Annotated in this window: 45 protein-coding genes and 4 pseudogenes; 16 read left to right on the top strand and 33 right to left on the bottom strand. The window is 69.6% G+C overall.

Annotation, left to right across the window (positions count from 1 at the left end):
- Window positions 1-97: 97 nt before the first annotated feature.
- The 7 genes from ASD79_RS14160 to ASD79_RS14130 all read right to left on the bottom strand — a co-directional run bounded on the left by ASD79_RS14160 (window position 98) and on the right by ASD79_RS14130 (window position 8499).
- Window positions 98-1189, bottom strand: coding sequence for a DUF2336 domain-containing protein (locus ASD79_RS14160; protein ID WP_056722726.1), 1092 nt, complete (start codon window positions 1187-1189; stop codon window positions 98-100).
- Complete coding sequence (locus ASD79_RS14155) at window positions 1186-2022, bottom strand: hypothetical protein (protein ID WP_056722723.1); 837 nt, start codon at window positions 2020-2022, stop codon at window positions 1186-1188. The genes ASD79_RS14160 and ASD79_RS14155 overlap by 4 nt, the downstream gene beginning before the upstream one ends.
- 102 nt (window positions 2023-2124) lie before the next feature.
- Window positions 2125-2880 carry an ABC transporter permease gene (locus tag ASD79_RS14150; protein ID WP_056722720.1) on the bottom strand — a complete coding sequence of 252 codons (756 nt, stop codon included), beginning with the start codon at window positions 2878-2880 and terminating at the stop codon, window positions 2125-2127.
- A gap of 151 nt (window positions 2881-3031) precedes the next feature.
- On the bottom strand, window positions 3032-3778 hold the full coding sequence (locus tag ASD79_RS14145; RefSeq protein ID WP_056722719.1) for an ABC transporter ATP-binding protein: 747 nt from the start codon (window positions 3776-3778) through the stop codon (window positions 3032-3034).
- Between the two features lie 133 nt (window positions 3779-3911).
- On the bottom strand, window positions 3912-4892 hold the full coding sequence (locus tag ASD79_RS14140; protein ID WP_056722718.1) for an ABC transporter substrate-binding protein: 981 nt from the start codon (window positions 4890-4892) through the stop codon (window positions 3912-3914).
- A gap of 171 nt (window positions 4893-5063) precedes the next feature.
- Window positions 5064-7127 (bottom strand): MASE1 domain-containing protein, encoded by a 2064-nt coding sequence (locus ASD79_RS14135; RefSeq protein ID WP_056722715.1) that lies wholly within the window; start codon window positions 7125-7127, stop codon window positions 5064-5066.
- Between the two features lie 109 nt (window positions 7128-7236).
- Window positions 7237-8499 (bottom strand): sodium:proton antiporter, encoded by a 1263-nt coding sequence (locus ASD79_RS14130; RefSeq protein WP_056722713.1) that lies wholly within the window; start codon window positions 8497-8499, stop codon window positions 7237-7239.
- A gap of 112 nt (window positions 8500-8611) precedes the next feature.
- On the opposite strand from ASD79_RS14130, the gene ASD79_RS14125 reads away from it, so the two are divergent.
- Complete coding sequence (locus tag ASD79_RS14125) at window positions 8612-9097, top strand: low affinity iron permease family protein (RefSeq protein WP_056722711.1); 486 nt, start codon at window positions 8612-8614, stop codon at window positions 9095-9097.
- A 134-nt stretch (window positions 9098-9231) separates the two neighbouring features.
- On the opposite strand, the gene ASD79_RS14120 is transcribed toward ASD79_RS14125, so the two are convergent.
- Window positions 9232-9543 (bottom strand): polyhydroxyalkanoic acid system family protein, encoded by a 312-nt coding sequence (locus ASD79_RS14120; RefSeq protein ID WP_056722709.1) that lies wholly within the window; start codon window positions 9541-9543, stop codon window positions 9232-9234.
- 125 nt (window positions 9544-9668) lie between these two features.
- Here ASD79_RS14120 and didA point away from each other — a divergent pair, with 125 nt between their 5' ends.
- The 4 genes from didA (at window position 9669) to ASD79_RS14100 (ending at window position 14613) form a co-directional block, all read left to right on the top strand.
- Window positions 9669-9887 (top strand): DNA damage-induced SOS-independent cell division inhibitor A, encoded by a 219-nt coding sequence (gene didA / locus ASD79_RS14115; protein ID WP_056722707.1) that lies wholly within the window; start codon window positions 9669-9671, stop codon window positions 9885-9887.
- A gap of 42 nt (window positions 9888-9929) precedes the next feature.
- Window positions 9930-10943: an N-acetyl-D-Glu racemase DgcA gene (gene dgcA, locus ASD79_RS14110; protein ID WP_056722705.1), complete on the top strand. Its 1014-nt coding sequence runs from the start codon at window positions 9930-9932 to the stop codon at window positions 10941-10943.
- A gap of 268 nt (window positions 10944-11211) precedes the next feature.
- Window positions 11212-12513, top strand: a complete 1302-nt coding sequence (locus ASD79_RS14105) for a dicarboxylate/amino acid:cation symporter (protein ID WP_082584940.1) — start codon at window positions 11212-11214, stop codon at window positions 12511-12513.
- A gap of 150 nt (window positions 12514-12663) precedes the next feature.
- Entirely contained in the window at window positions 12664-14613 is a 1950-nt protein-coding gene (locus ASD79_RS14100) for a TonB-dependent receptor (RefSeq protein WP_056722703.1), read from the top strand.
- Between the two features lie 152 nt (window positions 14614-14765).
- Here the strand turns inward: ASD79_RS14100 and ASD79_RS14095 are convergent, their stop codons facing one another.
- Window positions 14766-15863, bottom strand: coding sequence for a L,D-transpeptidase (locus tag ASD79_RS14095; RefSeq protein ID WP_056723022.1), 1098 nt, complete (start codon window positions 15861-15863; stop codon window positions 14766-14768).
- Between the two features lie 80 nt (window positions 15864-15943).
- On the opposite strand from ASD79_RS14095, the gene ASD79_RS14090 reads away from it, so the two are divergent.
- Complete coding sequence (locus ASD79_RS14090) at window positions 15944-17092, top strand: D-alanyl-D-alanine carboxypeptidase family protein (protein WP_056722701.1); 1149 nt, start codon at window positions 15944-15946, stop codon at window positions 17090-17092.
- On the opposite strand, the gene ASD79_RS14085 is transcribed toward ASD79_RS14090, so the two are convergent.
- Window positions 16986-19508, bottom strand: coding sequence for an ABC transporter permease (locus ASD79_RS14085; RefSeq protein WP_156400529.1), 2523 nt, complete (start codon window positions 19506-19508; stop codon window positions 16986-16988). The genes ASD79_RS14090 and ASD79_RS14085 overlap by 107 nt on opposite strands.
- The gene (locus ASD79_RS14080; protein WP_056722697.1) at window positions 19505-20185 is read right to left on the bottom strand and encodes an ABC transporter ATP-binding protein; all 681 of its coding nucleotides are present in this window, start codon (window positions 20183-20185) and stop codon (window positions 19505-19507) included. Before ASD79_RS14080 ends, ASD79_RS14085 begins: the two co-directional genes overlap by 4 nt.
- 57 nt (window positions 20186-20242) lie before the next feature.
- Here ASD79_RS14080 and ASD79_RS14075 point away from each other — a divergent pair, with 57 nt between their 5' ends.
- The gene (locus ASD79_RS14075) at window positions 20243-20902 is read left to right on the top strand and encodes an arylesterase (RefSeq protein ID WP_056722694.1); all 660 of its coding nucleotides are present in this window, start codon (window positions 20243-20245) and stop codon (window positions 20900-20902) included.
- Between the two features lie 194 nt (window positions 20903-21096).
- Here the strand turns inward: ASD79_RS14075 and ASD79_RS14070 are convergent, their stop codons facing one another.
- Window positions 21097-22203 (bottom strand): YeiH family protein, encoded by a 1107-nt coding sequence (locus tag ASD79_RS14070; protein ID WP_056722692.1) that lies wholly within the window; start codon window positions 22201-22203, stop codon window positions 21097-21099.
- Between the two features lie 234 nt (window positions 22204-22437).
- Here ASD79_RS14070 and ASD79_RS14065 point away from each other — a divergent pair, with 234 nt between their 5' ends.
- On the top strand, window positions 22438-22728 hold the full coding sequence (locus tag ASD79_RS14065) for a hypothetical protein (protein ID WP_156400504.1): 291 nt from the start codon (window positions 22438-22440) through the stop codon (window positions 22726-22728).
- 190 nt (window positions 22729-22918) lie between these two features.
- Here the strand turns inward: ASD79_RS14065 and ASD79_RS14060 are convergent, their stop codons facing one another.
- The 14 genes and pseudogenes from ASD79_RS14060 to ASD79_RS14010 form a co-directional block, all read right to left on the bottom strand.
- Entirely contained in the window at window positions 22919-26041 is a 3123-nt protein-coding gene (locus ASD79_RS14060) for an efflux RND transporter permease subunit (RefSeq protein WP_056722687.1), read from the bottom strand.
- Between the two features lie 9 nt (window positions 26042-26050).
- Complete coding sequence (locus ASD79_RS14055; RefSeq protein WP_235524467.1) at window positions 26051-27136, bottom strand: efflux RND transporter periplasmic adaptor subunit; 1086 nt, start codon at window positions 27134-27136, stop codon at window positions 26051-26053.
- Between the two features lie 113 nt (window positions 27137-27249).
- Window positions 27250-27705: a hypothetical protein gene (locus ASD79_RS14050; protein ID WP_056722683.1), complete on the bottom strand. Its 456-nt coding sequence runs from the start codon at window positions 27703-27705 to the stop codon at window positions 27250-27252.
- A gap of 118 nt (window positions 27706-27823) precedes the next feature.
- A complete protein-coding gene (locus ASD79_RS14045) occupies window positions 27824-28180 on the bottom strand; it encodes a hypothetical protein (RefSeq protein WP_056722681.1) in 357 nt (118 codons plus the stop codon).
- Window positions 28181-28355: 175 nt separating this feature from the next.
- Window positions 28356-28712 (bottom strand): hypothetical protein, encoded by a 357-nt coding sequence (locus ASD79_RS25145; RefSeq protein WP_056722679.1) that lies wholly within the window; start codon window positions 28710-28712, stop codon window positions 28356-28358.
- 148 nt (window positions 28713-28860) lie between these two features.
- Window positions 28861-29040: pseudogene (locus ASD79_RS25140) on the bottom strand (helix-turn-helix transcriptional regulator); the annotation flags it as partial.
- Window positions 29041-29100: 60 nt separating this feature from the next.
- Window positions 29101-30159, bottom strand: coding sequence for an L-glyceraldehyde 3-phosphate reductase (gene mgrA, locus ASD79_RS14035; RefSeq protein ID WP_082584939.1), 1059 nt, complete (start codon window positions 30157-30159; stop codon window positions 29101-29103).
- Window positions 30160-30318: 159 nt separating this feature from the next.
- A pseudogene (locus ASD79_RS25135) lies at window positions 30319-30582 on the bottom strand (FCD domain-containing protein); the annotation flags it as partial.
- A 1-nt stretch (window position 30583) separates the two neighbouring features.
- The coding region (locus ASD79_RS25130; protein ID WP_235524466.1) for a FadR/GntR family transcriptional regulator at window positions 30584-31143 on the bottom strand (560 nt) is incomplete at its 3' end.
- 117 nt (window positions 31144-31260) lie between these two features.
- A pseudogene (locus ASD79_RS25540) lies at window positions 31261-31434 on the bottom strand (FadR family transcriptional regulator); the annotation flags it as partial.
- A gap of 67 nt (window positions 31435-31501) precedes the next feature.
- Window positions 31502-33058, bottom strand: coding sequence for a sodium/sugar symporter (locus ASD79_RS14025; RefSeq protein WP_056722677.1), 1557 nt, complete (start codon window positions 33056-33058; stop codon window positions 31502-31504).
- 49 nt (window positions 33059-33107) lie between these two features.
- On the bottom strand, window positions 33108-33743 hold the full coding sequence (locus ASD79_RS14020; protein WP_056722675.1) for a 2-dehydro-3-deoxy-6-phosphogalactonate aldolase: 636 nt from the start codon (window positions 33741-33743) through the stop codon (window positions 33108-33110).
- Window positions 33730-34674 carry a 2-dehydro-3-deoxygalactonokinase gene (locus ASD79_RS14015; protein ID WP_056722673.1) on the bottom strand — a complete coding sequence of 315 codons (945 nt, stop codon included), beginning with the start codon at window positions 34672-34674 and terminating at the stop codon, window positions 33730-33732. The genes ASD79_RS14020 and ASD79_RS14015 overlap by 14 nt, the downstream gene beginning before the upstream one ends.
- Window positions 34674-36410 carry an IlvD/Edd family dehydratase gene (locus ASD79_RS14010; protein WP_056722671.1) on the bottom strand — a complete coding sequence of 579 codons (1737 nt, stop codon included), beginning with the start codon at window positions 36408-36410 and terminating at the stop codon, window positions 34674-34676. Before ASD79_RS14010 ends, ASD79_RS14015 begins: the two co-directional genes overlap by 1 nt.
- 414 nt (window positions 36411-36824) lie before the next feature.
- Here ASD79_RS14010 and ASD79_RS14005 point away from each other — a divergent pair, with 414 nt between their 5' ends.
- The 5 genes from ASD79_RS14005 to ASD79_RS13985 all read left to right on the top strand — a co-directional run bounded on the left by ASD79_RS14005 (window position 36825) and on the right by ASD79_RS13985 (window position 48072).
- Entirely contained in the window at window positions 36825-39701 is a 2877-nt protein-coding gene (locus ASD79_RS14005) for a TonB-dependent receptor (RefSeq protein WP_056723016.1), read from the top strand.
- A gap of 233 nt (window positions 39702-39934) precedes the next feature.
- On the top strand, window positions 39935-41452 hold the full coding sequence (locus tag ASD79_RS14000) for a tryptophan halogenase family protein (RefSeq protein ID WP_082584936.1): 1518 nt from the start codon (window positions 39935-39937) through the stop codon (window positions 41450-41452).
- Window positions 41453-41472: 20 nt separating this feature from the next.
- Window positions 41473-43035 (top strand): tryptophan halogenase family protein, encoded by a 1563-nt coding sequence (locus tag ASD79_RS13995; RefSeq protein ID WP_056722669.1) that lies wholly within the window; start codon window positions 41473-41475, stop codon window positions 43033-43035.
- A 380-nt stretch (window positions 43036-43415) separates the two neighbouring features.
- Window positions 43416-45068 (top strand): DUF5597 domain-containing protein, encoded by a 1653-nt coding sequence (locus ASD79_RS13990; protein WP_056722667.1) that lies wholly within the window; start codon window positions 43416-43418, stop codon window positions 45066-45068.
- A 160-nt stretch (window positions 45069-45228) separates the two neighbouring features.
- Window positions 45229-48072 carry a TIM-barrel domain-containing protein gene (locus tag ASD79_RS13985; RefSeq protein WP_082584935.1) on the top strand — a complete coding sequence of 948 codons (2844 nt, stop codon included), beginning with the start codon at window positions 45229-45231 and terminating at the stop codon, window positions 48070-48072.
- A 194-nt stretch (window positions 48073-48266) separates the two neighbouring features.
- Here the strand turns inward: ASD79_RS13985 and ASD79_RS13980 are convergent, their stop codons facing one another.
- The 4 genes from ASD79_RS13980 to hutG form a co-directional block, all read right to left on the bottom strand.
- Window positions 48267-48929, bottom strand: coding sequence for a M23 family metallopeptidase (locus tag ASD79_RS13980; protein WP_056722665.1), 663 nt, complete (start codon window positions 48927-48929; stop codon window positions 48267-48269).
- 133 nt (window positions 48930-49062) lie between these two features.
- Window positions 49063-49647: a HutD family protein gene (locus ASD79_RS13975; protein ID WP_056722663.1), complete on the bottom strand. Its 585-nt coding sequence runs from the start codon at window positions 49645-49647 to the stop codon at window positions 49063-49065.
- Complete coding sequence (gene hutU, locus ASD79_RS13970; protein ID WP_056722661.1) at window positions 49647-51311, bottom strand: urocanate hydratase; 1665 nt, start codon at window positions 51309-51311, stop codon at window positions 49647-49649. Before hutU ends, ASD79_RS13975 begins: the two co-directional genes overlap by 1 nt.
- A gap of 8 nt (window positions 51312-51319) precedes the next feature.
- Window positions 51320-52129, bottom strand: coding sequence for an N-formylglutamate deformylase (gene hutG / locus ASD79_RS13965; RefSeq protein ID WP_156400527.1), 810 nt, complete (start codon window positions 52127-52129; stop codon window positions 51320-51322).
- A gap of 32 nt (window positions 52130-52161) precedes the next feature.
- Between hutG and ASD79_RS23920 the strand changes: the two are divergent.
- Window positions 52162-52281, top strand: a pseudogene (locus tag ASD79_RS23920) (hypothetical protein); the annotation flags it as partial.
- A gap of 2 nt (window positions 52282-52283) precedes the next feature.
- On the opposite strand, the gene hutH reads toward ASD79_RS23920, so the two are convergent.
- Both hutH and hutI read right to left on the bottom strand, forming a co-directional pair.
- Window positions 52284-53834, bottom strand: a complete 1551-nt coding sequence (gene hutH, locus ASD79_RS13960) for a histidine ammonia-lyase (RefSeq protein ID WP_156400503.1) — start codon at window positions 53832-53834, stop codon at window positions 52284-52286.
- The gene (hutI, locus tag ASD79_RS13955) at window positions 53816-55024 is read right to left on the bottom strand and encodes an imidazolonepropionase (RefSeq protein ID WP_056722654.1); all 1209 of its coding nucleotides are present in this window, start codon (window positions 55022-55024) and stop codon (window positions 53816-53818) included. Before hutI ends, hutH begins: the two co-directional genes overlap by 19 nt.
- A 229-nt stretch (window positions 55025-55253) precedes the next feature.
- Here hutI and ASD79_RS13950 point away from each other — a divergent pair, with 229 nt between their 5' ends.
- Together ASD79_RS13950 and hutC are read left to right on the top strand one after the other, a co-directional pair.
- A complete protein-coding gene (locus ASD79_RS13950; RefSeq protein ID WP_056723010.1) occupies window positions 55254-56615 on the top strand; it encodes a formimidoylglutamate deiminase in 1362 nt (453 codons plus the stop codon).
- On the top strand, window positions 56612-57331 hold the full coding sequence (gene hutC, locus ASD79_RS13945; protein ID WP_056722652.1) for a histidine utilization repressor: 720 nt from the start codon (window positions 56612-56614) through the stop codon (window positions 57329-57331). Before ASD79_RS13950 ends, hutC begins: the two co-directional genes overlap by 4 nt.
- Before the next feature lie 3 nt (window positions 57332-57334).
- On the opposite strand, the gene ASD79_RS13940 is transcribed toward hutC, so the two are convergent.
- The gene (locus ASD79_RS13940; protein ID WP_056722650.1) at window positions 57335-57526 is read right to left on the bottom strand and encodes a hypothetical protein; all 192 of its coding nucleotides are present in this window, start codon (window positions 57524-57526) and stop codon (window positions 57335-57337) included.
- Window positions 57527-57671: the final 145 nt, after the last annotated feature.

Genomic DNA, 57671 nt, shown 5'->3' with positions numbered 1-57671 from the left:
GGTGAAACCCACGAGCCGCTCAGGATGAATCTGGGTCCCGGCCTTCGCCGGGAAAACGGAGGTGAGAGTGAGGCGCTTCCCTGTAAGGCCGCGTTAGCTAGGCCGCCGCCATGTCGCCCGTGGTGCGGCGCATGCGCCAGAAGCGGATGGTGCGCAGGGCGGCGTCGCGGGGCAGGGCGGCGTAGAGCTCGCCATAGCTCTTGGCCTTGCCCATGGCGTTGTCGTTGGGGTCGAGGATCAGCAGGGCGAAGGTCAGGAACAGGGCGCGGTCGAAGTCGGCCGCCCGGCAGATCACGGCAAGGGCGTCGAGCTCGCGGCGCTCGATGATCTTGCGGGCGGTGTGGAAATCGACGTCGGCCAGTTCGGCCAGGGCCACCAGGAACTGGGTGGTCTTGTTGGCGCGCAGCATCGAGACCAGGGCCTGGGGCGTGACCGCGCCGCGGGCCTTCATCGCCACGACCGCCGCGACCGCCGCGTCGTAGTCCGGCGGCAGGGCGCCGTCGCGGGCGGCGACGCGGTTGCGGCCGGCCTTCAGGGCCGCTTCGAGGGTGGCCGGATCGACATGGGCGTTGCGCTCCATGATCCGGTCGCGCAGCCGCGCCTCGGCCACGAAGTACATCTCGTTGAGCAGGTCGATAGGCAGGGCCTGGCGGTCGATCACCGCCTCGTGCAGCGCGGGATTGGCCGCCGCGCGGTCAACCGCCGCCTCGTGGGCTTCGCGCGACAGCACCGCGCCCTCGTTGCGCAGCAGCACGCCCAGGGTGGTGTCGTCGCCGCGCTCGACGATGGCGTCGGAGACGATGGCGGGCACCGTCGGACGTTGCGAGATGGCGCGCAGGTGGTCCTGGCCCTGGGTGCGGGCCACGTGCAGCAGGTCGGCCTCGCTGAGCTGTGGCGCGCCCTGGAGGATCGGGCGGGCGACGGCGATGCTGTCGCTGGCCAGGGCGCGGGTCAGGGCGGGCGGCGCATTGGCGCTCGCGCCCAGCCGCTCGGCCAGCTCGATCCTGACGGCCTCTTCCATCTCGCCGGCCAACTGACCCAGGACGTCGTCGAACAGGCCCATCTCGACGTCGCCGTGGTTTTCGCCGGCGAAGAACAGGTCGGTGACGCCACGCAGCAGCTCGCGCCGACGCGAGCTTGAAGGCTCATCGGCCAGGGCGATGAGGTCGTGAAGACGCGATTGGATCAAAGGGCCTGGTCCCGGGTCTTGGCGCGGCGGGCCGCGCTGCTGTCGTCGTCGTCGCCATCGCCGTTCACGCCGGCCGCCAGCCAATCGGCCGAGCCGTGCTGGGGGACGGCGTCCTTGGCTTCCGGCGGCGGCTCGCTGGCGGTGATCAGTACGCGGGTGTCGGGACCCGCGGGCGGGATGACGTCGGGCGTCAGGCCATACTCACGGCCGACCGAATAGAACCGCGCGCCGGCCGCGCCGGTGTTCACGGCGGCGACCTGCCGGGGCTGGGGCGGCGGAGGTGGGGTGGGCGCCGCGACGGGCTGGCGAGCGGTCGGCTGGGCTTGGAGGGGAGCGGACGCCGGCGTGTTGGTCGAAGGGGCGGCCGCGACGCGGGAACTGCGGTAGTTGGACCAGTCGACGGTCGGCGTCGGCGTGGCCGGGGCGTAGGCCACCGGCGACGGGCGGGGCGCGGCCGGTTGTGGCGCGGTCGGCTGGGCGGCGCGCGGCGCGGCGTACAGGCTGGTCGGCGGGGCCGGGGCGGCCGCTGGCGGCGGCGGCGCGTAGGCGGACGAGACGGGCGTGGCCTGATAACCGGCCCAACCGGCGATCGGCGTCGGTCGCGTCGGCGCGGAGGCTTGCGGGTCGGGAAGGACGGGCGAGGCCTGGCGCTTGCCGGCCCAGCCCAGCATGGGGCCATCGTAACGGACGGTCGCCGTGGCGACGGCGACGGCCGCCTGGCGCGGGGTGGTCGGGCCGTAGCGGCTTTCGCGCGGGCCTGGCGCGCGCGAGTCCTCGGCGTGCGCCTGGACGGCGACGCTGATCAGCACGGCGAGGACGACGACGAGACGCATGAACCGATCCGGAAGAGAGCGGGGTCCCTCGATTCATACGCAAGTCCGCTTAACCTTGGCCTAACGCGACACAACTTTAGGGGTTGGCTCTGGAACCAAGGCCTATCGGCCGCGCCACCAGGCCAGCAGGCGGCGTTCGACTAGGGTCATGAGCGCGTGCAGGGCCACGCCGAGGATCGCCAGCATGGCCAGGGCGGCGAACACCCGGGCGGTCTGCAGGCGGGTGGACGACTCCAGGATCCGCCAGGCCAGGCCCTGGCTGCCGCCCGAGCCGGCCACGAACTCGGCGACCACCGCCCCGACCACCGCCAGGCCGGCCGCCACCTTGTGGCCTTCCAGCAGGGCGGGGACGGCCGACGGCAGGCGCAGCCGCCACAGGCGCTGGACGCGGCGCGCGCCATAGAGGTCGAACAGCCGGGCCAGGTCCGGATCCACCGCCTTGAGGCCGGTCAGGGCGCCCGAAAAGATCGGGAAGAAGGCGGCGACGGCGGCCAGGGCGACCACGGCCCGCTGCGGATGCTCGATGCCGGCCCAGATGGTCATCAGCGGCCCGATGGCGACCAGGGGCGTGACCTGCAGGGTGACGGCCACCGGGCGAACGGCGTCCTCCAGCGTGGGGTTCAGGCTGACCAGCAGGGCCAGGCCGCAGGCGGTCAGGCTGGCGGCGGCCAGGCCGATCAGGGCGGTCGACAGGGTGTTCCAGGCGCTGGCCAGCAGCACCGGCCAGCCCTGGGCCAGGGCGAGGCCGATCGCCGAGGGCGTGGGCAGCAGATAGACCGGCACGTCCAAGGCGCGGCAGGCCAGCTCCCAGGCGCCCAGCAGCAGGATGATGAGGAGGAGGGGGGCGAGGAGTTTCATGACGAAGTCCTCCCCCTGTGGGGGAGGTGTCGGCGCAGCCGACGGAGGGGGGAGTTCGCGGCGTCGGCCGCCAGCAGGACGGACCTTTCCAGGCTCCCCCCACCGGCCTTCGGCCGCCTCCCCCACGGGGGGAGGATCTGATGAAGCGCGGTCATGCCGCCACCCCCACGCCACGCGCCAACACCCGCGACACCGCCTCCGCCGTCTCGCGGAACGCGGCCGTCGTCCGGAAACCCGGCGGACGGACCGTGGGGCCGCCGACGATGATCTCGCCGGCGATGCGGCCGGGGCCGGGGCTCATCACCACGACGCGCCCCGCCATGTAGACGGCCTCCTCGACATTGTGGGTGACGAACACCACGGCCGGCGACAACTCGCCGACCAGGGTCAGGACGTCGTCGGCCAGGGCCCGGCGAGTGATCTCGTCCAGGGCCGCGAACGGCTCGTCCAGCAGCAGCAGGCGAGGGCGGGTGACCAGGGCGCGGGCCAGCGAGGCGCGCATGGCCATGCCGCCGGAAAGCTGGGCGGGGCGGGCGGCTTCGGCGCTGGCCAGTCCGACCTTGCCCAGCGCTTCGATCGCCTGGGCGCGGGCCGCGCGGGCGGGCGTTCCCGCCAGTTCCAGCGGCAGGGCCACATTGGCCGCCGCGCTCATCCACGGGGCCAGGGTCGGGGCCTGGAACACCACCGAGGTCTCGCCCCGGCCGGCGGCCCGGGTCACGGTTCCGCGCGTCGGCGTCTCCAGCCCGGCCAGCAGCCGCAGGGCCGTGGACTTGCCGCAGCCCGACGGCCCGACCAGGGCGACGATCTCGCCGGCGTCCAGCGACAGGTCGATGGGGCCGAGCGCCCGGCCACGACCGGGGTAGTCGACCTCGACCTGTTGGAGGCTCCCGATGCTCAAAGGTTGTCATCCCGGCCGTAGCGAAGCGAAGAGCCGGGACCCAGGGGCCGTGCGCACCGCCCCTGGGTCCCGGACAGCCTCTGCGAGGCTTCCGGGATGACAACCGTTGTTGATGCGGAAGAAGTTGATCCGATCACTTCGGCAGGAAGTCCAGGCTGTAGGCCCGCTTGTAGTCCATGTCCCTGGGGTAGACGCCCTGTTCGGAGGCCACCTTGAAGAACTCGGCCCAGCGGGCGTCGGTCATGTCGCCGACCTTGGCGCGCGGGACGATGCCATAGGACCGCATCTTCTCGCGGGCCTGGTCGAGCAGGTCCTGGGTCATTTCCGGATTGTCCTTGCGGATCAGGGCGTCGCCGGGGGCCGGATCGCCGTAGAGATAGGACGTCCAGCCGGCCGCCGTGGCCTCGACGAAGGCCTTCACCGCCGCCGGGTTCTTGGCCAGCAGGGCGTCGGGGACCAGGGCGAACGAGGCGTAGGCCGGGTAGCCGTCGTCGGCCAGCAGGAACACCGCCGGCTTCACCCCCGCCTCCTTCTCGATCAGGTAGGGCTCCGAGGTGGCGTAGCCCTGCTGGATCACCCGCTTGTCGGCCAGGAACGGGGCGGTCGAGTAGTTGTACTTGCGCACCTGGGCGTCGGTGAAGCCGTGCTTGGCCTTCAGCCAGACCCAGAAGGCGGTGACCGAGGCGTCCGACAGCAGGATCGGGCGGCCCTTCATGTCGGCGATGCTCTCGACGCCCTGGCCTGGGTGGGCGATCAGCACCTGCGGGTCCTTGTCCATGAAGGCGGCGACGGCTTTGACCGGGATCTTCTCCTTGGCCAGGTTCAGCACGATGAAGCTGTTGGAGCCGACCCCGACATCGACCGCGCCGGTGGCCAGAAGTTGGGGCACGTTCACGCCCGGGCCGCCCTGGATCAGGGTGACGTCGAGGCCGCGCCTCTTGTATTCGCCGGTGGCCAGAGCCTGGTAGTAGCCGCCCAGCTCGGCCTGCGCCTTCCAGTCGGTGGCCAGCTTCAGGGCCGTGCGGCCAGGCGCCTCGACCGGCGTCTTGGCCGGCGAGCAGGCGGCCATCACGGCGCAGAGGGCCAGGGCGGCCAGGCGCATGAGCTTCATCATCGTCTCCCCGAATAGCCGAGGGAGGTTAGTGGGCGAGGGCGGGGGAGGGAAGCCCAGTTCCTCCCCCTGTGGGGGAGGCGGCCGAAGGCCGGTGGGGGGAGTTTGCCGAGGTTGGAGACTACTCCCCCCACCGTCGGCTACGCCGACACCTCCCCCATGGGGGGAGGACTTCTACTTCCGCGCCAGCCAACGGCTGACCTTGGCGTAGAGCACCTCCCGCTGCACCGGCTTGGCCACGTGGTCGACCATGCCGGCGGCGTAGCAGCGCTCGACCTGCTGGGGCAGGGCGTCGGCGCTCATGGCGATGATCGGGATCTCGCCGGCCCCGTTTCCGAAGGCCCGGATGGCCCGGGTGGCGGCCAGGCCGTCCATCTCCGGCATGTGGATGTCCATCAGGATGATGTCGAAGCCGCCGCGACTGGCCATCTCGACGGCCTGACGGCCGTTTTCGGCGGTCTCGACCCGGCAGCCGACCAGGGTCAGCAGCGCCATGCCGATCTCGCGGTTCATCGGATGGTCGTCGACCAGCAGGATGCGCGCCGCGCCCGGCTCGGCGGCCGGCCTGGGTTCGCCGGTGTCATAGGCCTCGACCTGGGGGGCGCCCAGTTCGATCCAGAAGGCCGAGCCGTGGCCCGGGGCGCTGTCGACGCCGATCCTGCCGCCCATCAGGTCGACCAGCGCCTTGCTGATCGCCAGTCCCAGGCCCGCTCCGCCATGGGGGCGGCTGGCCGAGCCCTCGACCTGGCTGAAGCGCTGGAACAGCCGGCCCTGCCGCTCGAGGGCGATGCCGAGCCCGCTGTCGACGATCTCGAACCGCAGCCGGTCTTCGATGTCGCCGGGCTCGACGGTCAGGCAGGCGCGGATCCGCCCGACCTCGGTGAACTTCACGGCGTTGCCCAGCAGGTGCAGCAGCACCTGGCGCAGCCGCAGGCCGTCCAGGTCGTGCAGCCCGCCGACCGGGTCGTTGACCTCGACCTCGATCGTCAGGCTCCGGGCCTGCGCCTCGGAGCGGATGATGCCGACCGCGTCATGCAGCACCGCCGCCGCCGAGGTCGGCTGGAACAGCAGCTCCACCTGGCCGGCCTCGACCCGCGAGAAGTCGAGGATGTCGTTGACCACGGTCAGCAGCGCCTTGCCGGCGGTGTCGATCAGGCCCAGTTGCCGGTGGGCGTCGGGCGGCAGGTCCGCCCGTTCGGCCAGCAATTGGGAGAAGCCGAGCACGCTGTTCAACGGCGTGCGGATCTCGTGGCTCATGGTGGCCAGGAACTCGGTCTTGGCCTCGCTGGCGGCCAGGGCGCGGGCCCGGGCGGCGCGGCTCAGCTGCTCGCGGCGCACCAGCAGGCGGCGCAGCCGTTCCTGCTGGGCCAGGGCCAGGCCGGCCGCCAGGGTGGTGACGAACAGCACGCCGACGAAGCTCTGCACGATCCGGTTCTGCTGAGCCTGTGGCCAGCTGGTGTCGATCTGGTCGGTCCACAGGCCTTGCACCGTCAGCGGGATGGCGACGCAGGCGACGATCATCGAGGCCTGGGCCGCGCCGCGCGGACCCAGCCGGAAGGTCGTCAGCAGGGCGACGGGAAACAGCAGGAAGGGCAGGGGCACGCCCTTGGCGTAGAAGACGGTCGTCGTCAGCGCCGCGATCAGGGCGTAGAGGCTGAGCCGTTCGCTCAGCTTGCGCTGGAAGGCGCGGCGGTGCTCGCCGTCCAGCAGCACCAGCACGGCGGGCAGCACGATCGACATGCCCAGCACGCCGCACAGGAACCAGTCCGCCAGCACCGTCACGAAGGTCTGGCCGTAGGCCAGGGCCAGCACCGCCGCGCAGACCAGGGCCATCACGAAGGTGACCGGCGCGGTCAGGGTGGTCAGCAGGGCCAGCTGCCGCATGGTCCGCACGCGCGGGGGACCGCCGAAGAAGCGCCGGGTCACGGCCCAGACCAGGAAGGCCTCGCCGATATCGACGGTGGTGTAGAGGACGACGCGACCGAGGCTGTCGCCGACCAGCAGGTCGATCGTCACGTGGGTCAGCACGGCCACGAAGGTCAGGGCGATGCGGCGCGGGCGGTCCAGCACCAGCAGGCCGGCCGCCAGCAGGGCGTTCGACGGCCACAGGGTGGCGATGCCTTCGGCGTTGCGGGTCAGGAAATCGCTGAACGCCTGGCTGGCCACCAGCGACACGGCCAGAACGATCAGGAGCCTGTCCTGTCGCCGTTGCTCCTGATGGGCGACGTTGGCCTGCATGCTGATCCCGTTCCCCGGACGGGTGGAATACGCCGAACTATCGAGTTGAGTTTCTTCGGTATTCAACGCTGTGACGCTTTGCCGCATCCTTAAGCCGAGAGCAATCACGTCAGGGTTGCGATTTGTCCCTGAAGGCGTCGGCCCGGCTTCTCCAGGCGTCGATTCTGGCCATCAGGGGCGTGGCGGTCACGCCATGGACCAGGATCGAGCACAGCACCACGAAGCCGGTGATCGCCCACAGCCGGCCCCAGTTGTGGAACTCGCCGTGATTGAGGCCATAGGCCAGGTAGTAGAACGAACCGATCCCGCGGATGCCGAAGAAGGCGACCAGCGCCCGCTCGCGCCGGGAGTGGGGCGCGCCGATCAGGCCGATCCAACCGGCCAGCGGCCGGACAACGAAAACAAGAACAAGCCCGAAGGCGATTTCCCTCCAGGTCAGGGAGTCCAGCAAGCCGCCGGCCACCGCCCCGCCCAGCAGCACCAGGACCAGCATCATCAGCAGGTGCTCCACCTGTTCGGCGAAGTCGTGCATGGCTTCGTGGAAGGCGTGGTCGCGCTCGGTCTCGCGCAGGGCCAGGGCCGAGACGAACACCGCCAGGAAGCCGTAGCCGTGGGCCGCCTCGGCGACGCCATAGGCGATCAGGGTCGCCCCCAGCGCCACCAGGCCGTCGCCGGTGCCGGATATCCGGGCGTGCGGGGCCTTGAAGGTCGCCCAGCCCAGGACCCGGCCGACCGCCCAGCCGACCCCTATCCCGGCCGCCACCCGCCACAGCACGTCGACGCCCAGCCAGTGGGTCAGCAGGCCGCCGTTCGCGGTCCCGCCGGCCACGGCGACGGCCACGGCCAGATGGACGAAGGGGAAGGCGAAGCCGTCGTTCAGCCCCGCCTCGGCGGTCAGGGCGAACCGCGTCTCGCCATGGTCGCCGGCTCTCGGCGGCCCGACCTGGACGTCCGAGGCCAGCACCGGGTCGGTGGGGGCCAGGGCCGCGCCCAGCAGCAGGGCCGACGCCAGGCCCAGGCCCAGGCCGTGCACGCCCATCAGGGTCACGGCCAGGATGCTCAACGGCATGGTGACGGCGATCAGCCGCCAGGCCGAGCTCCAGCGCCGCCAGCCCAGCCGCCGGTCGATCTTCAGTCCCGCCCCCATCAGCGAGACGATGACCACGATCTCGGTCAGGCGCTCGGTGAGGGTGGAGAACCGCACGGGGTCGGGGCGGAAGGACAGGGCGCCGCCGTGGAACGCGACCACGCCGATCAGCACGCAGAGAATGGCCAGCGATAGCGGCAACCGGCTCAACGCCATCGGCAGCCAGGCCACCAGCAGCACGACCACGCCCAGGCCGAGCAGGAAGAGCAGGTAGGGATCGAACATCCCCTCCCTAACGCGTGAGGACCGGCAAGGACGCCAAAAAGGGCGTGCGAAAGGGGCGTGCGGAGCGAACCGAGGGGGGCGTCAGGGCGTTGTGTGCGGCGAAGGAGTCTTCATGGACAAGCTTTTCGCCAGGTTCGCCAACGCCACCGCGCGCGTCACCGGCAGCCCGCCGGCCTTCATCCTCTGCGTGCTGCTGGTCGTGACCTGGGCCGTCACGGGGCCGATCTTCAAATTCTCGCAGAGCTGGCAACTGGTGATCAACACCGGCACGACCATCATCACCTTCCTGATGGTGTTCCTGATCCAGAACACCCAGAATCGCGACGGCGAAGCGGTGCAGACCAAGCTGGACGAGCTGATCCTGACCTCGGACGCCGAAAACCAGTTCATCGGCATCGAGAAGCTGACGGAAAAGGAACTGGCGGCGATGCATGCCCGCTGCGCCGAGCACGCCAAGGTCGCCCAGGACCGGCTCGACAAGGTCAGCGCCGAGCGGGAAGCCCGGACCAAATCCAGGGCCTCGCCCCGGACCAAGCGCTCCCCGGTCAAGCGCCCGCCGGCCAGGAATGCGCCGGCGCGGCGGGTGAAGACGTCCTGACCGACCATCTCAACGTCGTCATCCCCCGCTTTATGCGGGGGACCCAAGCGGCGTTTCAGAAACGCGCTTGGCCAGCGCGGCTTGGGTCCCCCGAACAAGTCGGGGGATGACGGCTGTGAGGTGGGCGGCGGCGCCTACTTCTTCTCCAGCAGCAGCGTGCCCTGCTTCTTGACCTGGCCGGTGATCTTGCCGGCGATCATGCCCAGCAGGCCGGGCAGGACCAGGTCCATGCGCACCGACTGGTCCAGCACGAACAGGGCGCCGGAGATCGACTGGCCCATGGCCTTGGCCGAGAAGTTCAGGACGTCGCCATTCCAGCTCTTCTCGACGTCCTTGATGACGCCGCCCGCCTGGCCGATCAACTGACCGAACCCGTCCTCGATGCGGCGGCGCGCCTCGGCGGCGCCCAGCTGGTGGGGAATGGTGATGGTGATCGGCTGGCTCATGCGTGTGGGGCTCCGGATGCGGGGTGAACGCCCCAGGGCGATATATGGGTGCGAAGCGGCGACATCCATACGTCCGGATTTGACGTAGGTGGGGTCAATGGTTGGGACGTCCACGGAGGAAGCCCATGACCGACATCGCCATGCCCAGCCTGTTCCAAGCCTCGCTCCGCCCCGCCGCGCGGCGGATGGCGCGTCCCGGCCGTCCCACCGGCCTAGTTGGCGCCGTGAACTACGGCGGCGTGCTGCTGGTCTGGCTGGCGCTGCTGGTCGTGCGTCCGACCCTCGCCCTGCGGGTGTTCCGCGAACGCCGCGCCGACTCGCCGATCCGGCGTTTCCGGCGCTGATCAGGTCTCGCCAAAACGCTTGATCGGTGAGATGGGCTTGGCATGCGCCGCACCGTCTCGATCGCCCATGTCAGCCACCGCCTGAAGGCCCCGTTCCGCATCTCGCGCGGGGTCAAGACCGCCGCCGAGGTGGTGGTGGTCGAGATCGTCGAGGACGGCCTGATCGGCCGGGGCGAGAGCGTGCCCTACGCCCGCTACGACGAGACCGTCGACAGCGTGATCGCCCAGCTCCAACCCGCCGCCCAAGCCCTGCGCGACGGCGCGACGCCGCACGAGGCCCTGGCCCTGCTGCCGGCCGGCGCGGCCCGCAACGCCCTGGACTGCGCCCTCTGGGACCTGCGGGCCCGGCGCGAGGGCCTCAGCGTCGAGGCCCTGACCGCCCTGCCGGTTCCCGACACCTTGATCACCGCCGTGACCGTCAGCCTGGACACGCCCGAGGCCATGGCCGCCGCGACCCTGGCCGTGGCCGCCGCCCCGCTGATCAAGGTCAAGCTGTCGGCGGAGGGCCCAGCCGCCCGGCTGCTGGCCGTCGCCAAGGCCGCGCCTCACGCCCGGCTGATCGTCGACCCCAACGAGGGCTGGGACTTCGCCATTCTCGACGGGCTGAAGCCGATCCTGTCGGACCTGAACATCGCCCTGGTCGAGCAGCCCCTGCCGGCCGGCGAGGACATGGCGCTCGAAGGCTACGACCCGCCCTATCCGATCTGCGCCGACGAGTCGGTGCACGTGGCGCGGGACCTGGCGGCCTTGCGCGGCCGCTACCGCGCCGTGAACCTCAAGCTCGACAAGGCGGGAGGCCTCAGCGAGGCCCTGCTGATGCTGGAGGAGGCCCGCAACCACGGCTTCACCCTGATGGTCGGCTGCATGGTGGCCTCGTCCCTGGCCATCGCTCCGGCCCTGCACCTGGCGGGGTCGTGCGCGTTCGCCGATCTGGACGGACCATGGTGGCTGGCCGTGGATCACCCGGGCGGGGCGCGGGTGGCGGACGGGCGGATGACCCGGCCGGCGCCGGGGTTCTGGGGGGATGGGATCACGGCGACGGGGCTGTGGCTCTAGGGGCGGCGTGACGGTAAACCTTGAAGGCCGTTTTCGGCGAGCGCTCTGCGTCCTTCGAGGCTTCGCTACGCTACGCACCTCAGGATGAGGAGCGTAATGGCTGAATTCCTCATCCTGAGGCGCCCTCCAGAGGAGGGCCTCGAAGGACGCACGGCGCTTCCATCCCAAACCGGCCAACTGCCCACGGCTCCCAGGGACGGCGTGACGGCGCCTTGACCTCGGCGCCGTCTGGGCATGCTGTGGGCGGCATCGACACCGGAACCGTCGCATGACCGAGATCGTCGCCGACACCCCGCCGCTCGAAGAGACGCGCCGACCCAAGGGCCCGCTGGACTTCTGGTTCGGCATCCCGCTGTGGCGGCGGATCCTGGCCGCCCTCGTGCTGGGCGCCGTGGTCGGCTACTTCTGGGGCGAGGGGGCGACCAGCATCAAGTGGATCGGCGACATCTTCGTGCGGTTGATCCGGATGATCGTCGCGCCGCTGGTGTTCATGATCATCGCCTCGGGCGTGGCTCAACTGGGCGACGCCCGGCGGCTGGGCAGCATCGGCGTCAAGACCATCGCCATGTATGTGCTGACCACCCTGGTGGCGGTGAGCATCGGCCTGACCCTGGCCACGCTGATGGCTCCGGGGATCGGCGCCAACCTGCAGAACGTCGCCCCCCAGGCGGTCAACCCACCCAAGGCGGTGGGCGAGCTGTTCATCGGCATCGTGCCGCTGAACCCGATCAAGGCCATCGCCGAGGGCGAGACCCTGGCGATCATCTTCTTCGCCATGCTGGTCGGGGCCGGGGTGATCGTCGCCGGCAAGGACGGCGAACCGGTGGCCAAGCTCCTGGCCTCGGGCACCGAAGTCATGCTGCGCATCGTCGGCTTCGTCATGGAGGTCGCCCCGTTCGGAGTGTTCGCCCTGATCGCGGTGGTGATGGGGACCAACGGTCCGGCCACCTTCGTCAATGTCGCCCAGCTGGCGGTCTGCGTACTGATCGGGGCGATCATCCAGACCCTGGTCACCCATGGCCTGGTGGTGCGGCTGCTGGCCTGGTTGCCGCTGATCCCTTTCTATCGCGGCTGCATGGACGCCATTCTGGTGGGTTTCTCCACCTCGTCCAGCTCGGCGACCCTGCCCGTGGCGATCCGGGTGGCCGAGGAGAATTTGGGCATCAAGCCGTCGATCTCGTCGACCGTCCTGCCCCTGGGGGCGACCATCGGCATGGACGGCACGGCGATGTACGTGGCCATGCTGACCATGTTCGCCGCCCAGGCGTTCGGCGTGCCCCTGACCCTGACCGACTACCTGCTGGTCGCCCTGACCACCACCATCGTCGCCATGGGCGTGGCGCCGGTGCCCTCGGGTTCGCTGTTCGTGCTGGCCGCGGTGCTGGCCTCGATCGGTATCGGGGCCGAGCAGACGGCGATCATCGTCGGTTTCATTCTGCCCTTCGACCGCATCCTCGACATGATCCGCACCGTGCCCAACGTCACCTGCGACCTGTCGATCGCCACGGCCGTCGCGCGCTGGGAGAAGGAGATCGACGTGGCGGAATACCTGTCGAAGAAGGACGTTTGAGGGAATTTCGTGGGAGGCAGGGCGCGATCCCTTGGAAATATAGGTCTTGTTGTGCGGGCGGCGTAAAATCATGGAACAGGCGACGCGCGCCGTTCTCCGGCCGCGCGAACCGGTCTAGTCATCGCCGGCGCTCCCCACGCGAGGACTTCCATGCCCTTCGACCAGCCCCCTCCCGTCGAACAGGTGATCGTCACCGCAGCGCGCCTGCCGCCCTCGGCGGCCGAGGCGGCGTTCTCGGTGGTTCACCTGAGCGAGGGCGACCTGGTCCGCAGCCAGCGGGTGGACGAGGCGGTGGCCCAGACGCCCGGCGTCTCGCTGTTTCGCCGCACCTCCAGCCTGTCGGCCAACCCGACCACCCAGGGGATCAGCCTGCGGGCCATCGCTCCCTCGGGCGCGGGACGGACCCTGGTGACCCTGGACGGCGTGCCGCTCAACGACCCGTTCGGCGGCTGGGTGATCTGGTCGCAACTGGCGCCGGAATCCCTGACCGGGATCGACATCGTGCGCGGGGCCGGCGCCGGCCCCTACGGCGCCGGCGCCCTGACCGGGGTCATCGGTCTTCGGGAACGGGACTCGGGCATAGCCGCCGACGTCTCGGCCGGCGAGCTGGGCAGCCAGCGCGCCTCGGCGGCGGCGGTCTCGACCCTGGGACGGCTCGAGTTCTTCGGGGCGGCGTCCTACGACAAGTCCGACGGCTACGTGCCGGTGCGCGGCGACCGCCGGGGCGCGGCCGACACCCGGACCGACCTGGAGGCCAAGAGCATCGCCGGCCGCGTCGACATGGCCACGACCTTGGGCCTGCTGTCGCTGCGCGGCGGCTTCTTCGAAGAGGATCGCGGCGCCGGCCTGGCCGGGGCGCGGGCCAACGCCTCGGGCAACGTGTTCAGCGCCACCCTGGTCAAGGCCCCGCGCGGCGCGGCCCTGGGCTGGCGGTTGCAGGCCTGGCGGCGGACCAGCGACCTGTTCAACACCTCGGTCGCGGTGGCGGCCGACCGTTCCACCACCACCCTGGCCAACAGCCAGGACAAGACCCCGGCCACGGGCAAGGGCGCGAACGTCGCCTTGCGTCGCAAGGTCGGCGGGTTGGAGTGGGAGCTGGGGGCGGACGCACGCTTCAACGACGGCGAGGAACGCGAGCGGCTCTATCGACTGGGCGTCCTCAATGCCTACCGTGTCGCCGGCGGCCAGACCTCGGTGGTCGGGGCCCATGCCGACGGCTCCTGGACGACGGGCCCGTGGCTGGTGGCCGGCGGCCTGCGGCTGGACCACTGGGAGAACACCGACAGCCATCGTGTCGAGCGCAACGCGGCGACCGGGGCGATCACCCTGGACGCGCACCCAGCCGACCGCGACGGCGACGTGGTCAGCGGCCGCCTGGGCGTGAAGCGTGAACTGGCCAACGACGTCGTCCTGCGCGCCTCCGGCTACACCGGCTTCCGGCCGGCCTCGCTGAACGAACTGCATCGCCCGTTCCGGGTCGGCAACGACGTCACCGAAGCCAACGCCACCCTGAAGCCCGAGCGGCTGCAGGGCTTCGAACTGGGCGTCTCGCGCAAGGGCGACAAGGGCCTGGTCGAGGCCACGGCGTTCTGGAACCGCATCGAGGATCCGATCACCAACGTCACCCTGAGCGGTACGCTGCGCCAGCGCCAGAACGCCGGCGAGATTAACGCGGTCGGCCTGGAGGGCAGGGCCGAGCGTAAGGTCGGGGCCGTGACCCTGACCTCGGCCCTGTCGGTCACCGACGCCCGGGTCGATGGCGGTTCGGACGCCCCGCAATTGACCGGCAAGCGCCCGGCCCAGGCCCCGATCTGGAGCGCCACGGCGGGGCTGTCGGCACAGCTGACCGACAAGCTGACCCTGGCGACCGACCTGACCTATGAGGGCAAGCGGTTCGAGGACGACCTCAACAGCCGGATGCTCGACCCGGCCTACCGCCTCGACGCCCGGCTCGACTGGCGCGTGCGGCCGCTGGTGACGGCCTATGTGGCGGGGGACAACCTGCTGGACGCCAACATCCAGACCTCGCGGACGGCGGACGGCGTGGCGGGATACGCCGCGCCGAGGATCGTGCGGGTGGGGGTGCGGGTGGCGCTTTAAGCCTCAATGCAGCGCAAAAGCCCGTCATCCCCCGCTTTATGCGGGGGACCCAAGCGGCGGTTCAGTTGATACGCAGAATGAGGCCGCCGGCTCGGCTTGGGTCCCCCGAACAAGTCGGGGGATGACGACTGTTTGTGATGAGAAGGTGTCCCTCACCGCACCGGCTTGCCTTCGAACACCACCCTCGCCCCCTTGACCACCGCCGCCCCCAGCTCCGCCGCGTCCCAGTTGGTCAACCGCACGCAGCCATGCGAGGCTCGCTTGTTGACCAGCCTCGGATCGGGCGTGCCGTGGATGCCGTAGGTGTCCTTGGTCAGGTCGATCCAGGTCGAGCCCACCGGGTTGTTCGGCCCGGGCTTGAGGGTCAGCTTGCCCTTGGGTTTGCCAAAGGTCAGTCGCGACGGGTCGTAGGTGTAGGTCGGGCGCGGGGCGACCGTGTTGACCGCCCATTCGCCGACCGGGGCCGGGCGCTCGGTGCTGCCCACCGTGGCCGGATAGACCGCCAGCAGCCGGTCGTCGTCGGCATAGGCCTTGAGCACGCCCCGGGCGTTGTCGATCGCGATGCGGGTCACCTTGCCGTCCAGGCCCTTGGGACCGAGGGCGACGACCACGATGGTGGCGCCGGCCTGGCCGAAGTCGACGCCGGGGTTCAGCGCCTGGAGCAGCGGCTCGTCCATGTGGAACTTCTCGGCCAGGGCCTCCAGCGGGCTGGCGTAGGACAGGGCCGGCAGCTTGGCCATGGCCTCGTAGTCGTCCTTGGGGATGGCGGCGACGAACGGGCCGGCGACGTCTTCGGCGGTGATGACATAATCGGTCAGGGCCGGGCCGGAGTCGGCGGCGACCAGGGCGTCCCGGACGGCGGGGCTGAACTTGCCGTCGACGGTCAGGCGGCGGGCCTCCTGGAAGGCGCTGACGGCGATGGCCAGGTTGGAGCCCTCCTGGCCGTCGATGACCCCGGGCGAGAAATGGGCGCGGTCAAGCAGCACCTGGGCGCGGACCAGGACGGCCTGCTTGACCTCCGGCGTCGTGGCGGCGGGATCGAAGGCGGCGGCGTTGACGGCCTGAGCCAGGGGCGAAGGCGCGGCCGGCGCGACGGCGGGTGAGGCCGCGACCACCGGCGGGACGGCCGGAGCCTGGGCGGCGGGTTTCGGCGCTTTCGGCGGCGGGCTTCGGGGCGTCGGGTCCGAGCAAGCGGCGGTGGCCATGACGCAGCCGAGCAGCAGGACGACAGGACGCGGGATCGAAGGCATGAACAACTCCGGGCGGAACGCCTTGCCCTTCTGAAGGCTTCAGCCATGGCGAAGTTCCAAATGCGGCCAAGGAGCCCCGATTGAAGATTCTGCGCCGGCTGATCTGGGTTCTGGGCGTGCTGGCCGCCGCCGCCGCCACCTTCGTCGCGTGGGTGATGTGGCCCGGCGGCGGCTCCCGGGCGCCCTCGCCGCCGCCGGGCGAAAGCGCCGAATACGCCCCGCCCATAGACCAGCACTTCCCGTCCAGCGACCCGCCGTCCAGCCCGACCTTCATTCCGGCCCCGACGGACGGCGGACCGCCCGAGGACTGCCAATCCGGCGGCGCTCCGGCCAGCGCGGCGCCGGTCAACGCCGCGTCGCTGACCACCCTGGTCTGGACGCCGTTCGGGCGTGGCGAGGTCGGCTGGGAGATCTACGCCCCCAAGGTCGCCCACGAGATCGCCACCGCCTGCGGTCCGGGCACGCCGCGCTTCGCCGCGGCCCTGGCGCGCTGGCAGGGCGGGCATGGGCTGAAGCCCACCGGGACCTTCGACCCCGAGACCTTCAAGGCGATGCTGACGCGCTGGCATCGGGCCCGGCCGTTCGCGCGGGTCAATGCCGAGGGCATCTGTCCGGGCGCGCCGCCGGTCTCCGGCCTGGCCACGGCCAGGCCCGAGGAGAGCTATGGCGGCAAGACCATCCAGCTGCGGCCCGGCGCGCTGGACGCCTACCGCCGGATGGTCGCCGAGGCCAAGGCGGCCGGGGTGGCGCGGCGGCCCGAGGCCCTGACCATCTTTTCGGGGTTCCGCGACCCCGCCGCCGACGCCGCCCGCTGCGCCCAGGACAACAACTGCCAGGGCGTGGTGCGGACCATCTGCTCGGCCCACCGCACGGGCCTGGCCATGGACGTCTACATCGCCGCCGCCCCGGGCTTTGGCCCGGACTCCAGCAACGACACCAACCGGCTGATCATGACCCGGTCGGACCTCTACCGCTGGATGGTCGCCAACGCCGGCCGGTTCGGCTTCGTCAACTATCCCTTCGAGCCGTGGCACTGGGAGTGGAACGGCGAGCCGATGCTGCCCGGCGTGCCGATCAGCAGCCTGCCCCAGGCCGGGTCGGGCAATCCGACCGACCCGCTGCTCATTCCGCCCGCAACACCGGGGCCGGGCGCTGGGCCAGCGCCAAGGCCGCCGCCAGCAGGCCGCCCGCCGTCGAAAGTCCCGCCGCGCCGGCCAGCAAAACCATGACCCCGCCCCAGTCGACGCTCCAGCTGGCCTCGAACACCTTGACCACCACCGGCCAGGCGGCGGCGAAGCCCAGGGCGACCCCGGCCGCCCCGGCGATCAGCCCGACCGCGCCATATTCGATGGCGTAGGCCGCCAGGATCTGGCCGCGGGTCGCGCCCAGCACCTTCAAGGTCGCCGCCTCCCGCGCCCGGGCCCGCGCCCCGGCGGCGATCGCCCCGGCCAGCACCAGCAGACCGGCCAGCCCGGCCACCGCCGCCGCCCCGCGCACGGCCAGGGCCAGGCGGTCGAACAGGGCGGCGGCGGCGTCCAGCTGCTCGCGGACGCTGATCACGTTGACGCCCGGAAAGCTCGCGCCGAGCCGGCGGGTCAAAGTGGCCTCGCGGGTCTTGTCCAGCCGGGCGATGGCCACGCCGCGCAGCGCCGCGCCCTCGAGGGCCTTGGTGTCGAGGATCAGGTTGAAGTTGGGCCCGAAGCCGCCGAACTCGATCTTGCGCAGCACGGCGATGCGAGCGTCGATGTCGCGGCCCAGGATGCTCAGGGTGACGGTGTCGCCGACCTTCAGTCCGGCGGCGTCGGCGATCTCGGTGTTCAGCGCCAGCAGGGGCGGACCGGCATAGCCGGGTTTCCACCACCGGCCCGCGACCAGCCCGCCGTCGGTCGGCTCGCCGGCCAGCAGCGACAGGCCGATGTCGTTGTCGAAGGCCCAGCGCTGGCCGGGCTTGATGGCCTGGAGGTCGACCGGCTTGCCCTTCAGGCCGCTGATCCGGCCGGTGGCGAAGGGCATGCGCAAATAGGTCCGGGGCGTCAGCGGGCCCATGGCGCGGGCCACCTCGGCGTCGAAGGCGGTGGCCTGGTCTCCCGGGATCTCGGTGAACACCATGGCCGGAGCCGTGCGCGGCGCGACGCTGGTGACCTGGGCCAGCAGGGCCGACTGGATCAGCACCACGCAGGCCAGCAGGGCCACGCCCAGGCCGATGGCCGGGCTGGCGGTGCGGGCCGCCGAGCGTGGTCCGGCCAGGTTGGCCAGGCCCAGCTTGGCGGGGCCGCTGGCCAGGCGGCGCACCTTGCCGGCGCCCCACGCCGCGAACAGTCCCAGCGCCCACAGCAGGCCGAACGACACGGCGACCCCGGCGATCATGATGCCGGCGGCCAACGGCGTCGGGGCGGTGGCCACGGCCAGGGCGGCCAGGCCCGCGCCGGCCAGCACCGCGCCCAGGGTTTCCAAACCGAGCGGGATGCGTCCACCCAGGCTGCGGCGGAACAGGGCCGAGGGCGGGGTGCGTCTCGCCCGGGCCAGCGGGATCAGCGAGAACGCCGCCGCCGCCAGCAGGCCGAACAGCCCGGCCTTGGCCAGCGGCCAGGGATAGATCGCGAACAGGGCCGGGATCGGCAGGGACGCGCCGGCCAGCCGTCCCAGGACCAGCGGCGCGACGGCCCCGACCACCAGGCCGATGGCCACGCCCAGGGCGGCCAGCAGGCCGATCTGGACGAGGTAGAGGTTGCGGATCAGCGCCCCGTCGGCGCCCAGCGCCTTCAGCACGGCGATCGACGGCTCGCGGGTGGCCAGATAGGCGCTCACCGCCCCCGCCACGCCCAGACCGCCGGCGACCAGCGAGGCCAGGCCGATGAAGCCGAGGAAATATTCCAGCTGGTCGATCAGCCGCCGCGCGCCGGGGGCGGCGTCCAGCCGGTCGCGAGCCTGCAGGCCGACGTCGGGGAAGCGGGAGATAGTCGCCTTGCCCAGGGCGCGCGGGTCCTGGCCGGCGGGCAGGGCGATGCGCACGGTGCGGGTCGACAGGCCGCCGGGCGCCAGCAGGCCCGAGCGCTCCAGCACCTCGCCCCGGACCATGACGCGCGGACCCAGGGCGAAGCCGCGAGACAGGCCGTCGGGCTCGCTGATCAGCACGGCGCGGGCCGCCAGGGTGACGGGGCCGGCCTGGAAACGGTCGCCGAGCTTCAGGTGCAGGCGATCCAGCAGGGCCGGCTCGACCGCCGCGCCCGGCACGCCGTCGCGGTCGGCCAGGGCGGCGGCCACGCTCGTGGCGCCGTCCAGCTTCACCGTCCCGGCCAGGGGAAAGCGGGCGTCGACGCCGCGCAGGCTGATCAGTCGCCGCTCGCCGCTGGGCGCCTGGGCCATGGCCCGCGCGGCGGCGGTGTAGGTGGTGACGCCCAGCTTGCCGAAGGCGGCGCGCTCGGCGGGGGTGAAGTCGCGGTTGTCGACCCCGAACGACAGGTCGCCGCCGAGGATCTCGCGGGCCTGGCTGGCCAGGCCCTGGCGGAAGGCCTCTGCGGTCGAGCCGGCGGCGGCGATGGCGGCGACGCCCAGGGCCAGGCAGGCCAGGAAGATGCGAAAGCCGCGCACGCCGGAGCGCAGTTCGCGGGCCGCCAGTTTCAGAGAGAGGGCGGCCACGCTCAGGCCTCGATCCGGCCGTCGGCCATCCGCACGATCCTGTCCGCGCGCTCGGCCAGCACCGGATCGTGGGTGACCATGACCAGGGCCGAGCCGACCTCGGCGACCAGGGCGAACATCAGGTCGGCCACGGTGGCGGCGGTCTTGGCGTCGAGATTGCCGGTCGGCTCGTCGGCGAACAGCAGGGCGGGCCGCGCGGCCAGGGCGCGGGCCAGGGCCACCCGCTGCTGTTCGCCGCCCGACAACTGGTGCGGATAGTGGGTCAGGCGGGCCGACAGGCCCACGCGGTCCAGCCACTGGCGGGCGGTCGGCAGGGCGTCCCTGGCGCCGGCGATCTCCAGCGGGGTGGCGACGTTCTCCTCGGCGGTCATGTTGGGCAGCAGGTGGAAGGCCTGGAAGACCAGGGCCGCGCGGCCGCGTCGCAGACGGGCCCGGCCGTCCTCGTCCAGCCGGGCCAGGTCCTGGCCGAACAATCGCACCGCGCCGGAGGTCGGCTGCTCCAGACCGGCTCCGACCGCGATCAGCGACGACTTGCCCGAGCCCGATGGCCCGATCACCGCCAGCCGCTCGCCGGGCGTCACCACCAGATCGACGCCCCGCAGGATGTTCACCGGCCCGGCCGCCGAGGGCAGGGTGAGGGTGACGGCGTCGAGGGCGAGGACAGGCGTGGTGACGTCGGTCATGAAACTTCCTGAATTCCCGGCCATTGTCGGAGCGGGACCGAGCCTACATAGGAAGACATGAGCTTCACCGCACCGCGTTTTCTCGATCGCCGTCAGATCCTGATGGGCCTGGTCCTGACCACCCAGATCGCCGCCGCGCCGGCTGTTCCGCCCAAGTCGCCGGTGGTCACGGTGCTGGGCGACTCGATCACCGCCGGCCTGGGCCTGCCAGCCCGCGACGCCATGCCCGCCCAGTTGCAGGCGGCGCTGACCCGCCGGGGCGTCGCGACCGCCGTCCGCGCGGCCGGGGTGTCGGGCGACACCAGCGGCGGCGGCCTGGCCCGGGTCGATTTCAGCGTCGCGCCCGAGACCGCCCTGTGCCTGGTGGCCCTGGGTGGTAACGACCTGCTGCAGGGGATCGAGCCGCGGGTGACCAAGGCCAATCTGGGGGCCATCCTGCGGAAGCTGAAGGCCCGCAAGATCAACGTCATGCTGGTCGGGGTCGGCGCGCCGCCGCTGATCGGGACCGCCTACGCGCGCGAGTTCAACGCCCTCTATCCGGCCCTGTCCCGGGAGTTCGCCGTGCCGCTCTATCCCAACATCCTGGCCGGGGTCGGCGGGCAGCGGGCCCTGATGCAGGGCGACGGCATCCATCCCAACGCGGCGGGGGCGAGGGTCATCGGCGAGCGCCTGGCGCCGTTCGTGGCCCAGGCGTTGCGGGCGGTTCGAGCGGCTTAGGCGACCGTCATTCCAGCTGTCACGACAGCCTTCCAACAACAAAACCTGTCATCCCGGACAACACCGGCGAAAGCCGGGGGCAGATCCGGGACCGCCGGAAGCGCGGCGTTCACGCGTCGGTCCCGGATCGGCGCGCTGCGCGCTTGTCCGGGATGACAACCATTTTGCAAGGGATGACAAATGTGGATGCGTGATCAGGTGAAGAACTTCACCGCCACCAGCACCACGCCCGCGATCCACACCGTCTCGACCACCATCAGCACCACGGGCCGCCAGCCGGCGGTGATCAGGTCCTTGAACGAGGTCTTCATGCCCAGGCCGGCGATGGCGGTGACCAGGCACCAGCGCGAGACCTCGCTGGCCGCGTCGGTGACCGGCTTGGCCAGCCAGCCCAGGCTGTTGATGATCACCAGGGCGGCGAACCCGACCAGGAACAGCGGCACGGTCGGCTTGGCGCCGCCGCTGGCCCCCGGGCCCATGCGGGCGACCACGAAGGCGATGGCGAACACCACCGGCAACAGCATGGTCACCCGCAGCAGTTTCACATAGGTGGCCACGTCGCCGGTGTGCGGCGAGATCATGTAGCCGGCCCCCACCACCTGGGCGACGTCGTGGATGGTGCCGCCCAGGAAGATCCCCGCCCGGGTGTGGTCCAGGCCGAGGGCGGCGGTGATCAGCGGATAGGTGATCATGGCGATGGTCGACAGGGCGGTGACGGTGACCACGGCCAGGATGGTGTCGCGCTCGCTGTCCTTGGTGCGCGGCAACACCGAGGCGATGGCCAGGGCCGCCGAGGCGCCGCAGATGCCGACCGCGCCACCCGACAGCACCCCGAAGCTCCCGCGCAGGCCCATGCGCCTGGACAGCACGGCGCCCAGGGCGATGGTCGAGCCGATGGCGACCACCACGGTGACGATCGGCGTCAGGCCCAGGCCGAGAATCTGGCTGGCGGTGATCCGCGCGCCCAGCAGGGCGACGCCGAAACGAAGGATCGCTTTCGACGAGAACTCGATGCCCGGGATGCAGCGGCCTTCCTGGTGCAGGAAATGGAAGGTCATGCCGAACAGCAGGGCGAACAGCATCACCGGCGCGCCGTAGTGCTGCGACAGCCATGAGGCGGCCAGGGCGATGGTCACCGCCACCAGCACGCCGGGATACAGCTTGATCAGCGCCGCCTGGCCGGGGAACCGCGCCTTGGCCGTGGCCGGCTTGGGCTCGGCCCGCGACAGCCCCTCCATGCCCTCCAGCGATTGGAAGAGCGCCCTGGCGGCGGCGGTGTCGGTGTCGAGATCGGAATGCATGGATAGGACCCTGGGCCGGCGAGTCGCGCCGGTCACGGAGGATCGAGACCCGATGCGCGCGGAAGGGACAAGGGGAAATTGGCCGTGGAAGGGGGAGAACGGCGCCATTCATGGCGCATTTCGGACCGATTTCTGAACGGCGGCTAACCGAGGTCTCACAACGCGTTCAGCCGTCGTCCCGCAAGAAGACCAGCATGGCCGTGAGGATTCACGGCGCGGATTGGAAGTACGACGATGTCAGCATCTCTTCGCGTGATTACGGCGGGCCAACGGGCCGAAGCGGCCGCGAGCGTTCCCGCCAGCCTGAGCCAGCGGGTGGGTCAACTTCAGGCGGAGGCCAAGCGCCTGGCCGGGGAGCACATCGACGCCCTTCGGGCCAACCTGATCCAGACCCAGCAGATCGCCGACGAAATCGCCCGCGGCGGTGACGCCTATCCTCCGGGCGTGCGCGACATCGCCCGCCGCCTTGGCGAGGACTGCGTCGCCAAGGCGCTGATGATCGAAGGGATCATGGCGCGGCTCTAGGGAGCGTCCGGGATGGCCTGGGACTTGTGCGTTTCGCGAGCGCCCTGCCTCCTTCGAGGCTTCGCTGCGCTACGCACCTCAGGATGAGGAAGATAGTACAAGGCTCCTCATCCTGAGGCGCCCTCCAAAGGAGGGCCTCGAAGGACGCACGGCGTCGCTGCCGGTTCCAGCGTTCGGTTCTCTACGGGCCCTACAGCTCCCGGCCGCCGCCGTCGAAGATCGGATCCGGCTGCGCGTGGCTGGGCGCGGCGTGCTGGTGCTTGAACATCTTGTCCATGATCTTGGACGACCAGTTCTTCAGCATGTCCATGAACACGAACACCACCGGGATGTAGAGCAGGGACAGGAAGGTCGAGGTGATCAGGCCGCCGATCACCGCGATGGCCATCGGGGCCCGGAACTCGACGTCGGCGCCGAAGCCCAGGGCCACGGGCATCATGCCCGCGGCCATGGCCACCGTGGTCATGATGATCGGCCGGGCCCGCTTGTGGGCCGCGTCGAGCAGGGCCTCCTTGCGGGTCATGCCGCCCTTCATGGCCATGATCGCGTACTCGACCAGCAGGATCGAGTTCTTGGCCGCGATGCCCAGCAACATCAGGATGCCGATCAGGGTCGACATCGAGAAGCTGCTCTTGACCAGCACCAACAGGCCGAAGGCTCCGCCGATCGCCAGGGGCAGGGCGGCCATGATGGTCACCGGGTGGGCGAAGCTGCGGAACAGCAGCACCAGCACGACGTACATCAGCAGGACGCCGGTCACGAGCGCGGCGGCGAAGCCGGTCACCATCTCCTGGATGAACTCGGCGTCGCCGGCCGCCACCTCCTTGACGCCGGTCGGCAGGGACTTGACCGACGACAGGGCGTGGACGCGCTTGCTGGCTTCGCCGACCACGATGCCGTCGAGCTCGGCGGTGATCTCGGCCACCCGCGAGCGGTCCTGGCGCGAGATCTGCGAGGGGCCGGCGCCGTAGCGGACGTCGGCCACCGCATTCAACGGCACCGCGCCGCCGTGGCTGGACGGCACCTTGAGGGTCTCCAGCACCGACATGTCCTCGCGGGCGTCGTCGGTCAGGCGCAGGCGGATCGGCACCTGGCGGTCGCCCAGATTGTACTTGGGCAGCGACTGGTCGATATCGCCGATGGTGGCGACGCGCACGGCCTGCGAGATCGCGCCGGCCGAGACGCCGGCCCGGGCGGCCTGGTCGGGCTTGGGCGAGACGATGATCTCGGGCCGGGCGATGGCCGCGGTGTTGACCACGTTGGCCAGGCCATGGACGCCGCGCATCTGGGCCTCGACGCCCCGCGCCGCCGCTTCCAGCTGCGGACCGTTGTCGCCGACCAGTCGCAGCGTGTAGCTGGAGCCGTCGCTGGGGCCGCCGCCGTTGTTGCTGCCGGCCCCGATGCGCGCGCCGGGGATGGCTTTGAACTGGTCGACCATCTGGCGGCTGAAGTCGCGCTGGCTGATCCGCTCGCCCTTGGGAACGAGGTCGGCGGTCAGCTCACCCTTGTTGACGCCGTCGCTGCCGACCGAGGCGTAGACCCCTTTGACTTCCGGGCGGGCCAGAAGTTCGCGGGTCATGCGCTGGGCGATGGAGTCGGTCTCGTTCAACGTCGCGCCGGGCGGCAGTTCGACGCTGAACGGCGCGCGGCCGCGGTCGGCCGCCGGTTGGAACTCGAACGGCAGGCGCGTGGCCAGGAAACCGGTGCCGACCAGCATCGGGATGGCCAGCAGGGCCACGAGGATCTTGTGCCCCAGCGCCCAGTTCAGGCTCTTGAGATAGGGACCCATCCACGGCGGGTCCTTGTCCGGCTTGTGGTGGGCCTTGAGCATGTAGGCGCCCATCAGCGGCGTCAGCATGCGGGCGACCACCAGCGAGAACAGCACCGAGACGCAGGCCGCCAGGGCGAAGGCCTTGAAGAACTGGCCGATGATGCCCGGCATGAAGCCGACGGGGGCGAACACCGCCACGATGGTGAAGGTGGTGGCCACGACGGCCAGGCCGATCTCGTCGGCGGCCTCCATGGCCGCGTTGTAGGGCGACTTTCCGCCGCGCATGTGGCGGACGATGTTCTCGATCTCGACGATGGCGTCGTCGACCAGGATCCCGACCGTCAGGGACAGGGCCAGCAGGGTGACGCCGTTCAGCGACTGGCCCAGGGGGGCCATCACCGCGAAGGTCGGCAACAGGGACAGCGGGATCGCCACGGCGGCCAGGAAGGTGGCGCGCCAGTCGCGCAGGAACAGCAGCACCACCAGCACGGCCAGCAGCGCGCCCAGGCCCAGCGCTTCCAGCGAGGCGTAGTAGCTGTCCTCGATATATTTCACGTTCGAGGTCAGTTCGACGATCTTCAGCTCGGGATGGGCCTTGTCGAGCTTCTCGACCTCCTTGCGGACCTTCTCGGCGACCTTGACCTCGGAAGCCCCCCGCGAGCGGACCATGTTGAAGGTCACGACTTCCTGGTTGTTGAAGCGCGCCTGGCTGCGCGGTTCGGCCCAGTGGTCGGTGACGTCGCCCAGGTCGCCCAGGCGCACGGTCTCGCCGTTGTTCAGCTGGACGCGGGTCTCGCGCAGCTGGTCGACGGTGTTGGCCGCGCCCAGGGTGCGGATGGCGCGTTCGGAGCCCGAGACGGTCACCCGGCCGCCGGGCAGGTCGGCGTTGGCCGATTGCAGGGCCTGGCTGACCTCGGCGGCGGTGACGCCGCGGGCCGACAGGCGGTCGGGATCGAGGGCCACCTGGATCTCGCGGCTGACGCCGCCGCGGCGGTTGACCTCGCCGATGCCCTTGATGGCCAGCAGGGCCCGGCTGACGTCGTTGTCGACGAACCAGCTGCGCTGTTCGGGCGTCAGGGTCGGGGCCTGGACCACGTAGGTGATCAGCGGATTGCCCGAGATGTCGATGCGCGTGACGTTGGGAATCTGCATGTCCTGGGGCAGGGAGCTTTGCAGATTGGCCATGGCGTTGCGGACGTCGTTGGTGACCCGCTCGTGGTCGACGCCCAGCTCGAACTCGATGAAGGTCGAGGAGAAGCCGTCACCGACCGTCGAGTTGATGTGGCGCACCTGGCCAAGGCCGGCGATCGAGTCCTCGATCAGGCGCGTGACCTGGGTTTCCAGCTCGGTGGGCGCCGCGCCGGGGCGCGAGGCGTTGACGATCACCAGCGGCAGGTCGACGTCCGGATTGTCGTTGATCCGCATGCTGGTGAAGCCGGAGATGCCGGCGATGGTCAGCAGCACGAACAGCAGCAGGACGGGGATCGGGTTCTTGATCGCCCAGCGCGAGATGTTGTTGGGATTGGGGTTGGGGTTTTCCATCGCCGTTCCCTAGCGCTGGCCGGCCGCGCGGGCGGCGGACGAGGCGGCGATGGTCACGGCGTCGTTGTCGCCCAGGAACCCGGCGCCCTCGACCACCACCCGCTCGCCTGGGTTCAGGCCGCCCACGGCGGTGCGGTCGGCGTTGCGGGCCAGGATGTCGACGCGCCGGAACTGGGCGTGGTTGTTGGCCCCGACCACGTACACGCCGGGCTGGTTCTGGCGGTAGAGGATGGCGGCGGTCGGAATGGTCGGGGAAGGCCGCACGCCCGCCGCGATCTTGGCGCGGGCGAACATGCCGCTACGGAAGCCGCCGCCGGGCGCCAGGCTGATGCGCGCCAGGCCGACCCGGGTCTGGGCGTTGACCTCGGAGGTGACGATGCGGACCGTGCCGGTGGTCTCGCCGACCTGGTCGGAGGTGACCTTGGCCGGCATGCCGGCCTGGACGGCCAGCAGGTCGGACTCGGGAATCTCGGCGTCCAGTTCCAGGCGGCCATCACGGACGATGCGGAACAGCTCGGTCCCGGCCGAGACGATCTGGCCCTTGGTGACGCTGCGGCGGCTGATCAGGCCCGAGACCGGGGCGCGGATGGCGGCCTGGCCCAAGCGGGCGACCGTCTCGTTGCGCGAGGCGTCGGCGGAGGCCAGCTGGGCGGCGGCCGTCTGCTGGCGGGCAGTGGCGGTGTCGAGCGAGGCCTGGGACAGATAGCCCTTCTGCTGCAGTTCGCGTGACCGGCCCAGGGCGGCCTGGGCCTCGGCCAGGGTGGCGCGGGCGCTGGCCACGGCGGCTTCCTGCTGGTGCAGTTGGGCGCGCAGCATGGTGTCGTTCAGCGCCACCAGGACCTGGCCCTGGCGGACGGTCTGGCCTTCCTCGGCGTTGACCGCCACGGCGGTCAGCCCGCCGGTTTCGGCGCCGACCGGCACCTCTTCCCACGGCGTGACGGTGCCCGAGGCGTTGATCATGCGGGGCAGGGACTGGGTGACGACGACGGCGACGCCGACAGTCTGGCTGGCCGTGAGTTTTGGCTTGACCGCCGTGGCCTTGGCCTTGTCGCCGTGATCGCAGGCGGCCAGCCCCAGCGCGCCGATGCAAAGCACCAACGGCAACGCAGTCGAACGCAGGCCGCGTTTATTGATCCGTTGATACACGACGACCTCAGCTCCGATTTGAACAGTCCCCGCGTTCTAGCCGAGAAACGCGGTTCGCCGGATTAAATGATGGTAAGGCGCCGCCTGCCGGACCCCGGCGACGTTTTCGCCCGACGCGCGGCGTTGCGGGCGCCGAGGAACAGCGCGCCCATGGTCAGGTAGCTGAGCAGGCTTCCGGCGATGTAGTAGGCGCGCGGCGCGATCTGGGTGTCGAGCGCGGCGGCCATGTGGGTCAGCGTCACGACGCCCTGAAAACCGGTCGCCGCCATCGGCCACCAGCGGTCGCAGGACAGGGCCAGGGCCAGCAGGACCAGCAGCAGCAGGACATCGACGACGAACACGCCGCTCTGCGGGCCCGGCGTCAGGCTGGCGCTCTGCACCAGGGGGGTGGCGAACCAGGCGAGGATCATGGTCACGCCGGCGATCCGCTCGGGCCGCCCGCCGCGCCACAGGGCCAGGCCGCAGCACACGAGCAGGGCGGCCAGGCTGACCCATTGATCTAGCGTCTGGACGTACATGGATCACGTTCCGGCGCCGGCGCCCTGGAGCGACGGCGCATGACGTTCACGGGCCCGACCGCGCATGGGGGAACGCGATCGAGCCCGTGGCGCCAAGACCTGAAAGACGATGTGAGGATCAGGCGGCTTCGCGCGAGGTCGGCACGGCCTGCAGGCCGCCGATCAGGAAGGCGGGCGGCTTGACGCCGCCACCGCCGAAGGAGACGGCCGAAAGCCCGATGTCGTGCTGGGCCCGGCTGAGGTTCTTGTGGGTGTCGACGATGTTCTGCCGCGCCTGGCCCAGGGCCCGCATGGTCTCGATCGCGCTCACCAGGGCGTCCTGGCCAACCATCACCGACAGATGGGCGGCCTCGCGGGAGGTGGGCATCACGTTGGTCAGGGCGGCGGTGGTGGCGATGGCGGCGTCGATGGCCTTCTCGGCGGCGAACAGAGCCTCGGCCACGGCGTTGGCGGCGGTGCGGCGTTCCTGGAGCATTGCGTTTTCCTCGCGCCGGATCGGCGCTTGCTGAGGGTTTGGAGGGGAGGGGACGAGGCACGGCCGCGTCCCTAGAAGAGGCCGCTCAGGGCATGCAGTCCCGCCAGCAGAGATCCGAACGCGAAGGCGGTCGCGATCATCACGGCGGCGATGACGCCCAGACGTTGGGGGACGCTCAGGTCATTGGCGCCTCCCCAGATCCCGAAGGCGCGCCCGCCCTCGCCGGATCGTGCAGAAAGGTCTCGTCCATCAGGGCGCCGGCCACGCAGAGGATCTCGCGCAGCACCATCTCCGGCGGCTTGAAGGCGGCCTGTTTCCGCGTCGCGCTGACCAGGTCCGGGGCCATCAGCGCGCTGCTCGGCGTGACCGCCAGGCTCGAGAGCTGGCGCTCCAGTTCCGCCCAGGTGAAGGCCGGAACGGTCTCGTCCCGTGCGTTCGGCGTCGGCCAGGTCTGCTGGAACGTCTGGACCTCTTTGCGCAGGCTCAGGGCCCGGACGATCGCGTCCTTCTGGAAATCCGAAAGTATGTTCACGGGCTTTTCCTTCCTCGACCCGCGCAGTTGGCGGGGAGAAGGAGCGCGGCGCCAGCCGGGCCGTGTCGGACCCTGATCCGATCGGAGGGGGGGCGGCCGCCGCCGGGGAGGCGACGGCGCGGATCCGCGGCGAGACCAGGCGCGCGGCCTCGTAGCGGTCGGCGACGCCCAGCCGGCGCCGCGCCTTGTCGAGATGCCAGTCCACGGTGTGCTTGGACAAGCCCAGCCGGCGCGCGATCTCCTTGGAACTGAGATGCTCGTCGACGAGGCGCAGGCAGTCGCGTTCTCGGGCCGTCAGCCGATCAAGCCCGTCAACACCCTGGTCCACCCTAAGCCCTCGCGTCCATGCATCGGCCTTATGCCGACAGACGAGAGTAACAATGATATCTCAACCGTTAGGCAAGTCCGACGATGAAAGATTCGACGAGATTTTCCACAGGTCGACCGCGCCCTCGGTCGCGTGGCGGTCGATCTGGGCCAGTTCCTCGGCGGTGAAGCCGAGCGTGTTCAGCGCCACCAGGGAGTCCTCCAGCTGGGCCACGGTCCGGGCGCCGATCAGGGCCGAGGTGACGCGCGGGTCGCGCAGCGCCCAGGCCAGGGCCATCTGCGCCAGGCTCTGGCCGCGGGCCTTGGCCAGGGCGTCCAGGGCCTGGATGCGGGCCAGGTTGTCGGCGCTCAGCATGTGGCCGCCCAGCGAGCCCTCGCGGGCGGCGCGGGAATCCCCCGGCACGCCGCCGAGGTATTTGTTGGTCAGCATGCCCTGGGCCAGCGGCGAGAAGGCGATGCAGCCGACGCCGAGGTCTTCCAGGGTGTCCAGCAGGTCGCCCTCGATCCAGCGGTTGAGCATGGAATAGGACGGCTGGTGGATCAGCAGCGGCACGCCCTCGGCCTTGAGGATGGCGTGGGCCTGGCGGGTCAGCTCGGGCGAGTACGAGGAGACGCCGACATAGAGCGCCTTGCCCTGGCGATGCAGCTGGGCCAGGGCGCCCATGGTTTCTTCCAGCGGCGTCGTGGGATCGACGCGGTGCGAGTAGAAGATGTCGACATAGTCCAGGCCCATGCGCTTGAGGCTCTGGTCGCAACTGGCGATCAGGTACTTCCGCGAGCCGCCGATCTTGCCGTAGGGGCCTGGCCACATGTCCCAGCCGGCCTTGGTGGAGACGATCAGCTCGTCGCGATGGGCCGCGAAATCGGCGGCCATCACCCGACCGAAGTTCTCCTCGGCCGAGCCGTAGGGCGGGCCGTAGTTGTTGGCCAGGTCGAAGTGGGTGACGCCCAGGTCGAAGGCGCGGCGCAGGATGGCCCGGCCGGTCTCGAAGACGTCGGTCCCCCCGAAGTTCTGCCACAGGCCCAGCGAGATGGCCGGCAGGTCCAGCCCGCTGCGGCCGCAGCGGCGGTAGGGCATGGCGTCATAGCGGTTCGGGCCGGCGACATAGGGCGTTTGCACGGGGAGGCTCCTGGGGAGGACGAGGGTCGGGTTCGCGCGGTGATCCCCTCGGTCGTTCCGCGACGGCTCCCCCAGAGGGGGAGCATCTGGCGCGGCGTCAGCCAAGATCCTCCCCCTCTGGGGAAGGCGGCCCGGAGGGCCGGAGGGGGTTCATCGCGCTCAGGCGTCGCGGCGCGCGGCGACGGACTCGGTGCCGGGCGAGGCCGCGCGGATCAGTTCCAGCACGTCGACGATGATGACCTGCATGGCGGCCTGGGCGGCCGCGGCGTCGCGGGCCAGGATCGCGTCAGCCACGTCCTCGTGCGAGGGGATCGAGGCGGTATGGCCCTTGATGCGGTTGGTGAAGCGGATCGAGATGCGCAGGGCGGTGTTCACCAGCTCGTGCAGGTCGCGGTAGAACGGGTTCTTGGTGGCGTTGAGGATNTGGCCCTTGATGCGGTTGGTGAAGCGGATCGAGATGCGCAGGGCGGTGTTCACCAGCTCGTGCAGGTCGCGGTAGAACGGGTTCTTGGTGGCGTTGAGGATGGCCACGTGGAAGGCGATGTCGGCCGCCAGCGGGTCGTCCTCGCCCTCGGCGGCGACCTTCATGCGGTCCAGGGCCTTGCGGATGCCGTCCAGGCCGGCCTGGTCGGCGTTGCGGGCCGCCAGGGCGGCGGCGGCCGGCTCGATGCCCARCCGCATCTCGGTGAACTCGGCCAGCAGGCGCAAGCTGAACTTGCGTTCCAGCAGCCAGCGCAGCACGTCGGGGTCGAGCAGGTTCCACTCGGCCTCGGGCTCGACCACCGTGCCGTGGCGCGGSCGGGCGCTGAGCAGGCCCTTGGCGGTCAGCATCTTGACCGCCTCGCGGGTCACCGTGCGGCTGGCCCCGAACTGTTTGGACAGCTCGCCCTCGGTCGGGAAGCCGACCTCGGCATAGTCGCCGGTGACGATCGCGCGCAGCACGTCGGGGTCGAGCAGGTTCCACTCGGCCTCGGGCTCGACCACCGTGCCGTGGCGCGGCCGGGCGCTGAGCAGGCCCTTGGCGGTCAGCATTTTGACCGCCTCGCGGGTCACCGTGCGGCTGGCCCCGAACTGTTTGGACAGCTCGCCCTCGGTCGGGAAGCCGACCTCGGCATAGTCGCCGGTGACGATCGCCTGGCCCAGCGACTCCACGAGACCATAGGTCAGACTGAGGCCTGGCTGCGTTCGGATCGCCAAGTTGGTTGTCCCCCAAAGTGCGCGTCTAGATGGATCGGGTCCTGTGTAGCGTGCTTCGCTTGTGCCCGGAACAATCATGTCAAAGACGAAAGCCCCGCACGGCGAACCGTGACGGGGCTTGGGATTCAGGTCGAGTGGAAAGTCATCACCACCAGGCGGCGTAAAGGGCGATCAGGATCAGGACCACCCCGGCGCTGGCGATGTTGAAGACGTTGGTGGTCTTGTAGCTGACCCCCTCCAGCGACACGATGTTGACCTCTTTCTTCTGCGGCGCGATCAGCGACACCAGCATGGCCGCGACCAGGGCCAGCACGAAGACCAGGCCCACGCGGTTCATGAAGGGCATGTCGGGCATGCCGAACTTCAGGGCCAGGGACAGGATCACCGAGCCGGCCGTGGCCACCAGGGCGCTGGCGGTGGTGGCGCGCTTCCAGAACAGGCCCAGCATGAAGATCACCACGATGCCCGGGGTGAAGAAGCCGGTATATTCCTGGATCAGCTGGAACACCTGATCGGCGCCGCCCAGCAGGGGCTTGGCGGCCAGGATGCCGATGATCACGGCGACCACGGCGGTGATGCGGCCCACCAGCACCAGGTGCTGTTCGGAGGCGTCCTTCTTGGCCTTGGCGTAGACGTCCAGGGTGAAGATGGTGGCGATCGAGTTGATCTTGGCGGCCAGCGACGCGACGATCGCGGCCACCAGGGCGGCGAACACCAGGCCCAGCAGGCCGGGCGGCAGCAGCTTCATCATCTCCGGATAGGCCTGGTCGGGCTTGAGCAGGTTGGGCGCCAGGATCAGGGCGGCCAGGCCGGGCACCACCACGATCAGCGGCATCAGCAGCTTGAGATAGGCCGCGAAGGCGATGCCCTTCTGGGCCTCGGCCAGGCTCTTGGCGCCGAGGGCGCGCTGGATGATGTACTGGTTGAAGCCCCAGTACGAGACGTTCATCACCCACAGACCGCCGAACAGCACCGACAGGCCCGGCAGCTCCTTGTAGTGGGGGCTGGCCTTGTCCAGGATCATGTGGAAGTGCTCGGGGAACTTGGCCTGGATCTGCTGGAAGCCGGCCACCAGGCCGTGTCCGTCGCTGATCTTGTTGAGCGACAGGAAGACGATGATCAGGCCGCCGGTGATCAGCAGGGCCACCTGGACGATGTCGGTCAGGGCCACGGCCTTCAGGCCGCCCCACAGCTGATAGGCCAGGGCGAACACGCCGATGATGATCAGGGCGGTCATCTGGTCGACCCCGGTCACGGTGTGCACGGCGATCGAGCCCAGCCACAGGATCGAGGTCAGGTTCACGAACACGTACAGGCCCAGCCAGAACACCGCCATCAGGGTGCGCACGCTGGGGCCGTACCGCTGTTCCAGGAACTGCGGCATGGTCGAGATGTTGTTCTTCAGGAAGATCGGCAGGAAGAACTTGCCGACGATCAGCAGGGTCAGCGCCGCCATCCATTCATAGGAGGCGATGGCCAGGCCCAGGGCGTAGCCCGAGCCGCTCATGCCGATGATCTGCTCGGCCGAGATGTTGGCGGCGATCAACGAGGCGCCGATGGCCCACCAGGGCAGGGCCTTGCCGGCCAGGAAGTAGTCGGTGGAATCCTTCTTGTGCCCGCCCTTGTCGCGGGAAACCCACTGGGCCAGGCCGAAGATGGCGACGGCGTAGATCGCCAGGATGACGAAATCGATGGTTCTCACAGGGGTCCCCCCTTTAGGGCCGTATTCTCGTTGGTATTGGTAAGACGCTTCAGCTGCGAACTTCAGCATTCCAGGCCGCGACCAGGGCCTTGGCCCTTTGGCTCACGTCCTGGGCGGAATAGCCCGGGCGGTAGAGTTCGCCGCCGACGCCGATGCCGGCGACGCCGGCCTCGATCCACGGCTTCAGATTGCCCGCGCCGACCCCGCCGACGGCGTAGACCGAGACGTCCCTGGGCAGCACGTCGCGCACCGCCTTGATGTGGCCGGGGCCGAACGTGCCGGCCGGGAACAGCTTCAGCGAACGGGCCCCGGCCTTGACGGCGGCGAAGGCCTCGCTGGGCGTGGCGAAGCCCGGCATGACGGTCAGGCCCAGGCCGACGGCGTGGACGATGACCTCGATGTCGATGTTGGGCGTGACGATCAGCTTGCCGCCGACTCCGACTACCTGGTCCACCGCCTGCGGCGACAGCACGGTGCCGGCGCCGCACAGCGCCTGGTCGCCGAACGCCGCGCACAGCTTGCCGATGCTGACCAGCGGGTCGGGCGAGTTCAGCGGCACTTCGATGGCCTGGATTCCGGCCTCGACCAGGGCGGCGGCGACGTCGAGAATCTCCTCGGGCTTCACGCCGCGAAGGATCGCGACGATCGGCGGGGTCTTCGTGCCGGGCGGGTTAAGCAAGGACATGAACTCCACTGTTCTTGGTAGAAGACAACGTTGTCAATCCGGCCAGGACGGCCGCATCGCCGTCCACGGCGACGCTGGAACCGCCATGGGCGGCGATGGCCTGGGCGTAGAGGTCGCTGAGGGCCGGGGCGCCGATCAGCGACACCTGGCCGAGATTCCCAAACCAGCTTGAAGCGCTAGCGGTATCACCGCCGATCAGCAGGCCCGACAGGAAGCCCATGGCCTCGTCCTTCGACAGGCCGTCCAACAATTGGCGGCTGCGGGTCTCGAAAATCAGGTGCGGCAGCACCGCCGGGCCCTTCTCGACGATCCGGGCGACGCCCCGGGCGAATCCGGCGGACACCTGGTCGGGCGACTCGGCCCCGTCGCCCGACGCGGCCCTGGCCAGGATCGAGTGCTCGCGCAGCAGGGCGAAGATCTCGCCGACCGGGGCGGTGAGGAAGCTGGTGATCGCCCCGTCCTCGACCACCACCCACTTGGTGTGGGTGCCGGGCAGGGCCAGCAGGCGCCGGCCTTTGGCGAGGTCGGGGTTCATGGCCAGGGCGCCGAGGATCTGGGTCTCCTCGCCGCGCATCACGTCCGGTCCGCCCAGGGCGTTGATGCACGACAGGCCCGGGACGATGGCCACGGGCAGGCCGTCGGCGTCCAGATGCAGCAGCCGTTCGCGGATGTCGGCCGCGCCGGCCGGGCAGGGGGCGTAGGGCGCCTCGACCCAGCCGTTGCGCGAGCCGACCATGCCGCACAGCAGGGCCCGCGACGGCCCCGCCTCGCGCCAGTCGCCGACCAGCGACAGGAACGTGTCGCGCGGCGAGGCGGTCAGGGCGCCGACGCCCGGACCGTCGCGGCGGTCGAGCACGCTCTTGCCCTGGCGCAGATAGAGCCGCAGCCGCGAGGTGCCCCAGTCGCCGAAGATCGTGACGGACGGGTCCATCAATGCGACTCGCGGGTGACCACCGAGCCACTGGAGCCGACCAGGAAGTCCAGGTCGCAACCCTTGTCGGCCTGCAGCACGTGGTCGATGTAGAGCTTGGCGTAGCCGCGCGTCGCCTTGGGCGGCGGCTGGTTCTCACGCCAGTGGGCCAGGCGGGTCGCCATCTCCGCGTCGGAGATCAGCAGGCTGAGCGAGCGGCCGGGACCGTCGAGCACGATCTCGTCGCCGCTCCGGACCACGGCCAGCGGACCGCCGGAGTCGGACTCGGGCGAGACGTGCAGAATGACGGTGCCGAAGGCCGTGCCGCTCATCCGGGCGTCGCTGATGCGGACCATGTCCTTGACGCCCTTTTCCAGCAGCTTGGTCGGCAGGGGCATGTTGCCGACTTCCGGCATGCCCGGATAGCCCTTGGGGCCGCAGCCCTTGAGCACCAGGATCGAGCCGGCGTCGACCTCGAGGTCGGGATCGTCGATGCGGGCCTTGAAGTCCTCGATGGTCTCGAACACCACCGCCTTGCCCTTGTGGCTGAGCAGTTCGGGGCTGGCGGCGCTGGGCTTCATCACCGCCCCGCCGGGGGCCAGGTTGCCACGCAGCACCCAGATGCCGCTGTCGGGCTTCACCGGGGCCTCGACCGAGCGGATCACCTCGGCGTTGTAGACCTCGGCCTGCGCATACTGGGCGCCGATCGGCGCGCCGGTGACGGTCAGGGCGGTGGGGTCGAGGAACGGCTCCAGCTGCTTCATCACCGCCGGCACGCCGCCAGCATAGTGCAGGTCCTCCATCAGGAAGCGGCCCGAGGGCTGCAGGTCGACCAGCAGCGGCACGTCGCGCGACAGGTTGTCGAAATCCTCCAGGGTCAGCTCGACGCCCAGGCGCCCGGCCAGGGCCAGCAGGTGGACCACGGCGTTGGTCGAGCCGCCGATCGCCGCGTGGACGCGCAGGGCGTTCTCGAAGGCGGCGCGGGTGGCGACCTGCGACATGGTCCGGCCGTCATGCACCATGCGCACGATGGTCCGGCCGGTCTCGTGCGACATCGCCTTGCGGCGGGCGTCCACGGCGGGAATCGAGGCGTTGTAGGGCAGGCTCATGCCCATGGCCTCGACGATCGAGGCCATGGTCGAGGCGGTGCCCATGGTCATGCAGGTGCCGGGCGACCGGCTCATGCCGCTCTCGGCCGACATGAAGTCGGGCAGGGTCATCTCGCCGGCCCGGACGGCCTCGGAGAACTTCCAGACGTCGGTGCCCGAGCCGATGTCCTTGCCGCGGAACTTGCCGTTCAGCATTGGGCCCGAGCTGATGACGATGGTCGGCAGATCGACGCTGGCCGCGCCCATCATCTGGCCCGGCGTCGTTTTGTCGCACCCACCCAGCAGCACCACGCCGTCGATCGGATTGCCGCGAATCGACTCTTCGACGTCCATCGCCAGAAGGTTGCGGAACAGCATGGCGGTGGGGCGCATCTGGGTCTCGCCCAGCGAGATGGCCGGGAACTCCAGCGGCAGGCCGCCGGCCTCCCAGACGCCGCGCTTCACGTGCTCGGCGATGTCGCGCAGGCCCGCGTTGCAGGGGGTGATTTCCGACCAGGTATTGCAGATTCCGATCACCGGCCGGCCGTCGAACACGTTATCCGGCAAGCCTTGGCTCTTCATCCAGCTGCGATGGATGAACCCGTCGCGATCCAACTTGCCGTAGCTGCCGCTGCTGCGGAAGCGACCGCCCCCGTTTCCCTGACTCATGTTCTTCCCTGACGCCACGGACGACTACGCGTGTCCGGTACGTTGCATTTATAGTATAATAATGATGGTTGCAAACGCCTGGGGCGCTGTGACGCATTGCCAGAACCGACCTAAAGCTGTGATTTTCCTGCTGGCACGCGGGTTTACCACCAAGGCCTGTGGCCCAAAAGTCGCCCTTCCGTTCGAAATGATAGCGCTATCAATTTCGACTTGTAAGTATCACTTATATGACTAAAGGTCCGCTCCAGATCGTGTGATCGCCAACCGGCGGCGCACGTCACTGGCGCCCTTAGAGCGCTGGGACGGATCTCAATCTGGGGGAAGGAAACCGGAATGCCGCGTCGCAATCTTTCACATCGCAATCTCATGTTCTTGGGCGCCTCGGCGCTCGTTCTCTGTTCCGTGGCGCCCACCATGGCGTTCGCTCAGACCGCCACGCCGACCGACACGGTCGACGAAGTGGTCGTCACCGGCATTCGGGCCAGCCTGAAGTCGGCTCAGCAAATCAAGCGCAACGCCGAGCAGGTCGTGGACTCGATCACGGCTCAGGATATCGGCGCTCTGCCGGACCGCAGCGTCTCGGAGGCCCTGCAGCGTATTCCCGGCATCACCCTGCAGCGCACCAACGAGAACCGCGACCCGGCGCGCCTGGCCTCGGAAGGCGGCGGGGTGTTCATCCGCGGCCTGTCGTGGGTCCGCAGCGAGGTCAACGGCCGCGACATCTTCTCGGCCAACAACGGTCGGGCCCTGTCGTTCGAAGACGTGTCGGCCGACCTGCTGGCCGGGGTCGATGTTTATAAGAACCCGTCGGCCGAACTGGTCGAGGGCGGCATCGGCGGCATCGTCAACCTGCGCACCCGCAAGCCGTTCGACTCCAACAAGCGCCTGCTGGCCTTCTCGGCCGACTACAACTACGCCGACCTGCGCGACAAGGGCTTCATCTCCGGCAACCTGCTCTACAGCGACCGGTGGGACACCAAGATCGGCGAGATCGGCCTGCTGGTCTCGGGCAGCATCGGCAATATCGGCAACCGCACCGACAGCATCCAGACGGGCCGCTTCGAGGAGCGCACGCTGACCGCTCTCGACAACCCCGCCGCGGTCGGCAAGGCGGTGGGCGACAAGGTCTATATTCCCAACTCGGTCGGATGGCGCCGGATCGACTGGCAGCAGAAGCGCACGGCCTTCGCCGGCGCCCTGCAATGGCGTCCGAACGACCAGTGGGAAGCCACCCTCCAGGTCCTGACGGCCAAGGCCGACCCGCACGACATCGAACGGGCGTTGGGCGACACCAACGGCGGCTACGCGGCGACCGGGGCCGGCTATAAGTACGACAGCCAGGGCGCCGTCACCGCTGGCACGATCAACAATATCGGCCTGACCGCCGACAGCCGCTATGGCGAGCAGCACAAGAAGACCGAAGACTACGCCTTCAATCTGAAGTACACGCCCAACGCCAACTGGGCCTTCAGCACCGACTTCCAGTACGTCAAGTCGCACGCCACCGTGCTCAGCATGACGGCCTTCACCCAGATGAGCCAAGCCACGCCGTCGAGCCTGACCTTCGACATCGGCGGCGACGAGCCCGTGCTGAAGCTCAACCAGGCCACCGACACCACGCGGACCCAGTCGGCCTATTGGTGGGCGGCGGCGATGGACCACATCGAGGACAACAGCGCCGAGTCCAAGGCGGCCCGGGCCGACCTGGAATACACCTTCGACGACAATGCCTGGCTGAAGTCGTTCCGCTTTGGCGTCCGTGGCACCGACAAGGACGCGGTCACGCGCCAGACCGGCTACAACTGGAGCCTGCTCAGCAGCCAATTCTGGGGCGGCGGCCCGCCCGTCTACCTGAATCAGACGGGTTTCGACGCCACCCATCAGAACGACGGGCTTCCCGTCCAGTCCGAGCTGATCACCTACAACAACTTCTTCCGCGGCGACGTGCAGCTGCCCGGCGTGGCCTGGTTCCCGCACGAGTCCCTGGTCAGCAACGGCACGGCCAACGCCTACAATTTCCTCAAGAACACCGAGAGCGCGGGCTGGGGCTGGGTGCCGTTGACCGAGGCCAGCTACGCCACCTCGGGCCCGGCCGGCGACAACCCCAACGGCGGCACCAACATCCAGGGCGAGAAGACCAAGGCCGCCTATGCGCTGCTGCGCTTCGGCAACGACGCTTCGCCGCTGGGCCGCATGGACGGTAATATCGGCGTCCGCGTCGTGCAGACCAAAGTCGACGGCGGCACGTCGCTCATCAAGGTCGCCGCGCCTCAGGGCACGCCCGCGGCCTGCGCGGCGGCCCCGCCCGCGGGTGGGTGCGCGGCGTTCAACAACGCCTACGCCTTCACCCAGGGCGCTTCGATCGTCGGGACCGGGTCGTCCAACAGCTACACGGACGTCCTGCCCAGCGCCAACCTGCGGTTCTTCCTGCGCGACGACCTGCAACTGCGCTTCGCGGCGGCCAAGGCCATCGTCCGCCCGACGTTCAGCCAGATGCAGGCCTACACCAACCTGAGCTTCAACTTCGAGGCCGACGGCTTCACGCCCAAGGCGATTGATCCGCGGACCGGCAGCGGCGGCAACCCGTTGCTGAAGCCGACCAAGTCGAACCAGTTCGACAGCAGTCTGGAATGGTACTTCAACTCGTCCGGCAGCCTGACCTTCGCGGCGTTCTACAAGGACATCTCGAACTACATCTTCATGGGCAACGGCCTGGAGACCTACGCCTCGGGCGGTCAGACCTATCAGTTCAACGTCAGCCGCAACATGAACGGCTCGAAGGGCAAGATCAAAGGCTTCGAACTGGCCTACACCCAGTTCTACGACTTCTTGCCCGGCGCGCTCAGCGGCCTGGGGCTGCAGGCCAACTTCACCTTCGTCGACAGCAGCGGCGGCAAGAACACCGCCGTCAACCTCAACGAGTCGGCCCAGATCGCCGGCGCGGCTGACCAGACCCTGCCGCTCGAAGGCCTGTCGCGGACCAGCTACAACGTCGCGGCGATCTACGAGAAATACGGCATCTCGGCGCGCCTGGCCTATAACTGGCGCGAGCGGTACCTGCTGACCACCTCGGCGGCCAACATCCAGCGGCCCGTGTGGTCGGAGGACTTCGGTCAGCTGGACGGCTCGATCCTCTATTCGGTCAGCGACCAGCTGAAGGTCGGGGTCCAGGCGACCAACATCCTCAACGCCCGGACCTATCTCGACGTGGGCGGCGCGAACTTGGCGCCGCGCTACAGCTGGACCGACTCCGACCGCCGGGTCGCCGTGGTCCTGCGCGGCAGCTTCTAGGGCCGACACTCCAGGCGCCTCTTCCGCTATCCTTCCGGCCTGACCGGGAAGATCGCGGGAGGGGCGTTCGGCGTTCTGGCGCATCCCTCGCGGGTGTCGCATGGTCGGCCTAGAGCATCGTGCGGAAAAGTGGGGACCGGTTTTCCGCTAAAACGATGCGAAAACAAAAGCCTAGAGCAAGCCGGGCGATTCCTATATCGCGCGGCTTGCTCTAGGCAGCGGGAGAGGGTGGGTTGGACAACCGGATTCGCAAGATCGTCATCGTGGGGGGCGGGACCGCCGGCTGGATGGCGGCGGCGGCGTTCAGCCGGCTGCTGGGCGAAAGTTTCGTCGAGGTCGTGCTGATCGAGTCCGACCAGATCGCCACGGTGGGGGTGGGCGAGGCCACCATTCCCCCCATCCGCCACTTCAACGACAAGCTGGGCCTGGACGAGGCCGACTTCGTCCGCCAGACCCAGGCCAGCTTCAAGCTGGGGGTCGACTTCCAGGACTGGGGGACGATCGGCCACCGCTATTTCCATGCGTTCGGCGATTTCGGCGCCGACATCGAAGCCGTCGGTGCCCATCATTACTGGCGAAAGTTGCAGGGCCTGGGCGAGGTGTTCCCGCTCGAGGACCTGTCGATGCCGACCATGGCGGCCTATCGCGGCAAGTTCATTCCGCCCAATCCCGACCCGCGGTCGGTGATGCACGACTATTCCTACGCCTTCCATTTCGACGCCTCGCTCTATGCCCGCTACCTGCGCGGCTATGCCGAGGCGCGCGGCGTCGTTCGGACCGAGGGGCGCATCGTCGATGTCCAACTTCGTGGAACCGACGGCTTCATCGAGGCCGTGGCGCTCGACAGCGGCGATCGGGTCGAGGGTGACCTGTTCATCGACTGCTCGGGGTTCCGGGGGCTGCTGATCGAAGGGGCCTTGAAGACCGGCTACGAGGACTGGTCACACTGGCTGCCCTGCGATCGCGCCATCGCCGCGCCCTGCGCCAGCGGCGGCGACGGTCTGACGCCCTACACCCGCGCGACCGCCAGGGCCGCGGGCTGGCACTGGCGCATCCCGCTGCAGCACCGCACCGGCAACGGCTACGTCCATTGCAGCCAGTTCGTCGGCGAGGACGAGGCGGTCTCCGACCTGCTGTCCAATCTCGACGGCCCGCTGATCGGCCAGCCCCAGACGATCCATTTCACCCCCGGTCGGCGGCTGAAGGCCTGGAACAGGAACTGCGTCGCCATGGGTCTGGCCAGCGGGTTCATCGAGCCTCTGGAATCGACGTCGATCAACTTCATCCAGACGGCCATCGGCCGGCTGCTGGACTTCTTTCCGAACAAGGACTTCGATCCGACCCTGGTCGATGAATTCAACCGTCTGTCCAGGCAGGAGATGGAGCAGGTGCGCGACTTCATCATCCTGCACTACAAACTGACCGACCGCACCGACAGCGGCCTTTGGGACTATTGCCGGGCGATGGCGATCCCCGACGGCCTGGCCCACAAGATCGAGGTGTTCCGGCGCACGGGTCGCGTGGTGATGCACGAAGGCGACGCCTTCGCCGTGCCCAGCTGGCTGGCGATCTTCCAGGGCCTGAAGGCCGTGCCGGAGCGCTATGATCCGCTGGTCGATCGAATGAGCGTCGAACAGATACGCGAGGTCCTGGCCGGCCGTCGCGCGGCCATCCTGCGGGCGGCCGAGGCCATGCCTGGCCAACAGGCCTTCATCGACAAGTTCTGCCGGGCCGAGCTCCCGGCCGCCTGAACGGAAAGACAGGATCGCGCATGACCGACGCAAGCATCCGCAAGATCGTCATCGTGGGCGGCGGCACCGCGGGCTGGATGACGGCCGCGGCCCTGTCGCGCGTGCTGCGCGAATTCCGGGCCGAGCCCAGCAAGGTGGCGATCCAACTGATCGAGGCCCCGGACATCGGCACGGTCGGGGTCGGTGAGGCGACCATCCCGCCGTTGATGCTGTTCAACCAGCTTCTGGGCCTGGACGAGGACACGTTCATCCGTGAAACCCAGGGCACCTTCAAGCTGGGCATCGAATTCGTCGACTGGACCCGGCTGGGCCACCGCTACGTCCACCCCTTCGGCCGTTACGGCGCCGACCTGGAGGCCAGCGCCTTCCACCACTATTGGCTGAGGCTGCGGTCGCTGGGCGACACCACCGAGTTCGGCGACTATTCGCTGCCGACCCTGGCCTCATGGATGCGCCGCTTTGACCGACCGACGCGGGATTCGGCCTCGGTCATGTCGACCTATTCCTATGCGTTCCATTTCGACGCGGCGCTCTATGCGCGTTTCTTGCGCGGCTACGCCGAGGCGCGCGGGGTGGAGCGGATCGAGCGCAAGGTCGTCGACGTCACCCTGCGCGGCGCGGACGGCTTCATCGAGTCGATCACCCTGGACGACGGGCGCGTCGTGGACGGCGACCTGTTCATCGACTGCTCCGGCTTCCGCGGCGTGCTGACCGAGGGGGCGCTGAAGACCGGCTACGAGGAGTGGTCCCACTGGCTGCCCTGTGACCGCGCCGTGGCCAATCAGAGCGAGAGCGTCGAGGACCTGACGCCGTTCACCCGGGCCACCGCCCAGACCGCTGGCTGGCAATGGCGCATTCCGCTGCAGCACCGCATCGGTAACGGCTACGTCTATTCCAGCCCGTTCATCAGCGACGACGACGCGACGGCGACCATGCTGCGCACGCTCGACGGCAAGCCCTGCACCGATCCGCGTATCCTGAAGTTCACCGCCGGGCGGCGGCGCAAGGCCTGGAACAAGAACTGCCTGGCCATCGGCCTGGCCGGCGGGTTCATGGAGCCGCTGGAGTCCACCAGCATCCACCTGATCCAGAGCGGCGTCACCCGGCTGATCCAGCTGTTCCCGGACCGGAATTTCGACCCCGTCCTGCTCGGCGAATACAACCGTCTCACCCAGCAGGAATACGAGAAGATCCGTGACTTCCTGGTGCTGCACTACCACGCCAACGAGCGTGCGGACTCGCCCCTGTGGAAGCATGTCCGCGAGATGTCGATCCCCGACACCCTCGCCCACAAGATGGAGCTGTTCCGGGCCTCGGGGCGCCTGGCGTCCATGGGCCTGGACCTGTTCCAGGAGCCGAGTTGGCTGGCGGTGTTGATCGGCCAGAACGTCATGCCGCGCGGCTATGACCCCCTGGTCGACCTGATGGATCTCGATCGGGTCAGGAAGAACCTGGCCGCCATGAAGCTGACGCTGAGGCAGGCGGCCGAGGCCATGCCCACCCATCGCGACTTCATCGCCGCGCACTGCGCCGCGCCGTCGAGCGAGCTGACCGTTTCGCGGGAATGGACGCGACGTACCTAACCGGCGCCGCCTTTGCCGATGACGCCTTCGCCAACGAGGGCAAGTAAAATGATAGCGCTATCATTTTACTTGCCTGTTTCATTTGTATGATTATAACTACATGGCGAGATCGATGCGCTTCGTGGGTCGATCTCGGACGTTTCGTGCGGGATCATCTCCCCGAAACCGTGCGGCATTCTCCCGCGCATCGTCCCCTGCGACGATGCGCGGATTTTTTTGTCACGAAGCTAAAAAGCTGATCGATTGTCACGGCGGCGAGGCCTGGATTTGCAATCGAAGTCTTGCCAGGAAATTGTCGTACTTATACTAATGATAACGGTAACACAGACGTCGCGACGAGGCCCGCGCCTCCGGAATGACGATCGAGCGGGGAGGCGGCGTTGCACAATCAGGATGGAGCCCAGGCCGGACGCCGGGGTCCGCTCGCCTTCCTCGCCGCCTTGGCCGCCGCCACGGCCCTGATCAGCGTCCCGGCCGTCGCCGCCGACCTGCCCAGGCTGGTCGCCAAGGACGGTCGCCATGCCCTGCTGGTCGACGGCGCGCCGTTCCTGATGCTGGGCATGCAGGTCAACAATTCCAGCAACTACCCCTCGCAGATGCCCAAGGTCTGGCCCGCCGCCAAGGCCCTGCACGTCAACACCCTCGAGGTTCCGATCGCCTGGGAGCAGATCGAGCCGGTCGAGGGGAAGTTCGACTTCTCCTATCTCGACCTGCTGCTCAAGCAGGCCCGCGACAACGACGTCAAGCTGGTGATCCTGTGGTTCGGGACCTGGAAGAACAATGGCCCCAGCTACGCCCCCGAATGGGTCAAGCTGGACAACAAGCGCTTCCCGCGGGTGATCAACGCCAAGGGCGAGGTCAAGAACTCGCTGTCGCCGCACTTCCCCGCCACGCTGGAGGCCGACAAGAAGGCCTTCGTCGCCCTGATGCGCCACCTGAAGGCGGCCGATCCCGACCATACGGTGATCATGGTCCAGCCCGAGAACGAGACCGGCACCTACAGCGCCATCCGCGACTTCTCGCCCACGGCCCGGAAGCTGTTCGACGGCCCGGTTCCGGCGCAACTGGTCAAGGCGATGAAGAAGTCGCCGGGGACCTGGAGCCAGGTGTTCGGCAAGGACGCCGACGAGTTCTTCCACGCCTGGCACATCGCGCGTTTTGTCGACGAGGTCGCCGCCGCCGGCAAGCGCGAGCTGCCGCTGCCGATGTACGTCAACGCGGCCCTGCGCGACCCCTTCAAGTGGCAGGACCCCTTCACCTATTCGTCGGGCGGGCCGACCTGGAACGTGCTCGACGTCTGGAAGGCGGCGGCGCCGTCGATCGACGCCCTGGCCCCCGACATCTACATGCGCGAGAGCGCCAGCGTCCGGAAGACGCTGGAGCAGTACGGCCGTCCCGACAACGCCCTGTTCGTGCCCGAGATCGGCAGCGACAAGGGCTATGCCCGCTACGTCTACGACGTGCTGGGCCAGCAGGGCCTCGGCTTCTCGCCGTTCGGCCTGGATCAGACCGGCTATTCCAACTACCCGCTCGGCGCCAAGACCGTCGACGCCCAGACCCTGGAGAACTTCGCGGTCCACTACCGCCTGCTGGCCCCGATGGCCCGCGAATGGGCCCGGCTGTCGTTCGAGGGCAAGGTCTGGGGCGTGGGCGAGGCCGACGACAGCAAGGCCGAGACCCTGGCGCTGGGCGACCGCTGGAACGCCCGCGTCACCTACGGCGAATGGCAGTTCGGCTCGATGGAGGCCCCGTGGATGGCCAAGGCCGAAAAGCAGCCCAATCGCGAGATCCCCGATGGCGGCGCCCTGATCGCCCAGCTGTCGCCCAACGAGTTCCTGGTCACCGGCTACCGCGCACGCGTCACCTTCGGATCGATCAAGGGCGAGCGGATGATCCTGGCGCGGGTCGAGGAGGGCCATTTCGACAACGGCCAGTGGGTCTTCGACCGCCTGTGGAATGGCGACCAGACCGACTACGGCCTGAACCTGACGACCCTGCCGCAGATCCTCAAGGTCAAGCTGGCCACGTACTAGATCGAGCTTTCATCCACCCACTTCCGTTTTCCCGGCGAAGGCCGGGATCCAGATTCATCCGGAGCCTCTCGTGGGCTTCACCTGGGCCCCGGCCTTCGCCGGGGAAACGGACTGAGGGGCAAACGACACAACAAGACCCACTGATGGGGGAGTAGACCCGATGCGCATCCAAGTGAAACCCGCCGGCCTGATGATCGGCCTGGCCCTGGCCCTGCTGGCCTCGACCAGCGCCTTCGCCCTGGACGGGGCGTTCGAAAAGACCGCCGACGGCGTGATCGTCACCCCGGCCTCGGGCCCGGCCAAGAAGGTCCGGCTGCAGGTGATGAACGACCGCATCATCCACGTCACCGCCGTCCCGACCGACAGCCTCGACACCCCCAAGAGCCTGATGGTCGTCGCCAAGCCGGCGACCGGCGGCTTCACGGTCACGGAGGCCGGCGGCAAGCTGGTGCTGAAGACCGCCAAGGCCTCGGCCGAGGTCTCGCTGGCCGACGGCACGGTCGACTTCAAGGACGCGGCCGGCAAGGTGGTGCTGGCCGAACGCGACCGCGGCGCCTTTACCCCGGTCAAGGTCGACGGCCAGGACTTCTACGAGGTTCGCCAGCAGTTCAATCCGGGCACGGACGAGGCCTTCTACGGCCTGGGCCAGCACCAGAACGGCCAGATGAACTACAATGGCCAGGACGTTGAACTGCTGAACTACAACCGCACCGTCGTGGTGCCGATGCTGCTGTCGAGCAAGGGCTACGGCCTGCTGTGGGACAACAGCTCGATCACCCGGTTCGGCGACCCGATCCCTTACGGTGTCGCCTCGCGCGACCTGAAGGTCACCGGCCTGGACGGCCAGCCGGGCTTCACCGCCAAATACTATGTCGGCGGCCAGCTGAAGCTGACCCGGACCGAGGCCGACATCGACTACCGGTTCCTCAAGGACCTGCCCAACATGCCCAAGGAGCTGCTGGGCGCCGACGGCAAGCCGCTGGCCGACAAGAAGGTGGTCTGGGAAGGCACGCTGACCACCGACAAGGCCGGGGTCCACAAGTTCGAGCTCTATTCCAGCGACTACGCCAAGGTCTGGATCGACGGCAAGCTGGTCATCGACCGCTGGCGGCAGAACTGGAACCCCTGGTACCACGACTTCGACGTGGCCCTGACCCCGGGCAAGGCCCACAAGGTCAAGGTCGAGTGGCTGCCGGACGGCGGCTACATCGGCCTGCTGCACAACAACCCGATGCCCGAGCCGGACCGCCACTCGTTGCAGCTGACCTCCGAGGTCGGCAAGGCGATCGACTACTACTTCGTGGCCGGCGCCGATCTGGACCAGGTGGTGGCGGGCTATCGCGACCTGACCGGTGACTCCGTGATGATGCCGCGCTGGGCCTATGGCTTCTGGCAGAGCCGCCAGCGCTACGAGACCGCCGACCAGCTGGTCGGCACGGTCAAGGAATATCGCAAGCGCAACCTCCCGCTCGACAACATCGTGCTGGACTGGCGCTACTGGACCGACCCGACCTGGGGCAGCCACAAGTTCGACGCCTCGCGCTTCCCCGACCCGAAGGGCATGATCGACGAGGTGCATGCGCTGAACGCGCACTTCATGATCTCGATCTGGCCGAAGTTCTATCCGACCACGGACAATTACAAGGAGCTCGACGCCAAGGGCTACATGTATCACCGCAACGTCGAGCAGGGCGCGCTCGACTGGGTGGGTCCGGGCTATCTGAACTCGTTCTACGACCCCTATCCCAAGGAAGCCCGCGACATCTACTGGCGCCAGGTGAAGGACAACCTGAAGGTCCTGGGCGTCGATGCCTGGTGGATGGACGCGTCCGAGCCCGACATGCACTCCAACCTCGACGTCCCCGAGCGCACCAAGCGCATGGGCCCGACGGCGATCGGTCCGGCGGCGGAATATTTCAACAGCTATGCCCTGCCGCACACGCAAGGCGTCTATGAGGGCGAGCTGGCCCTGAACCCGGACGTGCGGCCGTTCATCCTCACCCGCTCGGGCTTCGGCGGCCTGCAGCGCAACGCCTCAGCGGTGTGGAGCGGCGACGTCGTGGCGCGCTGGGACGACTTCCGCGACCAGATCTCGGCGGGCGTGAACCTGTCGATGTCCGGCATCCCCAACTGGACCACCGACATCGGCGGCTTCTCGGTCGAGAAGCGCTACGAGAACAAGGAGCCGGCCCACTGGGCCGAGTGGCAGGAGCTGAACCTGCGCTGGTTCCAGTTCGGCGCCTTCAGCCCGCTGTTCCGCAGCCACGGCGAGGCCCCGTTCCGCGAGATCTACACCCTCGCCGACGAGGGGACCGACGTCTACAAGAGCCTGGCCTGGTACGACGAGCTTCGCTACCGGCTGATGCCCTATGTCTACACCCTGGCGGCCGATACCTATCAGCGCGACGGCAGCATGATGCGCGGCCTGGTGATGGACTTCCCGAACGACAGGAAGGCTCAGAACGTCGACGACCAGTACCTGTTCGGCAAGGCGTTCCTGGTCGCGCCGGTGACCCAGTTCAAGGCCCGCTCGCGCGACGTCTACCTGCCGGGCGCCACCACCTGGTACGACTTCAACACCGGCAAGGCCTTCAAAGGCGGCCAGACCATCAAGGCCGACGCGCCGCTGAACCGCATGCCGCTGTTCGTGCGGGCCGGTTCGATCGTGCCGACCACCGTGGTCCAGCAATATGTCGGCGAAAAGCCCGACGCGCCGCTGACCGTGGTGGTCTACGCCGGCGCCGATGGCAAGTTCGAGCTCTACGAGGACGACGGCCTCAGCAACGGCTACCAGCGCGGCGCCTGGAGCCGCATCCCGATGAGCTTCGACAACGCCACCGGCCGCCTGACGATCGGCGCCCGTTCGGGAAGCTTCAAGGGCATGCTCGACAAGCGGGTGATCAAGGTCCGCTTCATCGGGGCCGGAGCCAAGCCGGTCGACTTCGACACGGTGGACGCGACGGTGGAGTACAGCGGCCAGCCGGTGGTGGTGACGCGGAAGTAGGGGGCGATTGGGGACACACGCATGCGTGTGTCCCCAATCGTTTCAGATCCTCCCCCTGTGGGGGAGGCGTCGGCGAAGCCGATGGAGGGGGGAGTGATGCGGCTTCGACCGCACGCAGGACCGACCCTCGCAAACTCCCCCCACCGATCGCTTCGCGATCGCCTCCCCCAAGGGGGGAGGACCGGAGAGACGCCCTAGGCCTGAACCACCAGCTTCCTGACGATCAGCGCCGCGGCGTTCACTCGCTCGCCGCCCGGCTCCATCACCTCCAGGTGCACGTGGTCGGTGATGCCGGGATAGTGCCGCTGCAGGCTCTCGACGCTGCCGATGCTCTGGCCCAGGCGCACGGTCTGGCCGACCTCGACGCCCGGCGTCACGTAGAAGGCGCGGGCGACGTAGCCGAGGGCCGGGTTGGTGATCTCGACGAACTTCAGGTCGCTGGAACCGGCATAGGCGTAGCCGATCTTGGTGACATAGCCGGAGATCGGGGCCTTCACGTTCTGGCCGGCCGTCGCCGTGTAGTCGACGCCCTCATGCTCGCGCGCGCCGCCGTCGCGGCGGGCCCCGAACTCGCCGTCGCCGAAGTCGTCATGGCCGCGCGGGGCCGCGCCGGTGGGGTTGGCGAAGTCGGGCGAGCCGTCGCCGTCGATGTCGGCGCCGCTCCAGACCAGTTCCTTGCGGACCGGGCGCTGGGGCTTGGCGGCCATCTCGGCCAGCAGGCGCCGCACCACGGGCGAGCCGCCGCGCGCGGCGTTCGGGTTCTCCATCGCGGCCACGACCATCGGCGCGAAGACCAGGGCCAGCCCCAGGGCGCCGCGCGCCAGGGGGGCGAGTTTCTTCGCGGCCGATGCTTGCATCAATTCGTCCTGGATCGTTTCGGGAAGTCGAACCTTTGCCCGACTAACGACCAGATAAGGCGAAGACGTGGCGAAGCCAGTGCGGCGGTAAGCCGCGTTTGGTTGGATCTGTGTTGGTGGGGATTGGAGAGCTTTACTTTGGATAGAGCGTCGGGTCGATATCTATTTCGGCGATCAAGGTTCTGCCGTGACCCTCTAAACTTAAACGGGCGCCTTCGCCATCCAACATGACGGCGTCCAGCGGTCCCAGATCGACGGCGCCGTCCGGTCCCGCGACGCGCAGGGCGTCGAGCGCCAGCACCAGGGTCACATTCGCCCGGGTCACCACCTCCGCCGCGTCCGCCACGGCCATTCGTCGCGCCTGGGCCCGCCAGCCGCCGCACCGGACCATCAGGTTGAGATCGCGGATCGGCCCGCCGGTCAGGCGCGCCTCGACCCTGGCTTCGCCGGCGAAGGCCAGGGGCGGGGCGGCGACGTCGAGCGTGACCGCCAGGCCGTCGACGTCCAACACCAGGCCCGCGCCCTCGATCACGGTCAGCACCCGATCGACGCCCGGGAAGGCCGAGAACGGCCCGTCGGCGGCGACGTCGGCCAGGCTGATCCGCCATTCGAAGTCGTCCATTCCCGCGCCGGGCGGAAAGGCGGCGACCTCACGGGTGACGCCGCCGCCGTTCTTCCACGGCGTGGCGATCCGGTCGGCGGCGCGCAGGACGCGCACTACAGGATACCCGGCAGGTCCAACCCATGCTCGCGGGCGCAGTCCCTGGCGGTGTCGTAGCCCGCATCGGCGTGGCGCATGACGCCGGTGGCCGGGTCGTTCCACAGCACCCGCGCCAGGCGCCTGGCCGCCGCCTCGGTGCCGTCGGCGACGATGACCATGCCGGCGTGCTGCGAGAAGCCCATGCCCACCCCGCCGCCGTGGTGCAGCGACACCCAGGTGGCGCCCGAGGCGGTGTTGAGCAGGGCGTTGAGCAGCGGCCAGTCCGACACCGCGTCCGAGCCGTCGACCATCCCCTCGGTCTCGCGATTGGGCGAAGCGACCGAGCCTGAGTCCAGGTGATCGCGGCCGATGACGACGGGGGCCTTCAGTTCGCCCGAGGCGACCATCGCGTTGAAGGCCAGGCCGAGGCGGTGGCGGTCGCCCAGGCCGACCCAGCAGATGCGCGCCGGAAGACCCTGGAACTTGATCTTCTCGGCGGCCATGTCGAGCCAGTGGTGCAGGTGCGGATTGTCGGGGATCAGTTCCTTGACCTTGGCGTCGGTCTTGCGGATGTCCTCCGGATCGCCCGACAGCGCCGCCCAGCGGAACGGCCCGATGCCCCGGCAGAACAGCGGGCGGATATAGGCCGGCACGAAGCCGGGGAAGTCGAAGGCGTTCTTGACGCCCTCTTCCAGCGCCATCTGGCGGATGTTGTTGCCGTAATCGACCGTGGGCACGCCGGCGGCCTGGAAGTCGAGCATGGCCTGGACGTGGACGGCCATCGAGGCGCGGGCGGCGCGGTTGACGGTTTCCGGTTCGCGTTCCTTGGCCTGCGCCCACTGGTCCAGGGTCCAGCCGGCGGGCAGGTAGCCGTTGATCGGATCGTGGGCGCTGGTCTGGTCGGTCAGCAGGTCGGGACGGACGCCGGCCGCGAACATGGCCGGCAGCAGCTCGGCGGCGTTGCCCAGCAGACCGATCGAGACCGGGGTCTTGGCCGCGTTGGCCTCTTCGATCCAGGCCAGGGCCTCGTCCAGGCTTTCGGTGGCCTTGTCGAGATAGCCGGTGCGCAGCCGCATCTCGATCCGCGATGGCTGGCATTCGATGGCCAAGCACGAGGCGCCGGCCATCACCGCCGCCAGCGGCTGGGCCCCGCCCATGCCGCCCAGGCCGGCGGTCAGCAGCCACTTGCCCGACAGGTCGCCGCCATGGTGCTGGCGGCCCATCTCGACGAAGGTCTCGTAGGTGCCCTGCACGATGCCCTGGGCGCCGATATAGATCCACGAGCCGGCGGTCATCTGGCCGTACATGGCCAGGCCCTTGCGATCCAGTTCGTTGAAGTGCTCCCAGGTCGCCCAGCGTGGCACCAGGTTGGAGTTGGCGATCAGCACCCGCGGCGCGTCGGGATGGGTCTTGAACACCCCGACCGGCTTGCCCGACTGCACCAGCAGGGTCTCGTCGTCCTCCAGCCGCCGCAGGGTCTCGACGATCTTGTCGTAGCTTTCCCAGTCCCGCGCCGCCCTGCCGATGCCGCCATAGACCACCAGTTCCTCGGGCCGCTCGGCGACGTCGGGGTGCAGGTTGTTCATCAGCATCCGCAGCGGCGCCTCGGTCAGCCAGCTCTTGGCGGTGAGTTCCGTGCCGGTGGCGGGGCGGATGACGCGGGTGTTGTCGAGGCGGGTCATGGCAGGTCTCAGGCTTGGGCGAAGGCCAGGCAAGCCTTCAGCACGTCGGTGAGGGCTTCGCGCAACGGCGCGGCGCGGGGCGGGTGGTAGGGCGTGGGCCAACTATCGGGCGTGAGAGCCGGCGGCTCGTCGATATAGCCGCGGCAGGCCAGCTCCATCTGGACGGCGTGGACGCCGGTGTCCGGCCGGCCGTAGTGGCGGGTGATCCAGCCACCTTTGAACCGGCCGTCGGTGACGCGCGGCAGGCCGGTGGCGTCGCAGGCGGCCTCGACGGCGGCGGTCAGGGCGGGCGCGCAACTGGCGCCGCTGTTGGTGCCGACATTGAACTGGGGCAACTCGCCGTCGAACAGCCGCGGGGCCCGCGAGCGGATCGAATGGGCGTCGTACAGCACCACCTTGCCGTGGAGGCCGCGCAGCCGGTCGAGTTCGCCGCGCAGCGCCGCGTGGTACGGATCGAAGAACCGCTCGCGCCGGACCGCGATCTCGGCCTCGGTCGGTTCCTGGCCGTCGAGGTACAGCGGCTCGCCGTCGAAGGTGTCGGTCGGACACAGGCCGGTGGTCGCCTGGCCCGGATAGAGCGAGACGCCCGACGGGTCGCGATTGACGTCGATCACCGTCCGCGACACGCCGGTGTGGACCACGGTGGCGCCCAGCCCGCCGGCGAAGTCGTAGAGCCGCTCCATCCACCAGTCGGCGTCCTTGCGGGCCAGCCAGGGGGAGACCAGGCGAGGTTCGAGGTCGGGCGAAATCTCGGTTCCGGCATGCGGGATGCTGACGACCAGCGGGGCGTCGCCGCGGTGGATGTGGAGCCAGTCCATCTCACTCATGCTGTCATCCCGGGCGCGGCGATCGCCGTGCGTCCTTCGAGGCTCGGCTTCGCCTCGCACCTCAGGAAGAGGAATTCAGCAATAAAGCTCCTCATCCTGAGGCGCCCGCGCAGCGGGCCTCGAAGGACGCAGGGCGCTTGCCCGCTCACGCCTCCACCCCCGGCAGCTCGACGCTCGACGCCGCCACCACGATCGCCCCCGACCGCACCAGCACGTTGGCCGCCTCCATGTCCGGGTGGAAATGCCGGTCGTCCGACAGGTGCGGCACCTGGGCCCGCAGGATACGCCGCACGTCCTCCAGCGCCGGGCTCGAGGTCAGGGGCGCGTGGAAATCGCAGCCCTGGACGGCGGCCAGCAGCTCGATGCCGATCACCGCCTCGGCGGCCTCGACCATGGCCAGCAGCCGCCGCGCGCCGTGGGCGGCCATCGACACATGGTCCTCCTGGTTGGCCGAGGTCGGGATGGAGTCGACGCTGGCCGGATAGGCCTTCTGCTTGTTCTCCGAGACCAGGGCCGCGGCCGTGACCTGCGGGATCATGAAGCCGGAGTTGAGGCCCGGCTTGGGGGTCAGGAAGGCCGGCAGGCCCGAGCAGGCCGGGTCGACCAGCATGGCGATGCGGCGCTCGGCGATCGAGCCGATCTCGCAGACGGCCAGGGCGATGATGTCGGCGGCGAAGGCCACCGGCTCGGCGTGGAAGTTGCCGCCGGACAAGGCCTCGTCGGTGTCGGGGAAGATCAGCGGGTTGTCCGACACGCCATTGGCCTCGGTGGCCAGGGTGACGGCGGCCTGGCGCAGGATGTCGAGGGCGGCGCCCATCACCTGCGGCTGGCAGCGCAGGCAGTAGGGGTCCTGCACGCGGGTGTCGCCCTCGCGGTGCGAGTCGCGGATCGCCGAGCCGGCCATCAGGGCGCGCAGGGCGGCGGCGGTCTCGATCTGGCCGGGCTGGCGGCGCAGCACGTGGATACGCGGGTCGAAGGGGGTGTCCGAACCCTTGGCCGCCTCGGTCGCCAGGGCGCCGGTGACCAGGGCCGACTGGAACAACCGCTCGGCGTCGAACAGGGCGGCCAGGGCGTTGGCGGTCGAGAACTGGGTGCCGTTCAGCAGGGCCAGGCCTTCCTTGGGGCCCAGCACCAGCGGCGCGAGGCCGGCCTGGGCCAGGGCCTCGGCGGCGGGCAGGCGACGACCCTCGACGAAGATCTCGCCGACCCCGATCATGGTCGCGGCCATGTGGGCCAGCGGCGCCAGGTCGCCCGAGGCGCCGACCGAGCCCTGGCAAGGCACGACCGGGGTCAGGCCGTGGACCAGCATGGCCTCGATCAGGTCGGTGGTCGCCGGCCGCACGCCCGAGGCGCCCTGGGCCAGGCTGGCCAGCTTCAGGGCCATCATCAGCCGGATCACCGCAACCGGCGACGGCGCCCCCGTGCCGGCGGCGTGGGACAGCACGATGTTGCGCTGCAGGGTCTCCAGGTCGGCGTCGCCGATGCGCACGCTGGCCAGTTTCCCGAAGCCGGTGTTGACGCCATAGACCGGTTTGTCCCGCGCCAGGATGCGCGCGACGGCCGCCGCGCTCTCGGCGATCACCGGAGCCGCGCCCGGATGCAGCCGCGCGGCGGCGCCCCGGTAGACGGCCTTCCATTCGGCGAGGGAGACCTGGCCGGGGTTCAGAACGACTTCAGTCACGAAAGACCTTTCCACACACGCGCATGGAGCGGATTGAAGCCCATGCGGTAGACAAGTTGCGCGGGACGCTCGATGTCCCAGATGGCGAGATCGCAGGCCTTGCCGGCCTCCAGCGTGCCCACGTCGTCGAGCCGCCCGAGGGCCCGCGCGGCCTCGCGCGTGACGCCGGCCAGGCACTCGTCGACGGTCATCCGGAACAGGGTGGCGGCCATGTTCAGGGTCAGCAGCAGGCTGGTTAGCGGCGAGGTGCCGGGGTTGCAGTCGGTGGCCAGGGCCAGTGGCACGCCGGCGGCGCGCAGGGCCTCGATCGGCGGCAGTTTGGTCTCGCGCACGAAGTAGAAGGCCCCGGGCAGTAGCACGGCCGTGGTTCCGGCCTGGGCCATGGCGGCGATCCCTTCGGCGTCCAGGTGCTCCAGGTGGTCGGCCGACAGGGCCCCGAATTCCGCGGCCAGGGCGGCGCCGTGCAGATTCGACAGCTGCTCGGCGTGCAGCTTGACCGGCAGGCCGTGTTCGCGCGCCGCCTCGAACACCCGCCGGGTCTGGGCGAGGGAAAAGCCGATGCCCTCGCAGAAGGCGTCGACCGCGTCGGCCAGGCCCTCGGCGGCGACGGCGGGGATCATCTGGTAGCAGACGTGGTCGATATAGCCGTCGGCGTCGCCGGCATATTCCGGCGGCAGGGCGTGGGCCCCGAGGAAGGTGGTGGCCACCGACACCCGGCGGGCCTGACCCAGGGCGCGGGCGGCGCGCAGACTCTTCAGTTCGTCGTCCAGCGACAGGCCGTAGCCGGACTTGACCTCGATGGTGGTCAGGCCCTCGGCGATCAGGGCGTCGAGGCGGGGCAGGGCGCCGGCGAGCAGTTCATCCTGCGACGCGGCGCGGGTGGCCTTCATGGTCGAGACGATGCCGCCGCCGGCCCGGGCGATCTCCTCGTACGAAGCGCCGGCCAGCCGCAGCTCGAATTCGTGGGCGCGGTCGCCGCCATGGACCAGGTGGGTGTGGGGGTCGATCAGGCCCGGCGTGATCCAGCGGCCTTCGCAGTCGATGGAATCGCCGGCCTCGAAAGCGGGGGCGTCGGCGGCGGGGCCGGCATAGAGGATGCGGCCGTTCAAGGCGGCGACCACGCCGTCCTCGACCACGCCCAAGCCAGGGAGATCAGCGGCGAGGGTCGCCAGGCGGGCCTTGCTCCACACCCGATCGCAGCGCATGGCCAGGGATCTCCCGACGCCGTTCGGCCCCTTGCCGTCGGCTTCAATATGTATAGACATATTCACGCGCCACGAGGATTGTCCAGTGACCGACGCCGAGTTTCCGTCCGAACCCGAGCAAGCCGGGGAGCCGGCGATCTACACGCCGCCCGGCGAGGGTCAGGCGACGCCGGAAGCCGCGCCACAAGCCGCGCCGCCACCAAGCGCGTCGCCGGCGGGACCGCAAACCCTGTGGTTCGAACAGGCCCTGCTGGCCGACGGCTGGGCCAAGGACGTGCGGTTCACCCTCAACGACGGCATGATCTCGCGGATCGACACCGATGTCGCCCGCCAGTCTGGCGAGACCGCGCACGGGCCGTGCATCCCCGGCCTGCCCAACCTGCACAGCCACGCCTTCCAGCGCGGCATGGCCGGCCTGGCCGAGGTGCGTGGCCCTGCCCAAAGCGGGGGGAGCGACAGTTTCTGGACCTGGCGCGAGGTGATGTACCGCTTCGTCGACCGGCTGGACCCCGAGGCTCTGCAGGCCATCGCCGCCCTGGCCTATGCCGAGATGCTGGAGACCGGCTTCACGCGGGTCGGCGAGTTCCACTACCTGCACCACGACAAGGACGGCGCGCCCTACGCCGACCCGGCCGAGATGGCGGCGCGGATCGCCGCGGCCGCCGACGAGACCGGCATCGGCCTGACCCTGCTGCCGGTGTTCTACGCCCATGCGGGCTTTGGCGGCGCGGCGCCGGGCGCGGGGCAGCGGCGCTTCATCCACGACGTCGACGGCTATGGCCGGCTGATCGAGGCCAGCCGGAACGCGGTGGCCGGCCTGCCGGGCGCCGTGGTCGGCATCGCCCCGCACAGCCTGCGGGCGGTGACGGGCGAGGAGCTGACGGCGATCCTGCCGTTCGCCCAGGGTGGGCCGGTCCACATCCACATCGCCGAGCAGACGAAGGAGGTCGACGACTGCCTGGCCGCCACCGGCCAGCGCCCGGTGCGCTGGCTGATGAACCACGCCGAGGTCGACAAGCGCTGGTGCCTGGTCCACGCCACCCACATCAACGCCATGGAGACCGAGCGCCTGGCCAGGAGCGGCGCGGTCGCCGGCCTGGCGCCGATCACCGAGGCCAATCTGGGCGACGGGGTGTTTCCCGCCGCCGACTTCCTGGCGGCCGGCGGGGCGTTCGGGATCGGCTCGGACTCCAACGTGCTGATCGACGCGGCCGAGGAGCTGCGGACCCTGGAATACGCCCAGCGCCTGACGCGGCGGGTCCGCAACGTGCTGGCCGGCGGACCGGAGCGCTCCACAGGCGGCGACCTCTATCGCGCGGCCCTGGCCGGCGGGACCCAGGCCCTGGGCGCGCCCCCCGGCGGGCTGAAACGGGGCCGGCCGGCCGACTTCGTGACCCTGGACCGGGCGCACCCGGCCCTGATGGCCCGCGACGGCGACGCCCTGCTGGACAGCTGGGTGTTCGCCGGGCGACACGGAGGCGTGGACGGCGTCTGGCGTCACGGTCGCCAGGTGGTCAGCGGCGGTCGCCACCACGGCCGCGAGGCGATCGTCGCCCGCTACGAAACCGCCTTGAGGAGCGTGCTGGGTTGAACGACGCATCGGCCACCCTGCACCAGCGCATCCGGGGCGAGATCGAGGACCTGATCCGCTCGGGCGCCTGGGCGCCGGGCCGCAAGGTCCCGTCCGAGGCCGAGCTGATGACCCGGTTCGGCTGTTCGCGGATGACCGTCAACAAGGCGATGTCGGTGCTGGCCGAGGCGGGCCTGATCGTCCGCCGTCGCCGCGCCGGCTCGTTCGTGGCCCGGCCGCGCGTTCATTCCACCGTGCTCGACATCCCCGACATCCAGGCCCAGATCCTGGCGCGCGGCGAGACCTACGCCTTCGACCTGCTCGACCAGCGTCGTCGCAAGCCCAAGGCCGGCGACGCCGAGGAGGTCGCTTTGGCGGCGGGCGGCGAACTGCTGGCGTTGCGCGGCCTGCACGTGGCGGCCGGGCGGCCGTTCGCCTTGGAGGACCGGCTGATCAGCCTGGCGGCCGTGCCCGAGGCGGCGTCCACCGACTTCGCCGCCGAACCGCCCGGCGCCTGGCTGCTGCACCACGTGCCGTGGACCGAGGCCGAGAACCGCATCAGCGCGGTGGGAGCCGACGCGGGCGTGGCCGAGCTGCTGGCGCTGGATGTCGGGACGGCCTTGCTGGCGGTCGAGCGCCGCACCTGGCGGGCCGGCGAGCCGGTGACCTGGGTGCGGCAACTGTTTCTCGGCGAGGCCTATGACCTGGTGGCGCGGTTCGGCCCCGCTCGGGGGTAGAGGCTACTTCGCCTTGGCGGTCAGGTCGGCATGGGCGGCATCGATGGCTTCGTCGCGACCGGTCGGGTGCTTGGCCAGGCGCTTCTTGGCGGCCTTGGCCACCTCGGCGGCGCGCGTGGGGGTCAGGGTCGCCAGATAGCGATGGGCCTTGAGCTTCTGGTCGACGGTGACGCCGCGCTTGATGGTGTCGGTCATGGGAGGCTCCTTGGACAGGTGGATGGTCTACAGGCTGGAGCGGTATCCTGAAACCCTCTCCCGGAGGGGAGAGGGAGGGTGTTCAGCCCGGATAGAGAGGTGACAGACCAGCCCGGATAGATGGGTAACAGTTCTCGCCTGATAG

Source organism: Caulobacter sp. Root655, from assembly GCF_001427665.1.
Classification (GTDB): Bacteria; Pseudomonadota; Alphaproteobacteria; order Caulobacterales; family Caulobacteraceae; genus Caulobacter.
This window is presented reverse-complemented; position numbering and strand designations above follow the sequence as displayed.

Coding starts and splice junctions, on each gene's coding strand:
- ASD79_RS14155 (WP_056722723.1), bottom strand. CDS start 2,022: ATGCGTCTCGTCGTCGTCCTCGCCGTGCTGATCAGCGTCGCCGTCCAG.
- ASD79_RS14150 (WP_056722720.1), bottom strand. CDS start 2,880: ATGAAACTCCTCGCCCCCCTCCTCCTCATCATCCTGCTGCTGGGCGCC.
- ASD79_RS14140 (WP_056722718.1), bottom strand. CDS start 4,892: ATGATGAAGCTCATGCGCCTGGCCGCCCTGGCCCTCTGCGCCGTGATG.
- ASD79_RS14135 (WP_056722715.1), bottom strand. CDS start 7,127: ATGCAGGCCAACGTCGCCCATCAGGAGCAACGGCGACAGGACAGGCTC.
- ASD79_RS14130 (WP_056722713.1), bottom strand. CDS start 8,499: ATGTTCGATCCCTACCTGCTCTTCCTGCTCGGCCTGGGCGTGGTCGTG.
- ASD79_RS14125 (WP_056722711.1), top strand. CDS start 8,612: ATGGACAAGCTTTTCGCCAGGTTCGCCAACGCCACCGCGCGCGTCACC.
- ASD79_RS14120 (WP_056722709.1), bottom strand. CDS start 9,543: ATGAGCCAGCCGATCACCATCACCATTCCCCACCAGCTGGGCGCCGCC.
- didA (WP_056722707.1), top strand. CDS start 9,669: ATGACCGACATCGCCATGCCCAGCCTGTTCCAAGCCTCGCTCCGCCCC.
- dgcA (WP_056722705.1), top strand. CDS start 9,930: ATGCGCCGCACCGTCTCGATCGCCCATGTCAGCCACCGCCTGAAGGCC.
- ASD79_RS14105 (WP_082584940.1), top strand. CDS start 11,212: ATGACCGAGATCGTCGCCGACACCCCGCCGCTCGAAGAGACGCGCCGA.
- ASD79_RS14100 (WP_056722703.1), top strand. CDS start 12,664: ATGCCCTTCGACCAGCCCCCTCCCGTCGAACAGGTGATCGTCACCGCA.
- ASD79_RS14095 (WP_056723022.1), bottom strand. CDS start 15,863: ATGCCTTCGATCCCGCGTCCTGTCGTCCTGCTGCTCGGCTGCGTCATG.
- ASD79_RS14080 (WP_056722697.1), bottom strand. CDS start 20,185: ATGACCGACGTCACCACGCCTGTCCTCGCCCTCGACGCCGTCACCCTC.
- ASD79_RS14075 (WP_056722694.1), top strand. CDS start 20,243: ATGAGCTTCACCGCACCGCGTTTTCTCGATCGCCGTCAGATCCTGATG.
- ASD79_RS14070 (WP_056722692.1), bottom strand. CDS start 22,203: ATGCATTCCGATCTCGACACCGACACCGCCGCCGCCAGGGCGCTCTTC.
- ASD79_RS14065 (WP_156400504.1), top strand. CDS start 22,438: ATGTCAGCATCTCTTCGCGTGATTACGGCGGGCCAACGGGCCGAAGCG.
- ASD79_RS14060 (WP_056722687.1), bottom strand. CDS start 26,041: ATGGAAAACCCCAACCCCAATCCCAACAACATCTCGCGCTGGGCGATC.
- ASD79_RS14050 (WP_056722683.1), bottom strand. CDS start 27,705: ATGTACGTCCAGACGCTAGATCAATGGGTCAGCCTGGCCGCCCTGCTC.
- ASD79_RS14045 (WP_056722681.1), bottom strand. CDS start 28,180: ATGCTCCAGGAACGCCGCACCGCCGCCAACGCCGTGGCCGAGGCTCTG.
- ASD79_RS14020 (WP_056722675.1), bottom strand. CDS start 33,743: ATGTCCTTGCTTAACCCGCCCGGCACGAAGACCCCGCCGATCGTCGCG.
- ASD79_RS14015 (WP_056722673.1), bottom strand. CDS start 34,674: ATGGACCCGTCCGTCACGATCTTCGGCGACTGGGGCACCTCGCGGCTG.
- ASD79_RS14010 (WP_056722671.1), bottom strand. CDS start 36,410: ATGAGTCAGGGAAACGGGGGCGGTCGCTTCCGCAGCAGCGGCAGCTAC.
- ASD79_RS14005 (WP_056723016.1), top strand. CDS start 36,825: ATGGCGTTCGCTCAGACCGCCACGCCGACCGACACGGTCGACGAAGTG.
- ASD79_RS13995 (WP_056722669.1), top strand. CDS start 41,473: ATGACCGACGCAAGCATCCGCAAGATCGTCATCGTGGGCGGCGGCACC.
- ASD79_RS13985 (WP_082584935.1), top strand. CDS start 45,229: ATGCGCATCCAAGTGAAACCCGCCGGCCTGATGATCGGCCTGGCCCTG.
- ASD79_RS13980 (WP_056722665.1), bottom strand. CDS start 48,929: ATGCAAGCATCGGCCGCGAAGAAACTCGCCCCCCTGGCGCGCGGCGCC.
- hutU (WP_056722661.1), bottom strand. CDS start 51,311: ATGACCCGCCTCGACAACACCCGCGTCATCCGCCCCGCCACCGGCACG.
- hutG (WP_156400527.1), bottom strand. CDS start 52,129: ATGGACTGGCTCCACATCCACCGCGGCGACGCCCCGCTGGTCGTCAGC.
- hutI (WP_056722654.1), bottom strand. CDS start 55,024: ATGCGCTGCGATCGGGTGTGGAGCAAGGCCCGCCTGGCGACCCTCGCC.
- ASD79_RS13940 (WP_056722650.1), bottom strand. CDS start 57,526: ATGACCGACACCATCAAGCGCGGCGTCACCGTCGACCAGAAGCTCAAG.